Annotated in this window: 51 protein-coding genes and 1 pseudogene (1 of these 52 cut by a window edge); 26 read left to right on the top strand and 26 right to left on the bottom strand. The window is 73.4% G+C overall.

Annotation, left to right across the window (positions count from 1 at the left end; translation table 11 throughout):
- A protein-coding gene (locus tag ACZ4W5_RS00655) for a glycosyl hydrolase family 18 protein (protein ID WP_465651776.1) crosses the window boundary here: on the top strand, positions 1 to 1015 show its 3' portion. Its footprint begins 728 nt before the window's first position; 1015 of the gene's 1743 nt are visible here — the last part of the coding sequence; its start codon lies off the left edge, out of view; it ends in the stop codon at positions 1013 to 1015.
- A gap of 118 nt (positions 1016 to 1133) precedes the next feature.
- Here the strand turns inward: ACZ4W5_RS00655 and ACZ4W5_RS00650 are convergent, their stop codons facing one another.
- The 6 genes and pseudogenes from ACZ4W5_RS00650 to ACZ4W5_RS00625 form a co-directional block, all read right to left on the bottom strand.
- Complete coding sequence (locus ACZ4W5_RS00650) at positions 1134 to 2480, bottom strand: multidrug effflux MFS transporter (RefSeq protein WP_465651774.1); 1347 nt, start codon at positions 2478 to 2480, stop codon at positions 1134 to 1136.
- 231 nt (positions 2481 to 2711) lie between these two features.
- Positions 2712 to 3194, bottom strand: a complete 483-nt coding sequence (locus ACZ4W5_RS00645) for a hypothetical protein (RefSeq protein WP_465651772.1) — start codon at positions 3192 to 3194, stop codon at positions 2712 to 2714.
- A gap of 502 nt (positions 3195 to 3696) precedes the next feature.
- Positions 3697 to 4575, bottom strand: a complete 879-nt coding sequence (locus ACZ4W5_RS00640; RefSeq protein WP_465651770.1) for an alkaline phosphatase family protein — start codon at positions 4573 to 4575, stop codon at positions 3697 to 3699.
- Positions 4576 to 4711: 136 nt separating this feature from the next.
- A pseudogene (locus tag ACZ4W5_RS00635) lies at positions 4712 to 4843 on the bottom strand (ATP-grasp domain-containing protein); the annotation flags it as partial.
- Positions 4844 to 4968: 125 nt separating this feature from the next.
- Entirely contained in the window at positions 4969 to 5346 is a 378-nt protein-coding gene (locus ACZ4W5_RS00630; RefSeq protein WP_465651768.1) for a hypothetical protein, read from the bottom strand.
- Positions 5347 to 5418: 72 nt separating this feature from the next.
- A complete protein-coding gene (locus tag ACZ4W5_RS00625) occupies positions 5419 to 6615 on the bottom strand; it encodes an acyl-CoA dehydrogenase family protein (protein ID WP_360229908.1) in 1197 nt (398 codons plus the stop codon).
- A gap of 89 nt (positions 6616 to 6704) precedes the next feature.
- On the opposite strand from ACZ4W5_RS00625, the gene ACZ4W5_RS00620 reads away from it, so the two are divergent.
- Together ACZ4W5_RS00620 and ACZ4W5_RS00615 are read left to right on the top strand one after the other, a co-directional pair.
- On the top strand, positions 6705 to 7244 hold the full coding sequence (locus ACZ4W5_RS00620; protein WP_465651765.1) for a GNAT family N-acetyltransferase: 540 nt from the start codon (positions 6705 to 6707) through the stop codon (positions 7242 to 7244).
- A gap of 95 nt (positions 7245 to 7339) precedes the next feature.
- Positions 7340 to 7654, top strand: coding sequence for a hypothetical protein (locus ACZ4W5_RS00615; protein WP_360229911.1), 315 nt, complete (start codon positions 7340 to 7342; stop codon positions 7652 to 7654).
- 93 nt (positions 7655 to 7747) lie between these two features.
- Here the strand turns inward: ACZ4W5_RS00615 and ACZ4W5_RS00610 are convergent, their stop codons facing one another.
- Positions 7748 to 8056: an AzlD domain-containing protein gene (locus tag ACZ4W5_RS00610; RefSeq protein ID WP_465652191.1), complete on the bottom strand. Its 309-nt coding sequence runs from the start codon at positions 8054 to 8056 to the stop codon at positions 7748 to 7750.
- Positions 8056 to 8802: an AzlC family ABC transporter permease gene (locus ACZ4W5_RS00605; protein WP_465651763.1), complete on the bottom strand. Its 747-nt coding sequence runs from the start codon at positions 8800 to 8802 to the stop codon at positions 8056 to 8058. The genes ACZ4W5_RS00610 and ACZ4W5_RS00605 overlap by 1 nt, the downstream gene beginning before the upstream one ends.
- 172 nt (positions 8803 to 8974) lie before the next feature.
- On the opposite strand from ACZ4W5_RS00605, the gene ACZ4W5_RS00600 reads away from it, so the two are divergent.
- Positions 8975 to 9565, top strand: coding sequence for a helix-turn-helix domain-containing protein (locus tag ACZ4W5_RS00600; protein WP_402478251.1), 591 nt, complete (start codon positions 8975 to 8977; stop codon positions 9563 to 9565).
- Between the two features lie 217 nt (positions 9566 to 9782).
- Here the strand turns inward: ACZ4W5_RS00600 and ACZ4W5_RS00595 are convergent, their stop codons facing one another.
- Both ACZ4W5_RS00595 and ACZ4W5_RS00590 read right to left on the bottom strand, forming a co-directional pair.
- Positions 9783 to 11663, bottom strand: a complete 1881-nt coding sequence (locus tag ACZ4W5_RS00595) for a cholesterol oxidase substrate-binding domain-containing protein (protein WP_465651761.1) — start codon at positions 11661 to 11663, stop codon at positions 9783 to 9785.
- A 315-nt stretch (positions 11664 to 11978) separates the two neighbouring features.
- Positions 11979 to 12221, bottom strand: a complete 243-nt coding sequence (locus ACZ4W5_RS00590; RefSeq protein WP_465651759.1) for a hypothetical protein — start codon at positions 12219 to 12221, stop codon at positions 11979 to 11981.
- Between the two features lie 130 nt (positions 12222 to 12351).
- On the opposite strand from ACZ4W5_RS00590, the gene ACZ4W5_RS00585 reads away from it, so the two are divergent.
- Positions 12352 to 13086, top strand: coding sequence for a carbon-nitrogen hydrolase family protein (locus ACZ4W5_RS00585; protein ID WP_465651757.1), 735 nt, complete (start codon positions 12352 to 12354; stop codon positions 13084 to 13086).
- A 386-nt stretch (positions 13087 to 13472) separates the two neighbouring features.
- A complete protein-coding gene (locus ACZ4W5_RS00580; protein ID WP_465652189.1) occupies positions 13473 to 14879 on the top strand; it encodes a class II fumarate hydratase in 1407 nt (468 codons plus the stop codon).
- 122 nt (positions 14880 to 15001) lie between these two features.
- Here ACZ4W5_RS00580 and ACZ4W5_RS00575 read toward each other — a convergent pair whose 3' ends face one another.
- Positions 15002 to 15472 carry an SPW repeat protein gene (locus tag ACZ4W5_RS00575; RefSeq protein WP_360245872.1) on the bottom strand — a complete coding sequence of 157 codons (471 nt, stop codon included), beginning with the start codon at positions 15470 to 15472 and terminating at the stop codon, positions 15002 to 15004.
- 188 nt (positions 15473 to 15660) lie between these two features.
- On the opposite strand from ACZ4W5_RS00575, the gene ACZ4W5_RS00570 reads away from it, so the two are divergent.
- Both ACZ4W5_RS00570 and ACZ4W5_RS00565 read left to right on the top strand, forming a co-directional pair.
- Positions 15661 to 16227 (top strand): PadR family transcriptional regulator, encoded by a 567-nt coding sequence (locus tag ACZ4W5_RS00570; protein ID WP_360245869.1) that lies wholly within the window; start codon positions 15661 to 15663, stop codon positions 16225 to 16227.
- Positions 16228 to 16475: 248 nt separating this feature from the next.
- A complete protein-coding gene (locus ACZ4W5_RS00565; protein ID WP_465651754.1) occupies positions 16476 to 18176 on the top strand; it encodes an acyl-CoA dehydrogenase family protein in 1701 nt (566 codons plus the stop codon).
- 127 nt (positions 18177 to 18303) lie between these two features.
- Here ACZ4W5_RS00565 and ACZ4W5_RS00560 read toward each other — a convergent pair whose 3' ends face one another.
- A complete protein-coding gene (locus ACZ4W5_RS00560) occupies positions 18304 to 18999 on the bottom strand; it encodes a response regulator (protein ID WP_465651752.1) in 696 nt (231 codons plus the stop codon).
- 281 nt (positions 19000 to 19280) lie between these two features.
- On the opposite strand from ACZ4W5_RS00560, the gene ACZ4W5_RS00555 reads away from it, so the two are divergent.
- A complete protein-coding gene (locus ACZ4W5_RS00555) occupies positions 19281 to 21386 on the top strand; it encodes an ATP-binding protein (RefSeq protein ID WP_465651750.1) in 2106 nt (701 codons plus the stop codon).
- Between the two features lie 168 nt (positions 21387 to 21554).
- Here ACZ4W5_RS00555 and ACZ4W5_RS00550 read toward each other — a convergent pair whose 3' ends face one another.
- The 4 genes from ACZ4W5_RS00550 to ACZ4W5_RS00535 form a co-directional block, all read right to left on the bottom strand.
- Positions 21555 to 21758 carry a hypothetical protein gene (locus tag ACZ4W5_RS00550; RefSeq protein WP_465651749.1) on the bottom strand — a complete coding sequence of 68 codons (204 nt, stop codon included), beginning with the start codon at positions 21756 to 21758 and terminating at the stop codon, positions 21555 to 21557.
- Between the two features lie 42 nt (positions 21759 to 21800).
- Positions 21801 to 22484 (bottom strand): hypothetical protein, encoded by a 684-nt coding sequence (locus ACZ4W5_RS00545; protein WP_465651747.1) that lies wholly within the window; start codon positions 22482 to 22484, stop codon positions 21801 to 21803.
- 74 nt (positions 22485 to 22558) lie between these two features.
- Positions 22559 to 22969, bottom strand: a complete 411-nt coding sequence (locus ACZ4W5_RS00540) for a pirin family protein (RefSeq protein ID WP_465651745.1) — start codon at positions 22967 to 22969, stop codon at positions 22559 to 22561.
- Positions 22966 to 23421, bottom strand: coding sequence for a hypothetical protein (locus ACZ4W5_RS00535; RefSeq protein WP_465651743.1), 456 nt, complete (start codon positions 23419 to 23421; stop codon positions 22966 to 22968). The genes ACZ4W5_RS00540 and ACZ4W5_RS00535 overlap by 4 nt, the downstream gene beginning before the upstream one ends.
- A gap of 380 nt (positions 23422 to 23801) precedes the next feature.
- Between ACZ4W5_RS00535 and ACZ4W5_RS00530 the strand changes: the two genes are divergently transcribed.
- The 5 genes from ACZ4W5_RS00530 (at position 23802) to fahA (ending at position 30050) form a co-directional block, all read left to right on the top strand.
- The gene (locus tag ACZ4W5_RS00530; protein WP_465651741.1) at positions 23802 to 25214 is read left to right on the top strand and encodes a phosphoribosyltransferase family protein; all 1413 of its coding nucleotides are present in this window, start codon (positions 23802 to 23804) and stop codon (positions 25212 to 25214) included.
- 284 nt (positions 25215 to 25498) lie between these two features.
- Positions 25499 to 26713: a 4-hydroxyphenylpyruvate dioxygenase gene (gene hppD / locus ACZ4W5_RS00525; RefSeq protein ID WP_465651739.1), complete on the top strand. Its 1215-nt coding sequence runs from the start codon at positions 25499 to 25501 to the stop codon at positions 26711 to 26713.
- Positions 26714 to 26779: 66 nt separating this feature from the next.
- A complete protein-coding gene (locus tag ACZ4W5_RS00520) occupies positions 26780 to 27982 on the top strand; it encodes a cupin domain-containing protein (protein ID WP_465651737.1) in 1203 nt (400 codons plus the stop codon).
- Complete coding sequence (locus ACZ4W5_RS00515; protein WP_465651736.1) at positions 27979 to 28833, top strand: hypothetical protein; 855 nt, start codon at positions 27979 to 27981, stop codon at positions 28831 to 28833. The genes ACZ4W5_RS00520 and ACZ4W5_RS00515 overlap by 4 nt, the downstream gene beginning before the upstream one ends.
- Positions 28830 to 30050, top strand: coding sequence for a fumarylacetoacetase (gene fahA, locus ACZ4W5_RS00510; protein WP_465651734.1), 1221 nt, complete (start codon positions 28830 to 28832; stop codon positions 30048 to 30050). The genes ACZ4W5_RS00515 and fahA overlap by 4 nt, the downstream gene beginning before the upstream one ends.
- A 118-nt stretch (positions 30051 to 30168) precedes the next feature.
- Here fahA and ACZ4W5_RS00505 read toward each other — a convergent pair whose 3' ends face one another.
- Positions 30169 to 30942, bottom strand: coding sequence for an SDR family oxidoreductase (locus tag ACZ4W5_RS00505; RefSeq protein ID WP_465651732.1), 774 nt, complete (start codon positions 30940 to 30942; stop codon positions 30169 to 30171).
- A gap of 96 nt (positions 30943 to 31038) precedes the next feature.
- Here ACZ4W5_RS00505 and ACZ4W5_RS00500 point away from each other — a divergent pair, with 96 nt between their 5' ends.
- Entirely contained in the window at positions 31039 to 31683 is a 645-nt protein-coding gene (locus tag ACZ4W5_RS00500) for a TetR/AcrR family transcriptional regulator (protein ID WP_465651730.1), read from the top strand.
- Positions 31684 to 31875: 192 nt separating this feature from the next.
- Entirely contained in the window at positions 31876 to 32973 is a 1098-nt protein-coding gene (locus ACZ4W5_RS00495; protein ID WP_465651728.1) for an enoyl-CoA hydratase/isomerase family protein, read from the top strand.
- Positions 32974 to 33051: 78 nt separating this feature from the next.
- Here ACZ4W5_RS00495 and ACZ4W5_RS00490 read toward each other — a convergent pair whose 3' ends face one another.
- Positions 33052 to 34260: an IS110 family RNA-guided transposase gene (locus ACZ4W5_RS00490; protein ID WP_465651726.1), complete on the bottom strand. Its 1209-nt coding sequence runs from the start codon at positions 34258 to 34260 to the stop codon at positions 33052 to 33054.
- 976 nt (positions 34261 to 35236) lie between these two features.
- Here ACZ4W5_RS00490 and ACZ4W5_RS00485 point away from each other — a divergent pair.
- The gene (locus ACZ4W5_RS00485) at positions 35237 to 36028 is read left to right on the top strand and encodes an enoyl-CoA hydratase (protein WP_360240361.1); all 792 of its coding nucleotides are present in this window, start codon (positions 35237 to 35239) and stop codon (positions 36026 to 36028) included.
- 147 nt (positions 36029 to 36175) lie between these two features.
- Here ACZ4W5_RS00485 and ACZ4W5_RS00480 read toward each other — a convergent pair whose 3' ends face one another.
- The gene (locus tag ACZ4W5_RS00480) at positions 36176 to 38080 is read right to left on the bottom strand and encodes an NAD-binding protein (RefSeq protein ID WP_465651724.1); all 1905 of its coding nucleotides are present in this window, start codon (positions 38078 to 38080) and stop codon (positions 36176 to 36178) included.
- Positions 38081 to 38169: 89 nt separating this feature from the next.
- Between ACZ4W5_RS00480 and ACZ4W5_RS00475 the strand changes: the two genes are divergently transcribed.
- Positions 38170 to 38829, top strand: a complete 660-nt coding sequence (locus ACZ4W5_RS00475; RefSeq protein ID WP_465651723.1) for an HdeD family acid-resistance protein — start codon at positions 38170 to 38172, stop codon at positions 38827 to 38829.
- Positions 38830 to 38859: 30 nt separating this feature from the next.
- Here the strand turns inward: ACZ4W5_RS00475 and ACZ4W5_RS00470 are convergent, their stop codons facing one another.
- Positions 38860 to 39498: a DUF6461 domain-containing protein gene (locus ACZ4W5_RS00470; protein ID WP_465651721.1), complete on the bottom strand. Its 639-nt coding sequence runs from the start codon at positions 39496 to 39498 to the stop codon at positions 38860 to 38862.
- A 120-nt stretch (positions 39499 to 39618) separates the two neighbouring features.
- Positions 39619 to 40872 carry a CoA transferase gene (locus tag ACZ4W5_RS00465; protein ID WP_465652187.1) on the bottom strand — a complete coding sequence of 418 codons (1254 nt, stop codon included), beginning with the start codon at positions 40870 to 40872 and terminating at the stop codon, positions 39619 to 39621.
- 622 nt (positions 40873 to 41494) lie between these two features.
- On the opposite strand from ACZ4W5_RS00465, the gene ACZ4W5_RS00460 reads away from it, so the two are divergent.
- On the top strand, positions 41495 to 42190 hold the full coding sequence (locus tag ACZ4W5_RS00460) for an N-acyl homoserine lactonase family protein (protein WP_465651719.1): 696 nt from the start codon (positions 41495 to 41497) through the stop codon (positions 42188 to 42190).
- A gap of 57 nt (positions 42191 to 42247) precedes the next feature.
- Here the strand turns inward: ACZ4W5_RS00460 and ACZ4W5_RS00455 are convergent, their stop codons facing one another.
- Positions 42248 to 43507, bottom strand: a complete 1260-nt coding sequence (locus ACZ4W5_RS00455) for a cytochrome P450 (protein ID WP_465651718.1) — start codon at positions 43505 to 43507, stop codon at positions 42248 to 42250.
- Between the two features lie 257 nt (positions 43508 to 43764).
- On the opposite strand from ACZ4W5_RS00455, the gene ACZ4W5_RS00450 reads away from it, so the two are divergent.
- A complete protein-coding gene (locus ACZ4W5_RS00450; protein WP_465651716.1) occupies positions 43765 to 44745 on the top strand; it encodes a hypothetical protein in 981 nt (326 codons plus the stop codon).
- A gap of 308 nt (positions 44746 to 45053) precedes the next feature.
- Here ACZ4W5_RS00450 and ACZ4W5_RS00445 read toward each other — a convergent pair whose 3' ends face one another.
- Entirely contained in the window at positions 45054 to 45320 is a 267-nt protein-coding gene (locus ACZ4W5_RS00445) for a zf-HC2 domain-containing protein (protein ID WP_465651714.1), read from the bottom strand.
- A gap of 97 nt (positions 45321 to 45417) precedes the next feature.
- Between ACZ4W5_RS00445 and ACZ4W5_RS00440 the strand changes: the two genes are divergently transcribed.
- The 4 genes from ACZ4W5_RS00440 to ACZ4W5_RS00425 all read left to right on the top strand — a co-directional run bounded on the left by ACZ4W5_RS00440 (position 45418) and on the right by ACZ4W5_RS00425 (position 50211).
- Positions 45418 to 45981 carry a sigma-70 family RNA polymerase sigma factor gene (locus ACZ4W5_RS00440; RefSeq protein WP_360240340.1) on the top strand — a complete coding sequence of 188 codons (564 nt, stop codon included), beginning with the start codon at positions 45418 to 45420 and terminating at the stop codon, positions 45979 to 45981.
- 295 nt (positions 45982 to 46276) lie between these two features.
- The gene (locus ACZ4W5_RS00435; RefSeq protein ID WP_465651712.1) at positions 46277 to 47599 is read left to right on the top strand and encodes an MFS transporter; all 1323 of its coding nucleotides are present in this window, start codon (positions 46277 to 46279) and stop codon (positions 47597 to 47599) included.
- Between the two features lie 185 nt (positions 47600 to 47784).
- Positions 47785 to 49137 carry a cytochrome P450 family protein gene (locus ACZ4W5_RS00430; protein WP_465651711.1) on the top strand — a complete coding sequence of 451 codons (1353 nt, stop codon included), beginning with the start codon at positions 47785 to 47787 and terminating at the stop codon, positions 49135 to 49137.
- Between the two features lie 102 nt (positions 49138 to 49239).
- Positions 49240 to 50211 (top strand): L-tyrosine/L-tryptophan isonitrile synthase family protein, encoded by a 972-nt coding sequence (locus tag ACZ4W5_RS00425; protein ID WP_465651709.1) that lies wholly within the window; start codon positions 49240 to 49242, stop codon positions 50209 to 50211.
- Here the strand turns inward: ACZ4W5_RS00425 and ACZ4W5_RS00420 are convergent.
- The 3 genes from ACZ4W5_RS00420 to ACZ4W5_RS00410 are packed head-to-tail and all read right to left on the bottom strand — an operon-like array spanning position 50193 to position 53225.
- Positions 50193 to 51041 (bottom strand): ABC transporter ATP-binding protein, encoded by an 849-nt coding sequence (locus ACZ4W5_RS00420; protein ID WP_465651707.1) that lies wholly within the window; start codon positions 51039 to 51041, stop codon positions 50193 to 50195. The genes ACZ4W5_RS00425 and ACZ4W5_RS00420 overlap by 19 nt on opposite strands.
- Entirely contained in the window at positions 51038 to 52126 is a 1089-nt protein-coding gene (locus ACZ4W5_RS00415; RefSeq protein ID WP_465651705.1) for a FecCD family ABC transporter permease, read from the bottom strand. The genes ACZ4W5_RS00420 and ACZ4W5_RS00415 overlap by 4 nt, the downstream gene beginning before the upstream one ends.
- Before the next feature lie 4 nt (positions 52127 to 52130).
- Positions 52131 to 53225: an ABC transporter substrate-binding protein gene (locus ACZ4W5_RS00410; protein WP_360240322.1), complete on the bottom strand. Its 1095-nt coding sequence runs from the start codon at positions 53223 to 53225 to the stop codon at positions 52131 to 52133.
- A gap of 283 nt (positions 53226 to 53508) precedes the next feature.
- Between ACZ4W5_RS00410 and ACZ4W5_RS00405 the strand changes: the two genes are divergently transcribed.
- Entirely contained in the window at positions 53509 to 54261 is a 753-nt protein-coding gene (locus ACZ4W5_RS00405; RefSeq protein WP_465652185.1) for a helical backbone metal receptor, read from the top strand.
- 58 nt (positions 54262 to 54319) lie between these two features.
- The gene (locus ACZ4W5_RS00400) at positions 54320 to 55348 is read left to right on the top strand and encodes a transglycosylase SLT domain-containing protein (RefSeq protein ID WP_465651702.1); all 1029 of its coding nucleotides are present in this window, start codon (positions 54320 to 54322) and stop codon (positions 55346 to 55348) included.
- The last annotated feature ends 135 nt before the right edge of the window (positions 55349 to 55483 follow it).

Genomic DNA, 55483 nt, shown 5'->3' with positions numbered 1-55483 from the left:
CTCGGCGCAGGGCCTGTACAACCAGCTGGCCCAGCTCTACCCGGCCAAGTCCCCCTCGCAGCTGTGGGGTTCGATCGGGATCATCGAGATGGTCGGCATCGACGACTTCGGCGCGGCCGAGACCTTCACGGTCGCCAACGCCACCACCGTGTACAACTGGGCGGTGTCGAAGGGCATCAACACGCTGTCCTTCTGGGCGCTCCAGCGCGACAACGGCAGCTGCCCGGGCAAGGGCGGGGACGACTCCTGCTCCGGGATCAACCAGAACACCTGGGACTTCACCCACATCTTCGCGCCGTTCACCAGCGGATCGACGGTGACCAACGACTTCTCGGTCGCGGTGAACCCTAACTCCGCCACCGTGAAGGCGGGTTCGTCGACCTCGGCGGCGATCGCGACGGCGGTCACGGCGGGCTCGGCGCAGAACGTCAACCTCTCGGTCAGCGGCGCCCCGGCCGGTGTCACCGCCACCGTCACCCCCGGCAGCGTCACCGCCGGCAACGGCGCCACCCTCAACATCTCCACCACCTCGGGCGCGGCGGCGGGCACCTACCCGCTGACCGTGACGGCCACCGCGCCCTCCGGCAGCCACACGGCGACCTACTCGCTGACCGTCACCGGCACGGCCCCGTCGACCGGCCTGGTCAACGGTGACCTGGAGACCGGCAAGGCGGCCCCCTGGACCTGCCAGAGCGGTGGCGGCATCGTGACCACGCCGGTCCACTCCGGCTCGTACGCACTGCAGGCCGCAGCCTCCGCGAGCCAGACCGGCGACTGCACACAGACCGTGACGCTCAAGCCCAACACCAGCTACACGCTGAGCGGTTGGGTGCAGGGCAACTACGCCTACCTGGGTGTCAGCGGTGGCGCCAACGCCAGCACCTGGACCATCTCCTCGGGCTGGACCAAGCTCTCCGTCCCCTTCACCACCGACGCCTCCGGCAGCGTCACGGTGTACCTGCACGGCTGGTACGGGCAGGGCAGCGTCTACGGGGACGACTTCTCGATCTCCTGAGCGACGGACGACAGCTGGCAGATGACAGCTGACAAGTAACAGATAACAGAAAACAGATAACGGATAACAGCTGACAGATTTCAACATCTGTCAGCTGTTATCCGTCTGTCGTCATCCGTCAGGCCCGCTCGGTCGCCCCCTCTGCCCCCTCCGCCGCCTCCCGCAGCCGCCCCGGCCGGCACAGCGCCGCGTACGTCGCCAGCGCCAGCGCACCGCAGCCCAGCACCACCAGCGCGAGCAGGGTCGCCGACGGTCGCCCGCCGAGGCTGCTCAACGGCGCGACCACCGCGCCGCACAGGAAGTTGCCCGTCCCCAGCAGTGCCGAGGCCGTCCCGGCCGCCTGCGGCTCCACCAGGCTCAGCGCCTGCGCCGCCGTGTTCGGCAGCACCACCCCGAGACTGCCCATCAGCACGAACAGCGGCGGGCAGAACCCGGCCAACCCGAAGTCCCACACCGTGGTCAGCAACACCAGCGCCGCCCCGGCCGCGACAGCCGTCCCGAGCCCGGCCAGCATCAGCGACCGCGCGGCGAAGCGCGGCGCCAGCACCCGCCCGTTCAGCTGGGTCATCACCACGATGGAGAGCGAGTTCAGCCCGAACAGCAGGCTGTAGGTCTGCGGGGACACCTGGTAGACGTGCTGGAGGACCGTCGACGACCCGCTGATGTACCCGAACAGTGCGCCGAACGCCAGCGAGCTGGTCAACGCCAGTCCCAGGAAGGGCCGGTGGCTCAGCAGCCGCGCCATCGTGCGCAGCGTCGCGCCCACCCCGCCGCCGTCCCGGGCCTGCGGCGGCAGGCTCTCGCGCAGCGCGCCGAACGCGGCCAGGGTGAGCAGCAGCCCGAGCGCCGTGAGCGCCCCGAAGGTGCCGCGCCAGGAGGTGAAGCGCATCAGCTGCGCCCCGATGATCGGGGCGAGGATCGGCGCCAGCCCGGAGATCAGCGCGATCGAGGCGAGGAAGCGCAGCATCGCCACGCCCTGGAAGCGGTCCCGGGCGACGGCCCGTCCGATGACCAGTCCGGCCGACCCGGCCGCGCCCTGGACGAAGCGGGCTGCGATCAGCACCGACAGGTTCGGTGCGAACACGCACACCACGCTGGACAGGGTGTAGACGACCAGCCCGGCGAGCAGCGGCGGACGGCGCCCGAAGCGGTCGCTGAGCGGCCCGAAGAGCAGTTGTCCGGCCGCGACCCCGATCATCGAGAAGGTGAGGGTGAGCTGGACGGCGGCCGGTTCGGCGACCAGGTCGTCGGCGATCGCGGGCAGGCCGGGCAGGTAGAGGTCGGTGGTGAGCGGGCCGAGCGCGGTGAGGCCGCCGAGGACGACGACGGTGGCCCGGCCGGCGGCTGCCGACCTGCCGGACGCCGGGGCCTGGACCTGGGCTGAGGCTGGAGCTGGATCTGGGGCTGGATCTGGGGCTGGATCGGTCGACGTGTCGTCGGTGGGACCGACGGTCGGGCCGGGCATGGCACTCCTAACGGACGCGGTGACGTGGGGTTCGTTCGCGGTCCGTCCTATCGCAGCACCTCGGGCGCGACGACGGCAGGGGTGCACCGGGACGGATCCGCCCACCGGCCGATCCACAGCACGCGCACGACGAAGGCCCGCCCGCACCTTCCGGTGCCCGGCGGGCCGTTCGTTCCCTGGTCAGGACGGCTGATCCGGGATCAGCGCCCGGTCAACGCCTGATCAGCACCCTCAGTGCTTGGCGACCTGCTCGGCGCGAAGGGCCGCCTGCAGCGTCGCGCCGTCCTGCCACGCGTAGAGCTGGTTGCCGGTGAGCGTCACATTGTAGTGCCCGCAGGTGCCGCTGGCCTTGGCCGCGATGCCCTCCGGGAACCAGCCCGCCTTGAGCGAGACCGGCACCGGGTGCGGCCCCTTGCCCGGCACCCCGGTGTTGCAGCCGGCGGGCAGCCGACCCTCGGGGAGGGTGGCCCGCAGCAGCCGGTCGTCGCCGGTGGTGGACATCAGGTACCTGACCGAGGAGGCGTTGTCGGGCAGCCAGGTCGGCACCGAGCGGCGTTCGGCCTTGGCCTGCGAGCCGCTGTCGAACGCGGCCTGCTCCTGGTGGCGCCCGTCGTACCACTCGGACACCCGCGGGCCGATTGCCACCGCTGCCACGGCGACGGCCATGCCGGTGCCCGCGACTCCCAGCGCGACCTTGCTCACGATGCCCTTCATGCCTGGCTGCCCTCTCCGTGTGCGGTGCCGATGCGTCCGGTGTGTCCGGTACGTCCGATGCCTGTGCTGCCTGCTGTGCGCCTGCTGCGTGCGGCGCCCGTGCTGCGTCCGGTGCGGCCAGGACCGCCGCCGGCCCGTCCGCGACCCGTCCGGGCTGAACGGTCCGCCGTCCGGGTGTATCCATCGTGGCGCGGGCCGACCTTCCGGATCGTCACCACCAGGTCGCGATCCTGCATCCAACCCACGGGGTACCGTCTCCACCTTCAGGCGTATGTCCGTGGGGCCGGCCCCGGAGGCAGGCGGGTGCCGCTCCGGCGCTCGGGCCGCCACGCCGGGCCCGGGTACGTCCCGAGCCCCGATCGAGCCTGACGCAGGCGCGGCCCCGCCGCAGCCCGGTGTGCTGCACCCGGGGCACCGGCCCGCGGGCGGGCATGGGCCGGGCGCGCGACGAACGGGGGCGGGGCGCCGGGTCGGGCGGGCGCCGGGTCAGACGGTCGCGGGGTCAGACGGTCGCGGGGACCGGCCGGGCGACGGGGAAGGGGCGGCCGTCCAGGGTCCAGTGCGGGTCGATCGGGCGCAGCAGCGAGGCGTACACCTGGGCGGCGACGTCGGGGTGGCGGATCTCGCCGATGGGCGGGCCGGCCGGGATGTCGTGCCCGGCGCAGGCGACCCAGGCGGTCCGCTCCTCGACGGTGCGGCCGCCGTGGCCGCCGGCGTCGACGTGCCCGTGGTCGGTGACCACGATGACGGTCCACTGCTCCTGCGGGTAGTCCTCCCGGCCGCGGACGGCGTCGAGCAGCCGGCCGAGGCGCTCGTCGGCGGTGCGCATGGAGGCGCGGTACTCCTCGCCGCAGCCGAGGAAGTGGGCGGTCTCGTCCACGGCGCCCAGGTAGACGAAGGAGGCCTCCGGGTCGGCGGTGCCGAGGACGTGGACGGCCTCCCGGGTGACCTCCTCGTCGACGGCCTCCCAGGCCTCTGGGGTGTCCTCGGCGGGGGCCACGTAGGAGAGCCGGCCGGGGGCGCGGAACAGCGGGCCGCCGGACTCGTTGATCATCAGCGGGTCCCAGCCGGCCGCGACGAAGGTGCGGCGGCGGTCGCCGCGGTTGAGGCGGGTGGCGAAGTCGGGGAAGACGTCCAGCCGGTTGCCGCCGAGGTGGTTGCCCCAGACGCCGTGCTTGGCGGGCTCGACGCCGGTCACGATGGTGGCCCAGCACGGTCCGGACATGGTCGGGGTGGAGTCCGCGACGGTCACCGGCACCAGGAACCCGGCCTCGGCGACCTCCTGGAGGCGCGGCATCGGCACCTGGGCGAGGTAGTCGTGGCGGACTCCGTCGATCCCGACCACGAGGACGCGGGGACGGGGCCACTGGACTGCGGACATGGTGGGGCTTCCTCTCGGTCGTGCACACCCGGCCGCGCCCGCCGAGGGCGCCGCCGACCGCGCCATGCTTCACGGTCGGCCGTACCGGTCGGCGACGGGGCGCCGAACGGCGGGTGTCCGCGAGGTGTCGGGAGCCGAAGCGGGCGTAGCGGCCGCCCGTGCGTACCTCCCCGTCGAGCAGGAACAGCCGGTACTCGGCGGCGATGGCCACCGGCTCGCTGACCAGGACGGGGGTGTCCGGGCCGATCCGCTCGCCGGTGCGGGGCAGCCGGTGCCGTCCGGGTGGACGGCGGGCGGAAAGGACCTGTCGGCGGCCGGCTTGGCGAAGGCCGGGTGGCGCGGCGCCCAGGCAGGCGAGCAGGCAGGCGAGCAGGACGGGCGCGCGCAGGGCCGTCAGCCCTCCGGCCGGAACTCGTGCACGACCTCGATCCGGCCGACGATGTGCCGGTTGAACTCCGCCAACTCCTCCGCCGGGACCCAGAGTTCGAGGATCGTCCGGCCACCGGCCTGCTGCACCGGGTAGCGGGCGAGGAAGTCCGTCTCCACCTCGAAGCGGGTGACGTAGCCGACGCCGGAGGCGGGCACGTTCCAGTCGCGGGCGATCCGGACCGCGTAGTCCTCGTTCAGCACGGGGTAGAAGATCGGCTGCTCGGGCAGCCGGGCCGGCCAGGCACGCCAGTCGGCGGCCTCGACCAGGGCCAGTTCCTGCGGGCCGGTGGGGCGCCAGAGGGTGGTGGTCGGGGGCTGCTGCCGGGCGGGCTGACTGGTCATGGCGGGACGGTAGCCGGGCCGCGAGGGGCCCGGCCACCGGTTATTCGCTGCTCGGGGTGGGTGGACGGCTCGTCAGCGGTAGGCGGACTCACCGGTGATGGCCTCGCCGAGGACCAGGGTGTGGATCTCGCTGGTGCCCTCGTAGGTGAGTACCGACTCCAGGTTGTTGGCGTGCCGCAGCACCGGGTACTCGGTGGTGATGCCGTTGGCGCCGAGGACGGTCCGGGCGCTGCGGGCGATCTCCAGCGCGGTGCGCACGTTGTTGAGCTTGCCGAAGCTGACGTGCGGCGGGCGGGCCGCGCCCTCCTCCTTGAGCCGGCCGATCCGCAGGGCCACCAGGTACGCCTTCTCGACCTCCAGCATCATCTCGACCAGCTTCTGCTGGGTCAGCTGGAAGCCGGCGATCGGGCGGTCGAACTGGATCCGGCTCTTCGCGTAGTCCAGGGCGGCGGTGTAGCAGTCGCGGGCGGCGCCGACGGTGCCCCAGAGGATGCCGTAGCGGGCCTCGTTGAGGGAGGAGAGCGGGCCGCGCAGGCCGGTGACGCCGGGCAGTACGGCGTCGGCGGGCAGCACCACCTCGTCGAAGGCCAGCTCGCTGGTGACGGAGGCGCGCAGGGAGAGCTTGCCGTGCACGTCGGTCGCGGTCAGGCCGCGGGTGCCGCGCTCGACCAGGAAGCCGCGCACGCCCTCCTCTGTCTGCGCCCAGACCACGGCGACGTCGGCGATGCTGCCGTTGGTGATCCACATCTTGCTGCCGGACAGCACCCAGTCGCCGCCCTCGCCGCCCTTGCCGCCCTTGCGGACCGCCCGGGTGCGCATGTTCGCCGGGTCCGAGCCGAAGTCGGGCTCGGTGAGGCCGAAGCAGCCGATCAGCTCACCGGCCGCCATGCCGGGCAGCCAGCGCTGCTTCTGCTCCTCCGAGCCGAAGGCGTGGATCGAGCGCATCGCCAGCGAGCCCTGGACCGAGACGAAGCTGCGCAGCCCCGAGTCGGCCGCCTCCAGTTCCATGCAGGCGACCCCGTACGCCACCGCGTCGGCGCCGGCGCAGCCGTAGCCGTCGAGGTGCATGCCGAGCACGCCCAGCGCGCCGAGTTCGGGGGCGAGTTCGCGGGCCGGGAAGACACCGCGCTCGAACCAGTCGCCGATGTGCGGGCGGATCCGCTCCTCGGTGAACCGGCGGACGGTGTCGCGGACCAACCGCTCCTCGTCGGTCAGGAGGTCGCCGACCGCGAGCAGGTCGGCCGGGTCGATCCGGGTCGGCTTCGGCATTGAAGCTCCTTGTAGTCTCGGCGGGACATCGGCGAGTATTCCGCAACCCGCCCGGTCAGGGACCGACGGGAGCGAGTGAGGAAGGCGACATGTCCGGCACCGGGTACGTGGTCGACGAGGTGACGGCCGAGAAACTCGAGTCCTCGGTTGCCGAGTTCGCCGGGCTGCTGACGGAGACCGTCGACGGCGGTGCCTCGGTCGGCTTTCTCGCCCCGCTGGAGCCGGGCGAGTCCGCGGCGTGGTGGCGGGCGCTGGTCCCGGAGCTCGCGGCCGGACGGCTGGTGCTGTGGACCGCCCGGGCGGCGGCCGACGGGCGGCTCGCCGGGACGGTGCAGCTGCGGCCGGCCACGGCGGCGAACGGGCGGCACCGGGGCGAGGTGGCCAAGCTGATGGTGCACCCGGCGGACCGCGGGCAGCGGCTGGCCGGGCGGCTGCTCGCGGCGCTGGAGGAGAGGGCGGCGGGGTCGGGGATCCGGCTGCTGGTGCTGGACACCGTGACGGGCAGCCCGGCCGAGCGGATGTACGAGGCGGAGGGCTGGACCCGGGTCGGCTCGGTGCCCGACTACGCGGCCGACACGACCGGCGTGCTGCAGCCGACCACCATCTTCTTCAAGTCGCTGGTGCGCTGACGGATCGGGCGGGCCGAACGGGAACGGCCGATTCGAGCGCGTACGGCCGGTACGAACCGAACGGCCAGTACGGAACACGGAAGGGGAGGCGGGACATGGCACGTTGGGCGCTGGTCGTCGAGGAGACGGTGGGCATCGGGAAGGACCGGACCTGGGGCAACAAGGTGCTCGGCGAGGTCGAGGGCACCCGGGAGGAGGCCGTCGCGGAGCTGCGGCGGATCGTCCCGACCTACACCCCGGAGCACCCCATGAGCAGCCGGCAGCAGACGCTGCTGCGGGACGGGGACACCTACCTGCTGATCTCGCGGGGGAGCATGCGGGACTACCACTGCGTGTTCAAGGTGTGGGAGCTGCTGTGGGACAGCAAGCGGCCCGAGGTGCAGGCGGAGCGGTTGACGAGTGACGACTGACAGATGACAGCGAACAGATAACAGATTTCGAAATCTGTTATCTGTTCGCCGAATACTGTCAGCTGCTTGCCGTCCGCCGTGCTCGGCCTGCCGTCACCCCAGCCCGCACAGCCTCAGCACCGCCGCCGTCGCCGCCCCGGCCACGACCACCACCGGGAACGGTGCCCGGCGCCAGGCGAGCACACCCGCGACCAGCACCCCCGCCGGGCGGGCCCACCCCGCGAAGCCGTGCCCCTGGGTCAGCGCACCGGTCGCCACCAGTGCGACCAGCAGCACCGCCGCCGCGACGGCCAGCAGGTGCCGGATCCGCGCCGAGAGCGCGAGCCGGTGCCCGAGCAGCGGACCGGCCACCCGGTAGGCGTACGTCCCGGCAGCCAGCAGCAGGATCGCGTACAGCGGCATCATCGGGCCTCCTCCTTCACGGCCGCCGGGGCGGCCTCCTGCTCCCCCGGTTCACCCGGTGCCCCTGGCCCGGGCCCCGGTCCGGGCCGCCCGGCGAACAGCAGCCCGACGAGGGCCAGCAGCACCGGCAGCCCGCCCGGCACGAAGGGCGTGGCCGCGACGGCCACCACCGCGCCCACCACCGCGGCCGTACGAGTCGCGCGGTCGGCGAGCGAGGGCAGTACCAGCGCGAGCAGCACGGCCGGGAAGGCCGCGTCCAGCCCGAGCGCGTCGGTGTCCCCGATCAGCCCGCCGGCGAGGCCCCCGAGCAGCACCGCGACGTTCCACACCACGAACAGCGAGACGCCGCAGACCCAGAACGCCGCCCGGCGGCGGCGCGGTTCGTGCTGCTGCAGCGCGAAGGCCGCACTCTCGTCGGTGAGCATCTGCGCCCCGAACAGCCTTTGCCACCAAGGGCCCTGGAGCACGTCGGCGACCGCGAAGCCGAACGGCAGCAGCCGGGCGTTGAGCACCAGGCCGGTGGCGACGGCCGCGAGCACGCCTCCCCCGGAGAGCACTATGCCGACGGCTGCGAACTGCGAGCCGCCCGCGAAGACCAGGACGGACAGAGCGGTCGGCACCCAGAGCGGCAGGCCGCCGGACACGCTGATCGCGCCGAAGGAGGCGCCGACGAGCGCGTCGGCGACACAGACCAGGGCGATGTCGCGAAGGGTCGCATGTTCGAGTGTTCGGAGTAGCGAACGCATGTTCATTAGCGTGAACCCAGAGTCGGTGTTCGTCAAGGCGAACGGAAGGACCGATGTGACGAACGTCCTCGAAGCCCGTAGCCCGACCCCCGGAGGCCGGCCGTGGCAGCATGAACGGCACCACCAGCGGGAAGCCGACCGAATGAGCCTGGAGAAAGCGTGAGTGGCGAGCATGAGTGACCGGACCACCCGGCCCGAGGGCGCCAACGGCTCCGGCACGGAGCTGATCGGCCAGATCGCCGCGTCCATCCGGCGCGAACGCGAACGCAGCGGCCTGTCGATGGCCGAGCTGGCCCGCCGCGCCGGCATCGCCAAGTCAACGCTCTCGCAGCTGGAGTCGGGCGCGGGCAACCCCAGCGTGGAGACGCTCTGGGCACTGGGAGTCGCGCTGAACGTACCGTTCAGCCGACTGGTCGACCCGCCGCGCCCCACCGTCAAGGTGCTCCGGGCCGGCGAGGGCCCGGTGACCCATTCTGAGCAGGCCAACTACGCGGCCACGGTGCTCTCCTCCTGCCCGCCGAACGCCCGGCGCGACATCTACCGGATCGAGGCCCAGCCGGGCGACACCCGGGCCTCCGAGCCCCACATGCCCGGCACCGTCGAGCACGTGCTGATCGGCTCGGGCCGGGCCCTGGTCGGCCCGACCGAGACGCCGGTCGAACTCGGCCCGGGCGACTACATCAGCTATCCCGGGGACGCCCCCCATGTGTTCCGCGCGCTGGCCCCGGACACCCTCGCGGTGATCGTGATGGAGCACATCTGACGCACCGCCGCCGGCTGCGGCGACTGGCCCCCAGCGGGTGGCGACCGGCGGGCAGCGGGTGGCGGGTGGCGGGTGGCGGCCGCGAACAGATGACAGCAAACAGATAACAGCTGACAGATTTCGAAATCTGTCAGCTGTTATCTGTTATCCGTTCGCCGTCACCCGCCGTCCGTCAGCGCCGGCCGCCCGCCGCCGCCTCCCGGCCCGGAGGCCCGGGCTACCTCAGCAGCCCGTCCAGGAACGGGTTCCCGAACACCCGGTGCGGGTCGTACCGGTCGAGCGTGGCGACCGCCTCGTCCCAGCCGGGCCCGCCCCCGGCGCGCAGGCTGTCGGGAATGATTCGGCCGATCAGGTCCGGGTCGGACCAGGCGGCGTCCGCCGTGTACGCCCACCCCTTGGACCACTCGACCCGCATCCCGGCCCGGGTGCCGTCGAAGGTACGCAGCAGCCACTGCTCCAAGTCCCGGGCGAAGCGCTCCAGTCCGGGCGTGCCGGGGAAGGCGAGGACGTCGAGCCAGACCGCGGTGTCCCACTCCGGGCGGTCCGCCCGGGGGCGCAGCGCGGACAGCAGCGGGGGCCGGGCACCGGGGACGCCGGAGTAGGACGGGTCGTCCAGGCCGGTGACCCGGATCTCCACCGCGCCGTTCACCGGGAATTCGCCCCTGGCCTGGTACTCGCCGAGCAACTGCCGGTAGTAGGCGGCGAATTCGCTGACCACCCACTGCAGGTCGGCGCGCTTGGTCAAGATCGCGTAGCCGTTGGCGGTGACGCGCAGCGTGGTGGGCCGGACGTACTGCAGCAGGGCGCGCGACGGGCCCCAGAGGTCGGAGCGCAGGCCGCCGGCGAGCAGGTGGGTGATCAGGTCGCCGGTGAGCAGGTCGCGCAGCAGTCCGCCGGAGAGCAGGACGTCGGTGAGGTCGCCGGTGAGCGCCACCTTGGCGATCAGGTACTGGAGTTGACCGAACAGCGGGGCCGATCCCCAGGCACCGGAGACGATTTGGCCGGCCAGTCGGGCGACCGGTTCCGGAATGCTGTCCGAGAACGGGTAGTTGTAGGGCTGGTCGACGGCCCGGGAGGCGAGCGGCTTGCTCGGGGCGACGGTCCAGGTCTTGAGCCACGGGTAGTCGGTGTAGGCGAACCAGATCGCCTCGACCCGGCCGTCGCGCTCGACGAAGTCGGCGAGGGTGCGCGGGCCACCGCCGCCACCCAGGACTCCGCCCAGCACTCCGCCGAGCAGCCCACCGCCCCCGGTGGCGGTGCCGGGGCGGGCGAACAGGTCGCTCGCCGGGATGTCCAGCCGGCTGACGCAGCGCAGCGAGCGGTCGGCTCCGACGCGCAGCACGACCTCGGTGAGGAAGGCGCGGCCCAGGTGCACCAGGAACGCGGCGCTGTCGGCCTCGGCTCGGTCGAAGGTGCGCAGCCCGTAGCGGCCGGTCGCCGGGTCGAGGACGACGGCGGTGAGCTTGACCACCTGGTTGCTGACCGAGCCGTAGCCGTGCCCGTCCGGGCGCGGTTCGCCACCGGCGCCGGTGGCGGTGCCGTGGCCGCCGATGGCGAGCACTCCGCCGACGGTGAGGTCGCCCGGCGCCGGGCAGGCCGTCAGGCCGAGGCCCCGGTCGGACAGGTGGGCGAGCAGCGCCTCCATGCTCGCGCCGGTCTGCGCACGCACGGTGGTGGGCGAGTCGGCGGTGATGGCGGTGAGGTACCGGTTGGTGTCCACGAGCAGGACCCGGGCGTCGGCCGGGGTGCCGTTGGCGACGGTGAGCGGCGCCCAGGTGTGCCGGTAGCCGGTGGCGCGAAGCCGCCAGCCGTTGGCGTGCGCCCAGTCGGCGAGGGCCGGGACCTCCTCGGGGGTGCGCGGCGCGCAGGTCCACAGCTGGTCGGTGCGGATCTCACCGGACCAGTTCTGGAACACCCGCTGGTACAGCTCGGTGCCGGCGGGAAGGCCGGGCGGTACGGGTGTGGCCGCCTCGGCGCTGTCCGGGCGGATGGTTCCGCGCAGCAGCCAGGCGGCGCCGCCGAGCGCCGCGGAGGCGCCGAGCAGTTGCCGCCTGCTCAGGCCGCGGTGGGTGTCGTTGCCGTCGTGTTCTGTGGTCATCCGGTCCGCCCCCTGCATCGGTTCCCCGGGCCGGATCGCGGCGCTCCGGGGCGGTCGGCATCCGCCTGACCCGGTCAGGAGCGTACGAAGTGCCGTACGACAGTTTGAAGCGTTCCGGCCGGGATCTCACTCGTTCGAGTGATCATGGCGCGAACGGGCGAGACCCGTCCACTGTCCACTCCGTCCGCGCCGAGCTGCCCCGGCAGTAGTCGCGCCGCCTCCGGCCGGGCCGGGTTCAGCGTGGCGCCGCGAGGGCGGCCTCCGCGTAACGCTGCCACCGGTCGGCCGCCGTACCGGGCAGGCAGACCCAGTCCTTCATCGGTCGCCGCCCGCCGGGTCGAACAGGTGCGCCCCCGTCAGGGCGAGCGCCTCCGCGGGCTCCGCCGATTCCCGGCCGAGCCGGCAGACAAGTTCGTCCCCGTGCAACCCGGCGAAGGCCTTGCCGTCGGTGTCCTTCAGACAGGGCATGCCGAACATCTTGGAGCGGTGGGCGCCCCGGGGCGCCAGTTCGTCGGCGATCGCCTCGTAGCGGGTGGCGGCGGCATCGTTGCTGTTCATGCCGCCATGGTGGGGTTCGGTGAGGCGGGCGTCCAGCCCGGCCGGACCGGGTTCCCGGCCCTTGCCCAGCTCCTCGGCGGCCGCATAGGTTGATCTTGACCACTGCCCCCACCTGCCCGGAGGCCCCGCCATGCCCTCGTCCGCGCCGCTGACCGTCACCGTGGCCCAGCCCCTCTGCGCCGAGCGCGGCCGCCCGGACACCCTGGCCGTCAACGTCGAGCGGCACGCCGAGGCCGTCCGGGCGGCGGGGACCCGCCTGGTGGTGTTCCCCGAGCTGTCGCTGACCGGCTACGACCTGACCGCCCCCGCCGTCGACCCGGCCGACCCGCGGCTCGCCCCGCTGGTCGAGGCCTGCGCCGCCACCGGCGCCCTCGCGCTGGTCGGCGCGCCGGTAGCGGCGGCCGACGGGCACGAGTCGATCGCCACCCTGGCGGTCACCGGCGAGGGCGCCACCGTCGTCTACCGGAAGATGCGCCTGCACGGCGAGGGCGAGCCCGACCGCTTCACCCCGGGCGAGAAGCCCGTCGTGCTGGAGCTGGACGGGCTGCGGCTGGGCCTCGCGGTCTGCGCCGACGCCGCCGACCCGACGCACGCCGAGGAGACCGCCGCGCTCGGCATCGACGCCTACGTCGCCTCCACCCTGTACGGCCCGGGCGCCGCGCAGGCCGAGCGGCGGGACGAGCACTGCCGGGCGCGCGCCACCGCGCACGGGGTCTGGGTCGTGCTGTCCACGTCCGCGGGGTCCACCGGCGAGTACCCGGACAGCTCGGGCGGTTCCGGGATCTGGGCACCCGACGGGTCGTCCGTCGCCCAGGCCGGCACCGAGCCGGGCGAGCTGGTCCGCGCCGAGCTGCCCCGGCGCTAGGGCGTGTCTGACAATTCCCGCCGGGCGCGCGACGCTCCCCCAGCCTTCGGCCGGGAGGTACCCCCAGGGCACAAGCGCACCTCGCCGCGTTGTCGTCAGTCGCCGATGGCCCCCAGCCTTCGGCCGGGAGGTGCCCCCACCGCATGGACTCTCCCCCAGCCTTCGGCCGGGAGGTGCCCCCATCCTCCGCCTTGCGATGCACCCACCCCAACGCCGCGCGCTGATCCGACGCGAATTGTCAGACACGCCCTAGCCACGCCGCACATCGCGTCCCGGATCGGAGATCGCCGGCCCCGGGTGGAAATACCCGGGGCCCGCGCGCGGCTGTCGTGATCGGAAGTCCCGTGACCGGGCCTGACCGGCCCGTACAGGAGGTGCAGCGCGCGATGGGTGACGAGCGGGAGAAGCCGCAGGAGTACCGGATCGAGCACGACTCGATGGGCGAGGTGCGGGTGCCGGCCGCCGCGAAGTGGCAGGCGCAGACGCAGCGGGCGGTGGAGAACTTCCCGGTGTCCGGCCAACGGCTGGAGCGCGCGCACATCGCCGCGCTGGCCCGGGTCAAGGCGGCCGCGGCGCGGGTCAACGCCCGCCTCGGGGTCCTGGACGAGGAGACGGCCGGGGCGATCGCGGCGGCCGCCGAGGAGGTCGCGGAGGGCCGCTGGGACGACGAGTTCCCGGTGGACGTGTTCCAGACCGGTTCGGGCACCTCGTCCAACATGAACGCCAACGAGGTGATCGCCACGCTGGCGGCGGAACGGCTGGGGCGGCCGGTGCACCCGAACGATCAGGTGAACGCCAGCCAGTCGTCCAACGACGTGTTCCCGTCCTCGATCCACATCGCCGCCACGGCCGCCGTCACCCACGACCTGATCCCGGCGCTGGAGCACCTCGCGGAGGCGTTGGAGCGCAAGTCGGTCGAGTTCGCGCAGGTGGTCAAGTCCGGCCGCACGCACCTGATGGACGCCACGCCCGTCACCCTCGGCCAGGAGTTCGGCGGCTATGCGGCCCAGGTGCGGCACGGGCGGGAGCGGCTGCTGGCGACCCTCCCCCGGGTCGCCGAACTACCACTCGGCGGAACGGCGGTGGGCACCGGCATCAACACCCCGCCCGGGTTCCCGGCGGCCGTCATCGAGGAGGTCGCCCGGGCCACCGGGCTGCCGCTGACCGAAGCCCGAGACCACTTCGAGGCGCAGGGCGCGCGGGACGCGCTGGTCGAGCTGAGCGGCCAACTGCGCACGGTCGCGGTCGGGTTCACGAAGATCGCCAACGACCTGCGGTGGATGGGCTCCGGCCCGCGCACCGGCCTCGGCGAGATCAACCTGCCGGACCTGCAGCCCGGTTCGTCCATCATGCCGGGCAAGGTGAACCCGGTGCTGCCCGAGGTGGTGCTGATGGTCGCCGCCCAGGTGGTGGGCAACGACGCGACGGTGACGCTGGCCGGCGCAAGCGGCAACTTCGAGCTGAACGTGATGCTCCCGGTGATCGCCCGCAACGTGCTGGAGTCGGTGCGGCTGCTGGCCAACAGCGCCCGACTGCTGGCGGACCGGACGGTGGACGGGATCACCGCGAACGTCGAACGGGCCCGCGAGTACGCGGAGTCCTCGCCCTCGGTGGTGACGCCGCTGAACCGGTACATCGGCTACGAGGAGGCGGCGAAGGTCGCCAAGCAGGCACTGGCGGAGCGGAAGACCATCCGTCAGGTGGTGCTGGAGCGAGGGCACGTCGAGCGCGGCGCGCTCACCGAGGAGGAGCTGGACCGGGCGCTCGACGTGCTGCGGATGACGCACCCGTAACCGGTCGGCCGGACAGGGGCGGGCGTCGGGCCGGGCCGTCGGGCCGGGTCGGGCCGGTCGGTGCGCCGGGGCGCGGCGGGCACGAGTGCCCTCCGTGCCCCGGACGCGGGCTGCGGGGAAGGTCAGCCCTTGGCGCGGCCGGCCCGGCCGAGCCGCATCGCTGCTCCGTTCGACGTGATCGTGGCCATCGAGAGCGCCGCGAGTCCGAGCAGGAACATCACGGCACCGACGATGACGCAGGTGACGATGTTCTTGCCGTGTGCGACGGACCCGGAGACGGCCCAGGGAGAGATGATCGTCCAGATGCCGAGCGCGGCGGCGGCCCAAGCCCTCGCGTGGGTGCGCTCGTAGGCCGAGCCGTAGCCGGCCATCAGGGCCGTGTAGGCCAGCCCGACGATCAGGCAGGTCACGGTCAGGGTGCTGAACGCGGTGAAGCCGACGATCCACGGCGATGCCGCGAGGAACAGACCGGCCAGAACGGCCAGGGCTTCGACGCCCTGGGCGCGGGGGGTCGAGGTGACCCGCTCGTAGTGTTCCCGGAGTTCGACGATGTCCGGGTGGTGCTCCATGCCTGCCGGCACGTGGGTTGCCACCGATACCACCTCCTGTGGTTCGGGACCATTGAAAGGGGCAAGCCCCGTACCTATTCTGGCGCTTCTCCAAGGTTTTGCACCTGATAGTCCGGAATGACCGATAACCATCCGATCACGCCGGTGACCTGTGTCTCAACACTCCGAGGGCCCATTGCCTATGCAACTCGTTGCATAGCAGGATGCGGGGCATGGCACTGGAGCACGCGATCCTCGTCTCGCTGCTGGAGCAGCCCGGTTCCGGGTACGAACTGGCCCGGCGCTTCGACCGCTCCATCGGACGCTTCTGGACCGCCACCCACCAGCAGATCTACCGGGTGCTGCGGCGGATGGAGGCGGACGGCTGGGTCGCCGCCGAGGAGGTCGCGCAGGACGGCCGCCCGGACAAGAAGGTCTACTCGGCGGCCGGCCCCGGACGGGCCGCGCTGGCCGACTGGCTGCGCGAACCGGTCGAACCGGAGACCGTGCGGCACGAGCTCGCGGTCAAGATCCGGGCCGCCGCCTTCGACGACCCGGCCGCACTGATCTCCGAGGTCGAGCGGCACCGCGAGAGCCACGCCGCCCTCCTCGCCCGCTACCTGCACGGTGAGCAGCGGGACTTCCCCGACCTCACCGCGCTGGACACCCGGCAGGAGCTCCAGCACGTCGTGCTGCGCGGCGGCATCGAGTTCGAGCGGATGACCCTCGCCTGGCTGGACGACGTGCTCGCCACCCTGCGCCGGCTCGCGGAGGACGGACGGGGAAGAGCGGACGAATGACGGCGGACGAACGGCCGACGGACGGACGGTAGGCGGCAGACGACGGGTAACAGATCACAGATAACAGATGACAGAGTTTGAAATCTGAAATCTGTTCGCTGAAATCTGTCTTCTGAACTCTGTTCGCTGCCGTCCGTTCACCCGCCCGCCTCGCCCGCCGCTCCCCTCTCCCTCTCCCCCGCCGCACCTTGCCCCGCCCTGCCCCACCCCGCCGAGTTCTCACACCCTCGACCCCCTGGGAGCCCCCGATGCTCTTCAACCCGCGCACCTACGACCCCGCGCAGTTCGACGAGCCGACCCGCCGGCTGCTGCGCGCGACCGTCGACTGGTTCGAGTCCCGCGGCAAGAAGGCGCTCATCGACACCTACATCGACCGCGCCTGGTACGGCGACTTCATCGAATTCGCCGCCCGGGAGGGCCTGTTCGCGGAGTTCCTGACCCCGTCCGCAGCCGATGCCGACAAGCGCTGGGACACCGCGCGGATCGCCGAGCTGAACGAGATCCTCGGCTTCTACGGCCTCGGCTACTGGTACACCTGGCAGGTCACCATCCTGGGCCTCGGCCCGGTCTGGCAGAGCGAGAACGAGGCCGTCCGGGCCCGCGCCGCCAAGCTCCTCGCCGAGGGCCACGTGATGGCCTTCGGCCTGTCCGAGCGCACCCACGGCGCCGACATCTACTCCACCGACATGATCCTCACCCCGGACGGGGAGGGCGGCTTCACCGCGACCGGCCCCAAGTACTACATCGGCAACGGCAACGTGGCCGGCCTGGTCTCGGTGTTCGGCCGCCGCTCGGACATCGAGGGCCCCGAGGGCTATGTCTTCTTCGCCGCCGACAGCCGCCACGACGCGTACCACTTGGTCAAGAACGTGGTGAACGCCCAGATGTACGTCAGCGAGTTCCGCCTGGAGGACTACCCGGTCCGGGCCGAGGACGTGCTGCACACCGGGCAGGCTGCCTTCGACGCCGCGCTGAACACCGTCAACGTCGGCAAGTTCAACCTCTGCACCGCCTCGGTCGGCATCTGCGAGCACGCGATGTACGAGGCCGTCACGCATGCCCACAACCGGGTGCTGTACGGCCGCAAGGTCACCGACTTCCCGCACGTGCGGCGGGAGTTGACCGACGCCTACGCCCGCCTGGTGGCGATGAAGCTGTTCAGCGCGCGGGCCGTGGACTACTTCCGCACCGCCTCCGCCGAGGACCGCCGCTACCTGCTCTTCAACCCGATGACCAAGATGAAGGTCACCACCGAGGGCGAGAAGGTCATCGACCTGATGTGGGACGTCATCGCGGCCAAGGGCTTCGAGGCGGACACCTACTTCGACAAGGCCGCCAAGGACATCCGCGGCCTGCCGAAGCTGGAGGGCACGGTTCACGTCAACCTGGCGCTGATCCTCAAGTTCATGGGCAACTACCTGTTCGCGCCCGCCGAGTACGCGCCGGTGCCGACCCGGCTGGACGCCGCCGACGACGCCTTCCTGTTCCACCAGGGCCCGGCCCGCGGCCTCGGCGCGATCCGCTTCCACGACTGGCGCGCCGCCTACGACCGGCACGCCCAGCTGCCGAACGTCGCCCGGTTCCGCGAGCAGGCCGACGGCTTCTGCGAGCTGCTGCTCAAGCACGCGCCGAGCAAGGAGCAGCAGGCCGACCTGGACTTCCTGCTGGAGATCGGCCAGCTGTTCGCGCTGATCGTCTACGGCCAGCTGGTGCTGGAGCAGGCCGAGCTGACCGGCCTCGACGCCGACGTCCTGGACCAGGTGTTCGACGCGCTGGTCCGCGACTTCTCCGCGCACGCGACCGAGCTGCACGGCAAGGCCTCCGCCACCGAGGAGCAGGCCGCCTGGGCGCTGGCCCACGTGCGCCGCCCGGTGGCGGACGCCGAGCGCGCCGCGAAGGTGTGGGCCCGGGTCGAGGCGCTCTCGGGCGCGTACGAGATGCAGCCGTGACGCAGCCGTAGGTCCGGCGAGGACCAGTACGACTCCGGGGGTGCCGGTCGGCGGACCGGCACCCCCGGACATCTCCGGCATCTCCGGAGCCCCCGGCCCCTGGACCTCCCCGGTCGGGGCGGCGGGTTCAGCCGTCGCCGAGGCCCATGTCGCGGGCCCGGGCGACCGCCTCCGCGCGGGTGGCGACGTGCAGCTTCTCGAAGATGTGGGTGACGTGGTTGCGGACGGTCTTCTCCGCGACCACCAGCTCCCGGGCGATCCGCCGGTTGTCGTGGCCGCGCGCGACCAGGTCCAGCACCTCGGCCTCGCGCGCGGTGAGGTCGGGGAAGAGCTGCCCGGCCTCGCGCATCTTCGCCCCGGCCAGCAGGGCGGTGATCCGCCCGGCGACCTCCCCGCCGAACACCGCGCCGCCCGCGGCGACCGTCCGGACGGCGTGCAGCACCTCCTCGCGCCCCGCGCCCTTGACCAGGTAGCCGCGGGCGCCCGCCTGGAGCGCGGCGAGCAGGTTGCCGTCGTCGTCCGACATGGTCAGCATCAGCACCGGCGGGGACTGGTCCTGGGTGGCGAGCCGGCGGACGGCCTCCAGCCCGGAGCCGTCGGGCAGGGAGAGGTCCATGATCACCACGTTCGGGCTGTGCCGGGCGACCGCTTCCGGGACGTCGGCGACCCGCTCGGCCTCGGCCACCACGGTGACGCCCTCGGCGCTCTCCAGCGCCGCCTTGAGCCCCTCGCGGAAGAGGGGGTGGTCATCGACGATCAGTACCCGAACGGGCTTGGCCCCGCCCGCCGGGCCGGAGGGTGCGACCAGCTGGTGTTCATCCACCCGGCCGACACTAGCAGCGGCGATCACGTGACTCTCCGTGGCATGCCCGGAGGTCGTCCGCACGGCGGCGGTGGCGCCCGCCGCCGTCCCGCCCGGGGCCCACCGCCGTCCCGCCCGGAATGCGTGACCGCTGCCTCAGGCGACCGGGACACCGGGCCGACCAGACTGGGAGCGAACGCCCTGGGACCGAACGCCCTGGGACCGAACGCTCTGGGGACAAGGCGCCGGCGGACCACGTCGCGGCCGGCGGAACACCCGCTGTCGAGAACCGAGGTGGTGCCATGATCACGGTCTCCGATCCCCCGCGCCGCACCCGGGCCGAGCGGCAACTGACCGCCGCCGCGGTCGTCACCGCACTCTGCTTCGTCTCCGCGACGGTGTGGATCTGCTACGTGCTCGTCCACCTCGGCGAACCGGGTGTCTCCCACCCCCGCGACGAACTCGCCATCCTGGTCTACGCCCTGCCGACCGCCGGAGCGGGCATGCTGCTCCACGCGCACCGCCCGGGCAGTCCGCTCGGCTGGGTGATGCTCGTCTACGCGCTCACCAACATCCTTCCCCGGGTGGCGGCCGCGCCGCTGTGGGTCGAGGTCCGCGACCCTGGCATCGCCGGCGCCGTGCTGGCCTTCGACACACTGCTCAGCGCGGTGAGGACGACGCTCATCTACGCGCTGCCGCTCTGGCTGCCGAGCGGACGGCTGACGACGCGGCGATGGTGGTGGTTCATCGGGGCCGTCGGCGTGTGGGTGACCGCCGAGGTGGCCCAGGGCCTCGCCTACCCGACGACGTACGGGCGGACCAATCCGCTGGCCGACAGCCCGCCGGCGCACCTCGCCGTGACCGTGGTCGACGGACTGGGCGGCCACGACCTGCTGATCAGCGAGTGCGTGCTCGGGTTCGTCACGCTGGTCCTGCTGTCCCGGCTGCTGCGGCCGGCGGCCGTCCCGGGGCGCGACGCGGCCGAGACCCGTCGGCACCGGCTGCGGGTGGCGGGCATGCTCGGGGCGTACGTGCTCTGGGTCGCGCTGCAGGACTTCTACATGCGCAACCGCGCCGACCACTACTGGCTCAGCTACTGGCTGTTCACCGCGGCGGGGGCGGTCTGGGCCGTGGCGATCGGCTTCCTGGTGATCCGGGACCACGGCTGGCGGCTCGACCGGGCGGCCCGCAGCGTCCTGATCGGGCTGTTGCTGGGCACCGGCGTCACCGGACTGTTCGTGGTGGCCGCCGCCGTGCTGTCCAACTCGCTGCTACCGGGGCGCGGTGGAGCCGCCCTGCTGCTGATCGCCCTGGTGTACGCGCTCGGCGCCACCCTGCCGAAGGCGGCGCGACGGGCCGTCGCCGTGGTGGACCGGCTGTACTACGGCGAACGCGCGCAGCCGTACCAGGTGCTGCGCACGCTCGCGGGGCGGGTGCGGCAGGTCGTCGACCCGGAGCAGTTGCCGGCGGCGCTGTGCGCGACCGTCGCCGAGGAACTCAAGCTGCCCGGCGTCACCCTGGCCGTCACCACCCGGGCCGGACGGCGCACGCTGGCCACCGCCGGGCGGCTGAACGGCCGCAGCCAGGGCTTCGCGCTCGTCCACAACGGGCTGCCGATCGGCGAGTTGACCGTCGGGCTGCGGACCGGCGAGGAGCGGCTGGCGGCGACCGACGTGGACATCCTGCGTTCGCTCGCCGACCAGGCCTCGCCCGCCGTCGCCTCCCTGCAGCTCCAGGAGGACCTGCTGGCCAGCCGGGAGCAGATCATCGCCGCCCGGGAGGAGGAACGACGGTGGCTGCGGCGGGACATCCACGACGGGCTCGGGCCGGCCCTGGCCGGCCTGCGGCTGCGGGTGGACAACGCGGCCTCGACGGCGGCGGACGGCGGGCTCGCGGATCCGCTGCGCACCGTCTCCGAGGGCCTGGGGATGGCGATCCAGGAGGTCCGCCGGATCACCGACCGGCTCGGGCCGGCGCCGCTGGGCGAACTCGGACTGGCCCGGGCGGTCCGGCAGCTGGCGGACAACTTCATCGGGGCGGGGCTGGCCGTGACGGTGGAGGTCTCGCCGGAACCGCTGCCGGAGCTGGCGGCGGCGGTGGAGGTCGCGGCCTACCGGATCACCGCGGAAGCGCTCAACAACGTGCTGCGGCACGCCCGGGCCCGGACCGCGCGGGTGACGCTCCGGGTGGACGACGAGGCGCTGACCCTGACCGTGCAGGACGACGGGGTCGGGTACCAGCGGGAGGCGGGGACCACCGAGGAACCGCCGGGCGGCGGGGTCGGCCTTCGGTCGATGGCCGACCGGGCGGCGGAGATCGGTGGCTGCTGCACCGTCGGACCGCTGCCCGAGCAGCACGGCACACAGGTGCTGGCGGTGCTGCCGCGCTCGGCGGCGGCCAACCGGTAGCGGGCCCGGCGGTGGCCGGGGGGGCGGGCGAGCGGGTGACAGCTGACAACTGACAACTGACAACCGACGGCTGACAACTAACAGCTGACAGATTTCAAAATCTGTCAGCTGTTAGTTGTTCGTTGTCGGCTGTCAGCTGTCGGTCGGAGGGGGTGGCGGCGCGGCGGGCTACTGGCCGGGCCCGCACCCGAACGGGCAGTCCTTGGGCGTGACCGTGCCGGGCTTCGACTCGGAACGCCCGGTCGACTCCGGGACGGGTCCGAAACAGGCCTTGCGCAGTGCCAGGGCTGCCGCGATCACGCCCGCCAGCGCTCCGGCCGTACAGATCACCCTGGTCGCAGTCGTCGAGGCAATCGCAGTGTTCGTGGACATGAGGTGGTACTCCTGGTTCTTCCGAGCGGCCGATCCGATCGATCAATCGCTCTGCCCACCACTGTGCGGACGGGACTGCCCCGTTTGCATGGGTTCGAGGTCCTGTTCAGGTCCCAGAACCGCGCCGACCCGGCCGCGCACGGCGGTCACCGGCCCGCCCGCACCGGCTCGCAGGACGTACCGCTCACCGGCCCGGAGGTAGACCAAGTCACCTGGGAACAGCGGTACTTCGCGGTCGGCGAGACCGAGGCGGGCGTCGGCGCCGGAGAGCAGCACCAGGAACGTGTCCACCGCGGTCACGGCATACGGCCCGTGCTGCCCACCGGGGGTGAGGAGCACGGTGTCGACGGCAATCCGCCGGGCGGACCGGACCGGACCGAGGAGTCGCGAACCGGCGCGCTGGGTGGGGATGTGGGCGACGGACAGGACGGGCCGGACGGTGAGCACGGCGGTCGGTGCGCCGCGCACGGCGGTGAGCCGGTGACTGCTCCCGGGCGGGTGGTGCAGCGCCTCACCCGGGGACAGGATCCGGCCGCCCGCGGACAGCCGTCCGGCCAGCACCACGGTGACCGACTCGACCGATTCGCAAGGGAGTTGCTCGACCCGAACGCCGGGCGGCAGGGTCTCGACGGTCAGCGCGGCACGGACGGACGGGCGGCGCTCGGGGTCGATCAGCCGCTGGTAGACGGGCGCGGTGCGCGGGACGGCAGCGGGGACGAGGATCACAGGTGGCTCCCGGAGAACGGTGAAGGGCGGGGCTAGCGGCGGTCAGGGCCGGTGGAGGTCAGAGCTGGTAGAGGTCAGGGCCGGTCGCAGTGTTCGGCGCGGCGGCGGGCGCGTGAGGCCCGGGTGCCGGCGCGGTGGCGGGGCACGGCCAGGGTGAGGCAGAGCAGTTCCGCACCGAGCGGGCCGCCCTCGATCCACAGGGTGCGGCCCTTGCGGGCCAGCAGTAGGTCGCCGTCCGAGGCCAAGTGGTCCGGCTGGTCGGCGAGTTGTCCGATGACGGCGGCGCCGCGCAGTACGTGCAGCACGGTCTCGGCATCGGGCCAACCGGGCAGGACGTGGTGGGCGCCCGGGCTCAGCCGCAGGTGGTCGAAGGCCTCGCACGCGCTGGTGAGCATGGCGCGACGGGCCAGCGAACGGATCCGGACCCGCTCCCCGTTCGGGCCGAGCAGGACCGTGGCGGAGCCGGTGTCGGTGGTGACGATCACTTCTGGTCACCTTCTTCGGGTTCTTCGGGTTCGTCGGGTTCTTCGCTGGAGGCTTCGGCTTCTCCGGCGGCCGGTTCGGTGGACGGTTCGGCGGACGGTTCGCCGGACGGGGGAACGGCCAGGACGGCGTGGAAGTACTCCAGCCCGGCCGTTCCGGCGGTCAGGACGGTCCGCGCGCCGAGCGGGAGCACGACGGCGGTGCCCTCGACCAGCGGCAGGCCGGTGTCGGCGCGCTCGGGGTGGTCGGGGTGCACGACGTCCTCCGGCAGGGTGGCGAGGCCGGAGCCCCCAGTGACGTACAGCGCGTGCTCGACGCCCTCGGCGGTCACCTCGGCGCTCCGTCCCGGTTCGAGCCACTGCAGGCCGACGGCGCGAAGCGGTCCCGCGAGCAGGCATCCGGGGTCGACGGCGGAGCCGCGGCGGCGCAGGTCGGTGATGACGGTGCCCGGCATGTCGGACGCTCCTTCGGTGCTGGGCGGGCTTTGCGGACCGCCTCTGCGCACCACGTTCCGCCGCCCGCCGTCCCGGTCGCACGGGGGTGTCGTCCCGCACCGCTCCCGGCCGCGCGGCCGTACCGTCCCGGGCCCGGACGCGCGTAGTCCCGGGCGGCACCCGTCGCGGTCCCGGGCCCGCGGCCACCCAGGTCCTGCCCCGGCCCTGCTCTGGTCCCGCCCCTGCCCCACCGGGCCCTGCCAAGCCCCCCGTACGGGCCCCCGCCAAGCCCTCAGCAGGCAGCCGCCGGACGGCCACCACCCTGCCCGGAGAGACGCCCGGAGCAAGGCCCGGGACCGGTGCACCGGACCGGCGTACGGTGGAACTCGGAGGCCGTGGAATGCACGTCACCGGAACCCACTTCACCGACCGCACCGAGGCGGGCCGCCGCCTGGCCGACCGGCTCGGCCACCTCGCCGGCCCCGGCACCGTGGTGGTCGCCCTGCCCCGCGGCGGCGTACCAGTGGCGGCCGAGGTGGCGGCGGCGCTCGGTGCGCCGCTGGACATCTGCGTGATCCGCAAGCTGGGCGTGCCGCACCAGCCCGAGCTGGGCATGGGGGCGATCGGCGAGGACGGCGTCCGGGTGCTGAACGAGCAGGTCATCCGGCTCGCCGGGGTGGATGACGGGCAGCTGGCCCAGGTGGAGCGGCGCGAGCGCGCCGAGTTGGAGCGCCGGGCCGTGCGCTACCGGGCCGACCGCCCGGCGGCCGACCTGCGCGGGCGCACGGTGGTCGTGGTGGACGACGGCGTCGCCACCGGCTCGACCGCCCGAGCCGCCTGCCGGATCGTCCGGGCGCGCGGGGCGGCGCGGGTGGTGCTGGCCGTCCCGGTGGCGCCGCGGGACTGGACGGAGCGGCTGTCCGAGGTCGCCGACGAACTGGTCTGCGTCGACACGCCGTCGCCGTTCTTCGCGATCGGCGAGTTCTACGCCGACTTCACGCAGACCGGCGACGAGGAGGTGCTGCGGCTGCTGGCCGAGGCCAGGAGCGAGCGGCCCGCCGGGGAGCCGGCCGACGGGGAACCGGCCGACGGGGAGCCACCCAGCGCGAAGCCGTCCGGCAGGCAGCCCCCCGCCGGGGAGGCGCCCGGGATCGACCGCGAGCTGCCTCTGGCCGTCGCCGGGGTCCGGCTGACCGGCCGGCTGACCGTGCCCGCCGGGGCGCGCGCCGCGGTGGTCTTCGCGCACGGCAGCGGCAGCGGCCGGCGCAGTCCGCGCAACCGGCACGTCGCCCGCCACCTGAACCGCCGCGGGCTGGGCACCCTGCTGTTCGACCTGCTCACCGAGGCCGAGGAGCCGGACCGGCGCAAGGTGTTCGACGTCGCCCTGCTCGGTTCGCGGCTGACCGCCGTGACCGAGGAGCTGGGGCGCACCGAAGGGGCCCGGGGGCTGCCGCTGGGGCTGTTCGGCGCCAGCACCGGCGCGGCCGCCGCGCTGTACACGGCCGCCGAACTGGGCCCCGCGGTACGCGCCGTGGTCTCCCGGGGCGGGCGGCCGGACCTCGCCGGGCCGGACGTGCTGGCCCGGGTGGACGCCCCTACGCTGCTCGTGGTCGGCGCGCTGGACACCACCGTGCTGGACCTCAACCGGCGGGCCCTGGCCCGGCTGGGCGGCGTGGGCGAGCTGGTGGTGGTGCCGCGCGCGAGCCATCTGTTCGAGGAGCCGGGCACCCTCGACCAGGCCGCTGAGCTGGCCGGGGACTGGTTCCTTCGCCACCTCCCGCCCGCCGACGGGCCCGGCCCCGAGGGCCGGTAGGTGCGGCTGCACAGAATTCCGCTGCACAGAATTCCGGCGATGACCGCCCGGAGACAGCACATTTTGCGCAGCCCGAGCCGGGATTTCCTGGCCAGCTTGTACACATTGAGCAGTGAAAAACCGATCTGTTGCCCAACCCCCAGGACAGGAGCAAGCTCTCCGCAACCGCACCGCCCACCTGTCGCCGTGCGGCCGCGATCCACGCGATCCGACCCGGCGGGCCGCAAGGCCCCCGAACACCCCCGGAAGCCTCAACGCCGAGGCCCTGACTGGAGGAACGAGCGATGACCCCGCAGTCCCACGCCCTTGAGCTGACCCCCGAGGAGCGCGAGGCCGGCCTCGACGCCGACCAGCTGCGCCGCCTCGTCGGCCTCGTCGAGCACGACCAGGCCTCCGACCCGTTCCCGGTCACCGCCCAGGACGCGGTCGTCTTCGTGGTCGGCAACGCCACCCAGACGGCCCAGTTCTACCAGGTCGTGTTCGGCATGGAGCTGGTCGCCTACTCCGGCCCGGAGACCGGCCGCCGCGACCGCAAGGCCTACGTGCTGCGCTCCGGCTCCTGCCGCTTCGTGATCAAGGGCGGCGTCCAGCCGGACAGCGCACTGCTGGACCACCACCGCCGGCACGGCGACGGCGTGGTCGACCTCGCCCTGGAGGTCCCGGACGTCGACAAGTGCATCGAGCACGCCCGGGCCAGCGGCGCCACCATCCTGGAGGAGCCGAACGACGTCTCGGACGAGAACGGCACCGTGCGCCGCGCGGCCATCGCCACCTACGGCGAGACCCGCCACACCCTGATCGACCGCTCCCGCTACCAGGGCCCGTACCTGCCGGGCTACGTCGTGGCGCAGAGCACCGTCACCCGCCCGGAGGGCACGCCCAAGCGCCTGTTCCAGGCCCTCGACCACGCCGTCGGCAACGTCGAGCTGGGCCGGATGGACGAGTGGGTCCAGTTCTACAACCGGGTCATGGGCTTCGTGAACATGGCCGAGTTCGTCGGCGACGACATCGCCACCGAGTACTCCGCCCTGATGTCCAAGGTCGTCGCCAGCGGCAACCACCGGGTGAAGTTCCCGCTCAACGAGCCGGCCATCGCCAAGAAGAAGTCCCAGATCGACGAGTACCTGGAGTTCTACACCGGCCCCGGCTGCCAGCACATGGCGCTCGCCACCAACGACATCCTCACCACCGTCGACGTGCTGCGCTCGCGCGGCGTCGAGTTCCTCAACACCCCGGACGCCTACTACGACGACCCGGAGCTGCGGGAGCGGATCGGCAAGGTGCGGGTCCCGATCGAGGAGCTGAAGAAGCGCGGCATCCTGGTCGACCGCGACGAGGACGGCTACCTGCTGCAGATCTTCACCAAGCCGATCGGCGACCGCCCGACCGTCTTCTACGAGTTCATCGAGCGGCACGGCTCGCTGGGCTTCGGCAAGGGCAACTTCAAGGCGCTGTTCGAGTCCATCGAGCGCGAGCAGGACCGTCGCGGCAACCTGTGAGCGTCGGCCTACCCTGATTGACGGCGGCCCTGACGGACGTTCGAGGCGTCGAGGAGGAGCACGGAGATGGCGTACTACCGGCAGCTGGGCAACATCCCGCCCAAGCGGCACACCCAGCACCGCACACCCGAAGGCGGGCTGTACTACGAGGAGTTGATGGGCGAGGAGGGATTCTCCTCCGACTCCTCGCTGCTCTACCACCGGGGCATCCCCTCGGCGGTGGTCAACGCGGTGCCGTGGGAGCTGCCCGACCAGTCCACGGTGCCCAACCATCCCCTGCTCCCCCGCCACCTCAAGCTGCACGAGCTCTTCGCGGACCAGGAGTGGAAGTCCGCGGACGTGGTCGGCAGCCGCCGGCTCGTCCTCGGCAACGGCGACGTGCGGATCTCGTACGTCGCCGCCGGGGCCCCGAGTGAGCTGTACCGCAACGGACTCGGCGACGAGTGCGTGTACGTGGAGTCCGGCGCGGGCACGGTCGAGACGGTCTTCGGCTCGATCGAGGTCGGCCAGGGCGACTACGTGATCATCCCGCGCGCCACCACCCACCGCTGGGTGCCGACCGGGGACGAACCGCTGCGCGCCTACTGCATCGAGGCCAACAGCCACATCACCCCGGTCAAGCGCTACCTCTCCAAGTACGGGCAGCTGCTGGAGCACGCACCGTACTGCGAGCGGGACTTCCGCGGACCGGTCGGGCCGCTGGTGGTCGACGCCGACGGCGACGTCGACGTGCTGGTCAAGCACCGCGGCCCGACCGGGGTCTCGGGCACCCGCTACACCGTGCCGCACCACCCCTTCGACGTGGTCGGCTGGGACGGCTGCCTGTACCCGTACGCCTTCAACATCCGGGACTTCGAGCCGATCACCGGGCGGATCCACCAACCGCCGCCGGCCCACCAGGTGTTCGAGGGCAACAACTTCGTGATCTGCAACTTCGTTCCCCGCAAGGTGGACTACCACCCGCTGTCGATCCCGGTGCCGTACTACCACGCCAACGTGGACAGCGACGAGGTGATGTTCTACTGCGGCGGCGACTACGCGGCCCGCAAGGGCTCCGGCATCGCCCAGGGCTCGATCTCGCTGCACCCGGGCGGGCACACCCACGGGCCGCAGCCGGGCGCCTACGAGCGCAGCATCGGCGTGGAGTTCTTCGACGAACTGGCCGTCATGGTGGACACCTTCCGCCCGCTGGAGCTCGGCGAGGGCGGGCGGGCCGCCGAGGACCCCAACTACGCCTGGACCTGGGCGGGTCGGGGGCCCGCGCGATGAGCACCGACGGCTCGCCGGTCCCGGAGCTGTTCCGCGGGCTCTTCGACGACGCGGCGGTGTTCCCCCCGGGGAACCTGCCGGTCGCCGAGGCGGTGCCCGCGCACCGCGTCCACCGCACGGCCTGGTACGCCGACGCGGTCGGCCCGTTCCTGTGCGGGGCGGGCCGGTTGGGCGAACTGGCCGCGGCGGTGGCGGGCACCGGGCCGCTCAGGGTCGGGCTCGTGCTGCCGGGGGGCAGCAGCGAGCTCGGACCGGCGCTCACCGCCGCCGCACCGTTCGAGCTCGCGGGCGTCGAGCTCGCCACCCGGGACGTGCAGGAGGCCGTGGCCGAACTGGACCGGCTGCTGCCGCCGGACGTGCCGGCCGCCGTCGAAATGCCGCGCGAACTCCTGCGCGGGGACGGCCTGGACGAGACCCTGGACGCCCTGGTCGACAGCGCCTACCGGGCCAAGTTCCGCACCGGCGGGGTGGTGGCGGAGGCGTTCCCGGACGAGGACGAACTGGCCGCCTTCCTCACCGGCTGCGCCCGCCGCGGCCTGCCGTACAAGTGCACGGCCGGACTGCACAACGCCGTCCGGCACACCGACCCGGTGACCGGCTTCGAGCACCACGGCTTCCTCAACGTGCTGCTGGCCGCCCAGGAGACGGACCGCGCGGCAGCGGCCGAGGTACTGGCCGAACGCGACGGCGAGGTACTGGCCAAGGCCGTCCGCGCCCTGACCGGGCACCAGGTTACGGTGATCCGCAACTCGTTCACCGCGTTCGGCACCTGCAGCGTCGCCGAACCCCTGGACGACCTGGCCGCGCTCGGCCTGCTGTCGCCCAGTCCACTCCTCCAGGAGGACCGTTGAGCACCCCCCGCAGCTGGCTGACCAGCGCCCAGGACTCGCCGTTCGGCGTGCACAACCTGCCGTACGGCGTCTTCACCGCGGCCGACCGGCCCGGGCGGCGCCGGATCGGCGTGCGCGTCGGGGACTTCGTGCTGGACGCCGGGGCGGCCGCCCGCGCGGCCGGGGCGCCGTCCGTCCTGCTGGACGCGGACTCGCTCAACCCGCTGATGGCGGCCGGGCGTTCGGTCTGGACGCAGGTGCGCGCCGACCTCACCACCTGGCTGACCGACGAGTCCTTCCGGGAGGCGCTGTCGCCGGCGCTGCTGCCGGCCGACGAGGTCGAACTGCACCTGCCGTTCGAGGTCGCGGACTACGTCGACTTCTACGCCTCCGAGCACCACGCCACCAACCTGGGCCGGATCTTCCGCCCGGGCTCGGAGCCTTTGACGCCCAACTGGAAGCACCTGCCCATCGGTTACCACGGGCGGGCGGGCACGGTCGTGGTCTCCGGCACCCCGGTGGTGCGTCCGCACGGGCAGCGCAAGGCGCCGGCCGACGCCGCGCCCAGCTTCGGGCCGACCCGGCGGCTGGACATCGAGGCCGAGGTCGGCTTCGTCGTCGGCACGCCGTCCGAGCTGGGCCGGCCGGTCGTGCTGAACGACTTCCGCGAGCACGTCTTCGGCGTCTGCCTGCTCAACGACTGGTCGGCGCGCGACATCCAGGCCTGGGAGTACGTGCCGCTCGGCCCCTTCCTGGGCAAGTCCTTCGCGACCTCGGTCTCGCCGTGGATCGTGCCGCTGGACGCGCTCCAGCACGCCCGGGTCACGCCGCCGGAGCGCGACGTCGAGCCGCTGGCGTACCTGGACGACCGCGGTGGCGAGCCGTGGGGCCTGGACCTGGCCATGGAGGTCCGGCTGAACGGGCACCTGGTGTCGCGGCCGCCGTTCGCCTCCATGTACTGGACGGCGCAGCAGCAGCTGACCCACATGACCGTCAACGGCGCCTCGCTGCGCACCGGCGACCTGTTCGCCTCGGGGACGGTCAGCGGGCCGGAGCCAGACACCCGCGGCGCGCTGATCGAGCTGACCTGGAACGGCGAGGAGCCGCTCAAGCTGCCGGACGGCACCACCCGGACCTTCCTGGAGGACGGCGACGAGGTCGTCATCACGGCGACGGCCCCGGGGCCGGACGGCGTGGTGGTCGGCTTCGGCGAGGTCTCGGGGCGGGTGCGGGGCTGACAGATAACAAATAACAGACGACGGATAACAGCTGACAGATTTCATCATCTGAAATCTGTCAGCTGTTCGTCGTTCGCCGTCCGTCCCTCTCCGTCTGCCCCTCCCCGCTCCGCGCCGCCTACAGCCCGGCGCCGCCCGTGGCGTCGATGACCCGCCCGGTGACCCAGCGCGCATCGTCCGAGGCAAGGAAGGCGACGATGTCCGCGATGTCCTCCGGCTGCCCGACCCGGCCGAGCGCGGCGAGCGAGGCCGCGTGCGCCTGCGCCTCCGGGTTTCCGCGCAGCCAGCCCGCGTTGACGTCGGTGTCCACCACGCCGGGCGCGACCGAGTTCGCCGTGATCCCGCGCGGGCCCAGCTGCTTGGCCAGGTTGAGCGTGAAGGTGTCGAGCGCGCCCTTGGTCGCGCCGTAGGCGATGATCTCCGGCATCGCGAGCCGGGCGGCCCCGCTGGAGATGTTGATGATCCGGCCGCCGTCCCGCATCCGCTCCAGCCCGTGCCGCACCACGAAGAACGGCGCCCGGACGTTCACCGCGAACACCTCGTCGAAACCCTCCTCGGTCAGTGCCGCGAGGTCCGAACTGCGCCCGATCCCGGCGTTGTTCACGATGATGTCGACCCCGCCGCCGGGCGCATGCGCCCCGATCTCCGCGTCGAAGGCCGCCCAGAGCGCGGCCGCGCCCCCGTGCCGCCCGAGTTCGGCGCGCAGCGCGAAGGCCCGCCCGCCGTCGGCCCGGATCCCGTCGACCACCTCCCGCACCGCCGTCTCATCCCGGGCGTAACCGACCGCGACGACGGCACCGTCGCGTCCGAGCCGGCGGGCGATCGCCCGACCGATCCCCCTGCTGCCGCCGGTGACCAGTGCCACCTTGCCCTCGAGTCCGTACGTACCCATGACCGAGCCCCTCCTGCTACGTCGACACTTCTTGAGCGATCGCTCAAGAAAGAACCTAGCACACACTTCTTGAGCGACTGCTCTAAAATCCGATCCATGACCGAGGCAGCGACACCCGACAGCGCGCCGGCGGCCGGCCCGGCCCCCCGCCCCCGACGCGGACGGCCGCCCGCCTTCGACCGGGAGGAGGCCCTGTCCGCCGCGACCCGGCTGTTCTGGGAACGCGGCTACGAGGCCACCTCCGTCACCGACCTGACCGCCGCCATGGGCATCCGCCCCGGCAGCCTCTACGCCGCATTCGGCGACAAGCGCTCGCTCTTCGAGGAGGTCGTCCGCCGGTACGGCCAATCCCCGGTCGGCGCGTTCGTCGGCGTCGCGCTGGCCGAGGAGACCGGCGCCCGGGCCGCCTTCGCCCGGATCCTGCGCGAGGCCGCCGCGATCTACCCGGACCCGTCCCACCCGGCCGGCTGCCTGGTGATCAGCGCCGCCACCAACGTCACCCCACAGGACGCCGGGGTCCAGGCCCTCCTACGCGACCTGCGCAACCGGAACCGGCAGGTCTTCGAGGACCGGCTGCTCGCCGCCCGGCAGGACGGCGAACTGCCGCCCGGGGCCGACCCGAAGGCGCTGGCCGGGTACATCGCCACGGTCATCCAGGGGATGTCCCAGCAGGCCCGCGACGGCGCCACCGCCGAGGAGCTCGGCCGCATCGCCGAACTCGCCCTGCGCGCCTGGCCGTAGCCACCTGCCGTAGCCGTGCGCCACAGCCGCCTGCCCCGACCGCCCGCCACGACCGCGGCCACAACCGCCACCCCTGCCGCCCCGCTCCCGGGCCGCGGCGGGCCCGGGCGGCCTCGTGATCACAACGGCCCAACCGCCCCGGTACCGTGGACCGCGGCAGGCGAGATCACCGAGGGAACGGGAGCGGTTCCGATGAGCGCAGCGGCGGCAGAGGCGGCAGCGGTCCAGCAGGCCCAGGAGGTCCAGGCCGCCCTGGACCGCGACGGCGGCCTCGGGCGGATCGTGCTCAACCGTCCGCGAGCCCTCAACTCCCTGACCCACGGCATGATCACCACCATCCGGACGACGCTGGACGACTGGGCCGCCGACGACCGGGTGCGCACCGTCGTCCTGACCGGCGCCGGTGAGCGCGGCCTGTGCGCGGGAGCGGACCTGCGCGCGATGCACGCCGACGTCACGGCCGGCGGCGCCGGCACCCGCGCCTTCTTCCGCGACGAGTACCGGGTGAACGCGCTGATCGCCCGCTACCCGAAGCCCTTCGTCGCGGTCATGGACGGCATCACCATGGGCGGCGGCATCGGCCTGTCCGCCCACGCCGCGCTGCGGATCGTCACCGAGCGCTCCGTGATCGCGATGCCCGAGACCCGGATCGGGCTCGTCCCGGACGTCGGCGGCAGCCTCCTGCTCGCCCGCGCCCCGGGCGAGTTCGGCACCCATCTCGGGCTCACCTCGGCCTCGATCGGCCCCGCCGACGCGCTGCTGTGCGGTTTCGCGGACCACTACGTCCCGTCCTCCCGCCTGCCCGAGCTGCTCGACGCCCTCGCCGGTGGCGCCGATCCGGCCGCGACCGTCGCCGCCCACGCCGAGCCCGCGCCGACCGCCGGAACCACCGGGACCGCTGGATTGGCCGCTCAGCGGGAGTGGATCGACACCTGCTACGCGGCCGACACCGTCGAGGAGATCGTCCGGCGCCTGCTCGACTCCGGAGTGCCGGAGGCGAAGGAGGCCGCCGAGCTGCTGCTCGGGAACTCCCCCACCGCCGTCAAGGTCACCCTTGCCGCACTGCGCCACGCCCGTACGCTGCCCTCGCTGGAGGCCGCGCTCGACCAGGAGTACCGCATCTCCTGCGCCGCACTGGACCGGCCGGACCTCGCCGAGGGCATCCGTGCCCAGGTGATCGACAAGGACCGCGATCCGCAGTGGTCGCCGCGCACGCTCGCCGAGGTGACGGAGGCCGAGGTCGCGAGCTTCCTCGCCCCGCGCGAGGGCGACGAGTTGGGCCTCGCCTGAGCGGCCTGCCCTGCCAGCGCACACCTGCTCCGCGGAAGTCCTGATCCCCGGAACGCCTGGAGAATCTCAATGACCGTGTCAAGCCGTCTGCGTGACCGGCGGAGCGGAGGTGAACAGCCTGTTGTCTCGCAGCATCGCCCAAAGCACGTCGACCCGGCGGCGGGCCAGCGACAGCAGCGCCTGGGTGTGGTTCAGTCCCTCGCCGCGCTTCTTGAGGTAGTAGTCCCGCGAGGGGCCCGGGCGCATCATCGCGGACTGCGCGGACATGTAGAACAGCCAGCGCAGGCGGCGGTTGTAGCGCTTGGGCCGGTGATAGTTGCCGGTGCGGCGGCCGGAGTCGCGGGGCACCGGTGCCAGGCCGGCGTGCGAGGCGAGACGGCCGGCGTCCCGGTAGCCGGACAGGTCACCGGCGATGGCGACGAACTCGGCGCCCAGGATCGGGCCCATGCCGGGCAGCGACTCGATGATCTCGGCGCGTTCGTCGGTGCGGAAGGTGCCGCGGATCTCCCGGTCGTTGTCCTTGATCCGCTCGTCCAGGGCCAGGAGCTGGTGGGCCAGGTCGCACACCAGCTTGGCGGCCCGGGCCTCGCCGGGCAGGGCGGTGAGCTGGGACTCGGCGGCCTCCACCGCTTTGGCGGCGACCACGTCGGCGCCGCGGACCTTGCGGCGTTCCAGCCAGGTGGTCAGCCGCTTGACGCCGATCCGGCGCAGGGCGGCCGGGGTCTGGTACTCGGTCAGCATGACGACCGGGCCCTTGGCCGCGGAGTAGTCGAAGGCCCGTTCCAGAGCCGGGCAGATGCCGACCAGCAGGTCACGCATGCGGTTGATCAGCCGAACGCGGTCGGCGATCAGGTCACGCCGGTAGCCGGTCAGCAGCTGCAGCGTCGACACCAGCTCCGGCGGTGTCTCGATCGGGGCGAAGTCCCGGCGCATACGGGCCTGGTCGGCGATGACCAGGGCGTCCTTGGCGTCGGTCTTGCCCTCGCCGCGGTAGGCGCCGGTCATCCGGTTGACGGTGCGGCCGGGCACGTAGACCACCTGCTGGCCATGGCCGATCAGCAGGGCCAGCAGCAGAGCCGAGGCCCGGCCGGAGATGTCCACCGCCCACCGCACCTCATTGGCCTTCTCCCGGGCGGCGTCGATGAGTTGGAGGATCTGCGACTCGTCGTTGATCACCTTCGTCGAGAACAGCGACCGGCCCTCGGCGTCGACCGCCACCGCCCAGTGATGCCCCTTGCCGGCGTCGATGCCGACCCATATCCGCTCGTGCGGCGTGCCCACGCCCATCGCTCCGTCCCATCGTGACCAGCACCCTCATGGCCCGAGAACACTCCGCCGACAGGTCCTTAACCAGCGATGACCGCAGCTCTCAATCAGCAGTCGGAGCGTCCCGGAGAACCGGGCGGCCATTCTCCAGGAGCCATCGAGGGCAACCACGCCATCAGCCACACCCGGTCCTCCCGGACCGACCAACATTCTTAAGGAACGCCATGACCCATCCGCTGCCGACGCGGGCGGCCACGGAGGTCTACCTGGTACGGGCGGCGCTGGGCCCGAGCTGCACGAGAACGCCGCCGACCACCTCCCGCTGATCGAGGCCTTCCGGCGGCAGGACCCGGAGGCCGGGCGGCTGCTCGCGGAGCACGTCCTGGAGTACACCGACCGCTCCGGCTGAGCAGTTCCGGCCCTGCGCCGCCTCCGACGCCCGCTACATCCGCGAGCACCTCTTCCACGCCGACCCCCAACTTCCCTCCCTCCCCGATTACTTGGACGACCGACGCCTCTCCGAGATCGTCGCCACTTCCCGCGGCGGCCACGAACCCCCGCGAGGTGTGATCTGCGAAGGTCTGCAACACGCCGACAGACACTCCCCGTTGATCGCCTCCGCCACCCGGCCGCACTCTCCTACGACCCGGCCCTCGGCTACAAGGTCGCCGTGATCGTCCGCAAGGGACTGCGCCGGATGTACGGTCGCAGCGCAGGACTGGACCCCCCTGTGCGCCGACGGCTTGGCCTCGGGGTGGACGCCGGGTCGGTCACGGTGGCCGCGTCGGCCCGCCGGGGCGAGGTCAAGGCCGAGACCCGTACGGCAGGCCGCGGAACGGTACGGCGTCCGGCTCCGAACCCCGCCGCCCTGGTGACCGGCGTCTCGCATGTCAAGACTGGCGCGGGACGGGGCGCGTCGTAGATCGTTGGGTGGTCAGGGCGCGCCCCTACGGCGGCGAGCAGTGGAATGGCCGAGCAGCGGATTGGAAGTACGGCGATGACCGAGAGCGAGACCGAGACCTACGAGACGATCCTGGTCGAGCGCAAGGGGCGGGTCGGGCTGATCACGCTCAACCGGCCGAAGGCGCTGAACGCGCTGAACACCCAGCTGATGAACGAGGTCGTGGCCGCGGCCACCGCGTTCGACCGGGACCCGGAGATCGGCTGTCTGGTGATCACCGGCTCGGAGAAGGCCTTCGCGGCCGGCGCCGACATCAAGGAGATGCAGGGCAACCGGTTCCCGGACGTCTACCTCGACGACTGGCTGGGCCCGTGGGACCGCCTCGGCGCGCTGCGCAAGCCCGTGGTCGCGGCGGTCGCCGGGTTCGCGCTGGGCGGCGGCTGCGAGCTGGCGATGATGTGCGACATCCTGCTGGCCGCGGACACCGCGAAGTTCGGCCAGCCGGAGATCAAGCTCGGCGTCCTCCCGGGCATCGGCGGCTCGCAGCGCCTCACCCGCGCCATCGGCAAGGCCAAGGCGATGGACCTCTGCCTCACCGGCCGGATGATGGGCGCCGAGGAGGCCGAGCGGGCCGGCCTGGTCGCCCGGATCGTCCCGGCCGACCAGCTGCTCACCGAGGCGCTGGCCACCGCCGAGACCGTCGCGGCGATGTCCACCCCGGCGGCGGTCATGCTCAAGGAGAGCGTCAACCGCTCCTTCGAGACGACGCTCGCCGAGGGCGTCCGCTTCGAGCGCCGGCTGTTCCACTCGGTGTTCGCCACGGCGGACCAGAAGGAGGGCATGGCCGCCTTCGCCGAGAAGCGGGCGCCGAAGTTCGAGAACCGCTGACGACCGGCAGGCGGTCGACGACCGGCCACAGCTGACGGGTGACAGCAAGGATGACAGATGACAGATTTCAGCGAACAGATTTCATCATCTGAAATCTGTTCGCTGAAATCTGTTTGTTGTCAGCTGTTCGCTGTCACCTGTTCGCCGTCAGCCCTCCTCCACCAGCACGGTGTTCAGCCGCGCCAACCCGCTGCGGGTGGCGGCGACCACGATGCGGTCGCCGGGGGTCAGCCGCCGGGTGCGGTCGGCGAAGCCCCAGTGCAGCTGGTTACTGCGGGCGAAGCGGACCGCGATGACCCGGACGCCGCCCGGGTCCTCCAGGTCGTGCCGGTTCAGGCCGATCAGCCCGCTGCCGTCCTCCACCGTCAGCTCGGCGATCAGCAGCGCGTGCCGGAACACCGAGAGCGTCCCGCGCACCTCACTGCCCATCAGCGCGGCGGCGAAGGCGGGCGCAGCCAGGTAGGAGACCGATCGGGAGGCCGCGTTGTCCAGCGTCTTGTAGAAGTGGCCGGCGAAGTTGTCGTCGAACAGCCGGACCACCACCCGGACCTCGGGGTTGCCGTGGCGCGCCTCCAGCGCTGCCTCCAGGTTGGTGGCGTCGTCCCCGCTGACCGCGACCACCGCCCGGCTGTGCTTCAACCGGGCCCGGCGCAGCTGCTCCTCGAACGGCCCGTCCCCCAGGACGACCGGAATGCCGAGCGCCCGGGCGGCGGCGATGCCTCGGGCCTGCGGGTCGCGCTCCAGGCAGACCACCGGCACCCCCATCTCGTGCAGCTGGGTCGCGACCCGGGTGCCGACGTTGCCGAGCCCGACGACGATCACATGGTCCCGGGTGCCGGCGCTCGGGTTGCGCGGCAGTCCGCGCCGTCCGGAGCCGAGCACCTCGACCACGATGGCGGTGGCGACCGGTGCGAAGGTGATCCCGCAGAGGGTGATCACCACCTGGGCGACTCGCTGCCAGGCCCCGCCCGTACCCGTCCCGGCGGCGATGTCGGCCTGCTGGTCGGGCTGGGCGGCGCCGGCCAGGTCGAGCAGGGAGATGTAGACCGTCCAGCCGAAGTCCCGGCTGAGGTACCAGAGCACGCTGAACGCCAGCAGCACGGCGGCGAGCGCGGTGAGCAGCACCAGCCGCATCCGGGCGCTGGTGAAGAAGCGCATGGTGTCGAGCACCCGCCAGCGCAGCCGCCGCGCCCAGCTGATCGGCTCCCCGGGCTCCATCCGCAGCGCCTGCAGGGCGGCGATCCCGCCCGGCGACTCCTCGGACGCGGAGCCGGACTCGCGCTCGGGCTCGGGCTCGGGCTCAAGGCCAGGGACCGGTCCCGGCTCAGGCGCCGGCTCAGGCTCCTGCTCCTGCTCGGGCCCCGGCGCCGCCTCGCGGCGGACCCCGCCAGGCCGGACCGGTCCGTCGTCACCGAACTCGGTGGCGAGCCGGACGAACTCGGCCGAGTCGCCCTCCTGTTCCGGTAGCAGGCGGATCTTGCTGAGGTCCTGCCGGTCGATGTGGTCGGCGACCACGCAGATCCGGTCCGAGGTGATGGCGTCGTCGAACGCGATGTGCAGGTAACGGCCGCCGATCTCCACCGAGTTGGGCCGGCCGAGCGCCGCAGCGGCGAAGGCCGGGGCGGCGGTGGCGGAGCCGGAGAGCGCGGCACCGTTCCTGAGCAGCCGTTCGATGTTCTCGCCGAGGCGCTGGTTGAACATCCGGAAGACGATCCGGATGTTCGGGTTGTGGCCCTGGGCGCTGAGCGCGGCGTGGATGTTCTCCTGATCGCTCCCCTCGACCAGGGCCAGGCCGCGGGCGGTGTCGACGGAGACCGCCCGCAGTGCTTCCTCGGTGATGTTCGGGTATTCGACGACGGCGGCGACGCCGGCGATCTCCTCGATCCGCGGTGCGTGGTCACGGGTGCGGTCGGTGACCAGGACGACGACCGGGACTTCGTAGTGCTCGACGAGTTCCAGGACCAGCCGGTGGGCCAGGGCGTTGCCCCCGCACACGATGTAGTGCTGGCTGATCGGCTCGACCGGAGGGGTCCCCCACCCTTCAGAAGTCATACCGCCGGATGGTATCGACGGCAGGTGACCGGCGGATGTCAATTCGGAGACTGCGATGACTCGAACGGACGTACCCGACGGGCGGTCCGGTGACGGTGCACGGAGGCTGGGGTTCGTTCTCCGCCCCCGACCACGAGGAGTTCGCCGCCGTGGCCCCTCCGATCATCACCCCCGACGGAACCCCGGTCCAGGGCCCGCTCGGCCTGCTCGCCAAGGCCGCCTGGCAGGTGCTGCTGGCCGCAGGGGTGGCCTCGCTCGGACTGGGGATCGTCGTCTTCGTCTGGCCACGGGGGACGCTGCTGGTGGTGGGCGTGCTGTTCGGCCTCTACCTGCTGGTCCTCGGCGTCGTGCAACTGGTCGCCGCGTTCGGCACCCACGCCACCACCGCCCTGCGGGTGCTGGCCTTCATCAGCGGCGCGATCAGCGTGCTGCTCGGACTGCTCTGCTTCCGCAGCGCGGTGCAGTCCCTGCTGCTGCTCGCCCTCTGGATCGGGATCGGCTGGCTGTTCCGCGGCATCACCCAGCTCGCCGCCGCGATCTCCGACCCGCTGATGCCCGCCCGCGGCTGGCAGGCCTTCGCGGGTGTGGCCAACACCCTGGCCGGCGTGCTGCTGATGGTCTGGCCGGTCGGCTCGATCGCCGCGCTGACCGTGCTGGCCGGGTGCTGGCTGGTGATCCTGGGCGTGGTCGAGATCGCGACCGCCGTCCAGGTGCGCGGCCGGGCCAAGCAGATCCCTTCCGGGGTCTGACCCGCCGGCACCGCCGGGGAGGCCGCGACCTTACGGTCGGCGTGCGTAGCCGAGCCGGAAGGTGGCGGCCTCCAGCCGTTCCGGGGTGAGCCGCACATCGGTGAGCCGCTCGGCGAGCGCGAACGCGGCCTCGGTGTGCAGTTCGCCGCGCTCGCCGTCCAGCCGGAAGCCGCAGGCCGTCAGCAGTTCGGGGGTGCCGGGGGCGTCGGCGTCGTTGCCGTGCCGCTGGTCCGGGAAGAGCGGCTCGAACTGCAGGCGGCAGTCGGCGCGTTCCCACCAGTTGAAGTGGTCCACCGCGTTGGCGTTGCGGAAGTGCGAGACCAGCCGGGTGCCCTCGGTGAGCCGGGAGATGACCTCGGGCAGGCTGCCGAGGTACCCGTACGGTTCGATCGCGAGGGCCCAGCCGTCGAGCTCGGTGACGGCGACGAGCAGCCGGTCCTCGTCCAGGTCGAAGAGTTGCTCGGCCTCCTCGTCCTCGCCGTCGTCGAAGGTCTCCCAGGCGGCGACGACCGCGTTCAGCCCGGTCACCTCCCGACCGGTCAGGGCGTCGAAGCGGGGCAGCAGTTCCTCACCGGTCATCGCCTGGACGTGGGTGAGGCAGTAGGCCTCGCCCAGGACGGGGTAGCGCTGGTCGAACCAGGTGAAGTCGGTGGCATGCGGAGCGGTCATGCGGTGATGCTGCCAGACCTCACCGACACCGCCCGACCCGCCCCTCCCCGGTCCAGCCGTCTCCGCCCCCGCCGGCTCCCCCGTTCCGCTCCGCGCCACCCCGTCACCCGAGGGCCCCGCTCAGCGCCAGACCGGCGCGTCCGTCCCCCAACGCCCGGGCGGGACGGCCCAGTCCCTCGGAGCGCCGTCGTAGCCGATCGGCGGCAGGGCGTACCGCAGCCGCCCGTACGCCGAGTCGGTCTCGGTGAGCCAGCGCGCCGGGTCGTACGGCTCGGCGCCCGGGAGCCCCGGTTCGGTCGGGCCGGTCAGGCCGGCCGGTCCGGTCCGTTCGGCCGGGATGCCGTGCATCAGCCAGGAGGCCGAGCCGACGAAGGAAAAGCGCAGGTGGCGGCCGCCGGGGCGGTGGGTGCGCTGCTCGGTGAGGGAACGCAGGACGGCGGCGGCGAGGAGGTAGCCGGTGCCGTGGTCGAGTGCCTGGGCGGGCAGCACGCCGGGCCGGCCGTCGGGTCCTGCCTCGTGGGCGGCGATCCCGACACCGGCCTGGACCAGGCTGTCGAAGCCGCGCCGTCCGGCCCACGGGCCGGTCCAGCCCCAGGCGCTGATCTGGGCGAGGATCAGGTCGGGCCGGCGGGCGAACAGCGCCTCGGGGGCGAGGCCGTAGGCGTCGAGGGAGCCGGGCCGGTAGGCGTTGACGACGACGTCGGCGGTGTCGAGCAGGCCCTCGAACGTGGCGCGGTCGGCCGGGTCGGCGAGGTCGAGGCGGGTGGAGCGCTTGCCGAAGCCGGTGTCGGCGTGGGCGTCCTCGGCCTCGGGCAGCCGGGGCGAGTCGATCCGCAGCACATCGGCGCCGAGCAGGGCGAGGGTGCGGGTGGCGACCGGTCCGGAGATCACCCGGCTGAGGTCGAGGACGCGGATCCCGGCGGCGGGCCGGTCCACCGGGGCCGCGGCGAGCGGGCGCACGGGCGCGGCGCCGATCGCCCGGCACTCCACCAAGGGGTGCGCGGCCGTGCTCACCGGCGCGACCGCCACGGCGAGCGCCCCAGCCGCGTACGCGCGCTCCTGTACCTGCTCGCCCGGCAGCTTGCCGAGCGTCTCGGCGAGCTGCTCGGGCCCGGCGTCCGGGGCGAGTCCCAGGACGGCGAGCAGCCGGTCCCGGTGGTGCGGGTAGTTGGCGTGGGTGCGGATCCAGCCGTCGGCGGTGCGCCAGAAACCGGAGAGCGGGGCGAAGCCGACCGGCTTGCGGCCGTCGATCTCCAGGTGCCGCTCGCTGACGAAGGAGGTGGCGACCGCCCCCTCCTCCACCCGGACCGCGGGGACGGCCCCGCCGCTGCGGAGCGCGGCGAGTTCGGCGGCGGCCAGCGAGCAGGCGGCCACCGTGGCCCGGGCGAACCGGCTCACCGGCAGGCCCGACGGCAGGCCGCCCTGCGGGCCGTGGAAGGCCACCCGGTCGAGGAGCTCGGCCGGCCCGCCGAGGGCGGCCCAGACCTCTGTGGTGGGGCGGTCGGCGGCGGGGCTGCCCGCGGGCCGGGGCTCGGGCCGGGCCCCGGGCTGCTGGGACCCGCGCCCGGGGGCCGACGCAAACTCGGGCGCAGACGCGGTCTCGGGCGTGGACGCGGGCTCGGGCGCAGACGCGGTCTCGGGCGTGGACGCGGGCTCGGGCGTGGACGCGGTCTCGGTCTCGGGCTCGGGCGTGGACGCAGACGCGGACTCGGACGCGGACTCGGACTCAGGCGGTGTCGGACGATCGGTCATGCCGCGCATTGTGCTCCGTATCCGGATCGCCCGCCGTGACGCACGCCATCGCACCCACCGGCCACCGGGCCGGGTAGCACCCCGGCGCCCACCCGGCCGTCCGCGCCGCCCCGCATTCCCGCTGGCCGGAGCAGGCCTGACGGACCAGCAGGCGGAGTCCGGCCAGCGGCGTCCGGACGCCGGGTAGGGTGCGAACAGCGGCCGCCACGGCCGACACACGGGGGCTGAGCGACAAGGGGGACGCATGCACACGATCCGCCGTCTGGACCTGGGCCACATCGTCCGGCCGGCCGCCGAGGTGGGCGGCCCCGAGCCGCGGGTGGAGCCGGTGCTCGCGTACCTGGTCCGCGGCCCGGGGTCGCTGCTGCTGTTCGACACCGGGATCGGCGCGGGCTCGCCGGAGACCGAGGCGCACTACCGTCCGTCCCGCCGCCCGCTGCCGGAGGCGCTCGCGGCGGCCGGCGTCGCGGTCTCGGACATCGACCTGGTGGTCAACTGCCACCTGCACTTCGACCACTGCGGCGGCAATCCGCTGTTCGCCGGAACGCCGGTGCTCGTCCAGGCCGAGGAACTGGCCACCGCCCGGCGCGGCGACTACACCATCGACGCCCTGGTCGACTTCCCCGGCGCCGTCTATCACGAGCTCGACGGCGAGACCGAACTCTGGCCCGGCGTCCGGGTGCTGCCCACGCCCGGCCACACCGCGGGGCACCAGTCGCTACTGGTCGAGCGGATGGACGGTTCCCGGGTGCTGCTGGCCGGGCAGGCGTACGACTTCGCCTCCGAGTACGGACAGGCGGTGCTGGCCCGGCAGGCCGCGCGCGACGGGGTGGCGGCGCCACTGCCCGGCTACCGGTCCTGGCTGGACAAGGTCGCGGAGCACCGGCCGTGTCACGCGATGTTCGCGCACGACCACGCGGTGTGGGCGTCGTCCGTCTGAGCGACGTGAAGCGGTGCGGGTTCAGCAGGTTCAGGGGGTTAAGAGGGGTTAGAGGGGTTAGAAGGTGAACCCCAGCGAGCGGACCCGGTGGTCGAAGCTGGACGGGACGAGCACCGGTTCGCCGACCGAGCGCGCCCCGGGCAGCCGGGTGAACAGCTCGCGGAACAGTGTTGTCATCTCCTGCCGGGCCAGGTGCGCGCCCAGGCAGTAGTGCGGCCCGCCGCCGCCGTAGCCGAGGTGGGGGTTGGGGGTGCGGGTGATGTCGAAGGCCTCCGGATCGGGGAAGACCGTCTCGTCCCGGTTCGCCGAGCCGTAGTACAGCGTGACCTTCTCCCCCGCCCGCAGCAGCGGGCCGCCGGGGCCGCCGAGCTCGTGGTCGACCGCGACGGTCCGGCGGAACTGGACGATCGGAGTGGCGTGGCGGACCACCTCGTCCACCGCCCCGGGGAGCCGGCCGTCCAGGTCGGCGAGCAGCAGCGCGCGCTGTTCGGGGTGGACGGTGAGCAGGTGCAGTCCGTGGGCGAGCGCGTTGCGGGTGGTCTCGACCCCGGCGACCAGCAGCAGCGAGAAGAAGGCGCCCAGCTCGCGACCGGTGAGCCGGCGGCCGTCCACGTCGGCGGTGACCAGCGCGGAGATCAGGTCCTCGGCGGGACGGCGCCGGCGCTCGCGGCCGATCGCGGCCACGAGGCCCTGCATCCGGGCGAGCGCCGCCAGGCCGCGCCCGGGCACCCGGAGCCGTCGGCGCAGCGGCCGGGCCACGCCGACGTCCGCGGAGTTGCGGTCGACCAGGTCGAGGATGGTGCGGCGGGGCTGCTCGGGGATGCCCATCATGGTGCAGATCACCTGGAACGGGAGCTGGGCGGCGACCGGGCGGACGAAGTCCTCGGGCCGGTCGCGCTCGACCGCGTCCACCAGGGCGGTGGAGACGCGCCGGACGTCCTCCTCGACCCGGCCGAGCAGTCGCGGGGTGAAGGCCTGGGAGACGATCCGGCGCAGCTGGGCGTGCCGGGGGTCGTCGAGGTTGACCATCGAGTCGCCGAACAGCAGCCGGACCCAGCGGGCCGGTTCGGGGGTGGTCACGCCGGGGGCGGAGCGGAAGACGGCGGGGTTGCGGCTCGCCTCGACCACGTCGGCGTGCCGGACCAGGGCGTGGAAGCCCCGGCCGGTGGCGCGGTCGCCGAAGTAGACGGGGGCGGGGCGGCGGCGCAGCTCGGCGAAGGCTGCGGCGCGGGCGGGGGCGGGTAGCTGCCAGAAGCGGGGGTCGGTGAGGTCGGGGGTGTCTGCCGCCGGGGCGGGGACCTCCGTCGGGGTGTCCATGGCCGTGCCTCCTGCTTCCGGTCGGGTTCGCTCCGACTCGTGCCGCTCGGTCAGGGGTCATTCCGACACGCACGTTCCGTACCGGAGTGTGCACATTTAGTGAGCAGGGAGTGCGCGTGTCAAGCCGGTTGGACCGTGGCGTGAAACGGTGCTACAAGCGGGTGATCGGTCGACCTGACGGGCCGGGCATGGTCTCACGGGCCGGGAGCGGCCATCACCGGAGGGTGCGGTACGGGCGGGGCGGGGTGGGTGCGACGATGAGTGCCATCGTGATGACCGACCGGATCCGCCTGCTGCGCGCCGCGGTCTTCGCCACGCTGTGCGTGGCGATGGCCGCCGCGGCGCACGTCGCCATGGCCGGGGCCGGGGTCTCGGCGCCGGTCCTGCTCGGCGCGTTCGGGGCGGTCCTCGGACTGACCTGGCTGCTGGCCGGGAAGCGGCGCGGGATCGGGGTCATCAGCGCCTGGATGCTCTCGGCGCAGGCCGCCCTGCACCTGTTCTTCGAACACGCCGCGACGCTCGGACGCGGGGGCGGCGGTCTGGGCCGGCTCGCCGGCACGGACTGGGCCGCCCTGCTGCTCTGCAACCCGGACCGGGCGGCCGACGGGCTCTCGCCCGCCGAGCTGGCCCGGATGGCGGGCATCGACCCGGACGTCCCCCCGACCGCGGGCAGCCTGCGGCCGATGGCGGGCATGCACCACGGGGCGATGACGGGGGCCGGGGTCGGGACCGGGGTCGGGCCCGCGAGCGGAGTCGGGACCGGGACGGCCGACGGGGCGGCCATGGACATGGGGATGCCAGGGATGCCGGGGATGCCCGGGATGACGGGCTCGCCGGGGACGGCGGGCATGCCCGGGACCGCGGACATGCCGGGGATGTCGCACGCGCTGCCGACTGGCCCGGCCCACGGGATGGCCCATGGGATGGCCCACGACATGGCGCACGGCATGTCTCCCGGGATGACCCTCGCCCACGTCCTGGCGGCGCTGGCCTGCGCCCTGCTGCTCTGGCGCGGTGACGCCGCGCTGGTCCGGGTGTTCGAGCTGCTCGCCGCCCTCGGGGCGGTCGTCGCCGGGGCGCTGCTGCTCCCGCTGCTGACGCTGTTCGCCCGCCCCTTCGGCTACCGGCCGCCGGTCGTCGCCCGGCCCGCCGACCGGCCGGACGGCCTGCCCCGGTCGGTGCTGCTCACGCATGCCGTCGTCCGGCGCGGTCCACCGGCGTTCGCCCTCGCCTGCTGACGCGCCCGACGCGCTCCTCCCCATCCGGCCGATGACCGGCCGGTGACCGGCCTGCTGCCGGAACCTCCGGGGCCTCGACGTCGGGCAGGTCGCCCCGCCGCTCCGCCGCGCCCCTGCGCCGTGCGTGCCGTCGGGGCCCGGGCCCGGATCCGCGACCGCCGACGCCTCCACGGGAGGTGCGGAGCGCCGCGCGGCCGGCCCATGGACGCCTGCGGTGCCGCTGTGCGCGGTGCCGCTCCCTGCCTTCCCCTCGGGACCTTCCCATGCCTCACTTCGACGGCGCTCCGGTTCGCACCGGCGCCACCGTCCTACCGTTCCGTGGCCTCCGGCGCCTCCGCCGCGGGGCCGACCGGGCCCTCCAGCCCCAGCCGGGCGGACAGTCCGGCCACCCACTCCGGCGCCGGCCCGTCGGCGGCGGCCGCCCGCACCTGGGCGCGCAGTCGCTCGGCCCGGTCCAGCCAGTCCCGGCAGCCGGCGCAGCGCGCCAGGTGCTTGTCCAGCCGGGTGCCGGGCAGGCCGCTCGGTTCGCCGTCGAGCCGGGCGGACAGAGCGGTACGGAACTGCGCGCATCTCATATGACCATCGTCCCGCACGGCGACCAGGGCGGTGCCGGCCGGGGCATCGCGGGCCGGGGCATCACGCGGGACATCGCGGGCCGGATCGGGAGCCGCCGTGGATGACGACCAGCTCACCGCACTCGCACTGGCCGCCCGCTCGGGCCGGGCGGCGGACGTCGAGGCCTTCGTCCGGGCGACCCAGCGGGACGTCTGGCGCTTCGTCGCCCACCTGACCGACGTGCAGTCCGCCGACGACCTCGCCCAGGAGACATTCCTACGGGCCCTGCGCGGCCTGCCTGCCTTCGCCGGCCGCTCCTCGGCCCGCACCTGGCTGCTGTCGATCGCCCGGCGCACGGTCATCGACCGGTACCGGATGGCCGCCGCCCGGCCGCGCTGCGCGGCGCTGCCGGACTGGCAGGAGGCGGCGGAACGGCAGGGCGGCGCCCCGACGGCCGGGTTCGAGGACGGGATCGCCCTCGGGGACCTGCTCGAACGGGTACCCGCCCAGCGACGGGAGGCCTTCGTGCTGACCCAGGTGGTCGGCCTGAGCTATGCGGAGGCGGCCGAGGTCGCCGGATGCCCGGTCGGCACCGTCCGCTCCCGGGTCGCCCGGGCGCGGGAGGAACTGGTCGCGCGCCTGCGGGCCGCCGAGGCCGGGGAACTCGCGACGGCCTGCTGAGGGGCGGGCGGGCGGCGGCTGACGGCGAACAGATAACAGCGAACAGATAATGGATAACAGATAACAGATTTCGAAATCTGTTATCTGTTATCCGTCTGCTGTCATCTGTTCGCCGCCACCGGCCCCCGCCGAAAAATCCCCCAAGTGTTCGGAACTGGAGCCCTCCCGCCTCCGACTGCTGTACCGGACGCCGCCGCCGAGGCGGTGCCGGTACGGCAGCGGGGAACGGAGGACCATCATGCGAGCGCAACGCCCCTCGGCCGCCATTGACCTGACTGGCCATCAGATTGAACAGGTGGACCGGTGGAGCCTGGTCGTGGCCGCAGGGATGCTCTCGTTCGTCGCGATGCTCGACATGAACGTGGTCAACCTGGCGCTCACCGACCTGGCTTCCGGTCTGCACATCTCCGCCGGGGTCGCGCAGTGGGCCGCGCTCGGCTACCAACTCCCCCTCGTGGCGCTGCTGTTGCCGGCCGGGCGGTGGCTGGACCAGGTCGGCACCCGGTCCGCGCTGCTGCTCGCCGTCAGCTGCTTCGCGGCCTGTAGCGTGCTGGCCGCCCTTGCCCCGTGGGCGAGTTGGCTGATAGCCGCACGGCTGCTGCAAGGCGCCTTCGGGGCCGTCCTGTTCGTCCTGATGCCGGTCCTGGCCGCGACCTCCGTCCGGCCCGAGCTGCGCGGGCGGGCGATGAGCGTGCCCGCGACACTGGGGCCGCTCGGCGCCGTCACCGGGCCGGTGGTCGGTGGCCTGCTGCTGGACCACTTCGGCTGGCGGGCGGTCTTCCTGGTGAAGCTGCCGGTCTGCCTGGCCGCCGTGCTGATCGTGCACCGCCACGCCCCGCGGCGCGGTGGGCTCCGCCTGCCCGACCGGGGCTCGCTCGGCGACGCCGCCCTGATCGGCGCGGCCGTGGCCGCCGTACTGCTCGGGCTCACCCTGGCGCCGACGGCCCCGGCGTGGCTGCTGCTCGCGCTGCCCGCCGTCCCCCTGGTGCTGCGGTGGCTGCGCCGCCCGGGCGGGCGGCCGGTCGCCGAGGTGCTGCGGGCCGCCCGGACCACCGGGGTGAACGCCTCGGTGCTGGCACTCGCCGCCGGCTTCGCGGCCTGCCAGTACCTGCTGGTCCAGCAGCTGCGCGGCCCCCGGGGTGAGAGCGCCACCGCCACCGCGCTGACCATGCTGGCCTTCCCGCTCGGTATGGTGCTGGCCGGCCGGGTCGGCGGACGCCTGGCCGACCGCTGGGGCGCCCGCCCGACGGCGCTCACCGGCGCCGTCGTCACCACCTGCGGCCTGGCCTCGCTCATTCCGGTGGGCAGCGACTGGTCCGCCCTCGACATCGCCGTCCGGCTGGCCGTCGCCGGCGCCGGAATGGGCCTCAACGGCGGCCCGACCCAGGCCCTGGTGATGACCGCCGCCCCGCCCGGGAAGCTCGCCACCGCCGGCTCCGCCGTCCAACTCTCCCGCAGCCTGGGCTTCGCCCTCGGCCCGGCCCTGGCCACCGCCGCCGCCCTGGCGGGCGACCGCGCCACCACCGGCACCCACGCGGGCATCACCCTGGCCACCGTGGCCGCGGCAACCGCCGTACTGCTGCTCGCCCTGCACGGCCGCCGCCGCCCGCGGCCGTAGGGCCAGGCGGAGACCGAACACCGGAATACCCAGACACCGGAACACAGAGGCACCGGAACACCCAGACACCCGAACGCCGGAACCCCGGAACGCCCAGCACCGGAACGCCCAGCACCGGAACGCCCAGCACCGGAACACCGAGCACCGGACACCGCACACATCCGCCCCTTCGGAGGAGCACACCCATGACCGACACCGCCCCAGCCCCCTCCCCCGCTCCCACAGCGCCCGAGGCCCCGGCCGAGCCCCCGCGCTGCCCGTACGGGCACGACCGGCTCCCCAGCCCCGTCCCGCTGTACGGCGAGGCCTACAAGACCGACCCGTACCCGCTCTACGCCCGGATGCGCGAGGCCGGGCCGGTGCACCGGGTGGAGTTCCCGAGCGGCATCCACGCCTGGCTGGTCACCGGCCACCAGGCGGCCCACGCGACCCTCAACGACCCCCGGCTAGGCAAGAACCACAGCCTGGGCAACGAGAACTGGCGCCGGCTGGCCTCGATCATGCCGGAGCCGCAGCACTCCCAGCTCCAGGTCCACCTGCTGCACCAGGACCCGCCCAAGCACACGGTGATGCGCCGCCTGGTGCTGGACGCCTTCGCCCCGCGCCGGGTGGAGTCGCTGCGCCCGCGGCTGCGGGAGCTCGCCGACACGCTGGTGGACGGCCTGCCCGCAACCGGCGGCGCCGACTTGGTGGCTGGCTTCGCGGCCCACTACCCCTTCCGGGTGCTGGCCGAAGTCATCGGCCTGCCGCCCGAGTTGGCGGAGCGCTTCGACCGCGACTGGGGCAAGGTGGTCCAGCCGGTCGGCCCGCAGGACCCGGGTCGACCGGCGTACGAGGCGCGGCTGCGCGGATTGCAGACGTACATCGCCGAGGTGGTCGCCCGCAAGCGCGCGGACTGCCGGGAGCCCGGCTGGACCGAGGCCGAGGACCTGCTGGGCCGACTCGTCGCCGCCCACGACGCGGGCGAGTTGAGCCGTGAGGAGCTCGACTCGATCGTCTTCCAGCTGCTGGTCGCCGGCCAGGAGCCGGTCACCAACCAGATCACCACCATGCTGATCACCCTGCTGCGCCACCCCGCGCAGCTCACCGAGCTGCGCGCCTGCCTCGACGAACCCGGCCGACTGGCCCGGGCGGTGGAGGAACTGCTGCGCCACGACGCCGCGTTCGAGCTCACCACCTGGCGCTTCTTCGCCGAGGACAGCGACCTGTTCGGCACCACCGTGCCGGCGGGCGACTCGGTGATCGTCTCGCTCTGCGCCGCCAACCGGGACGACGCGCAGTTCCCGGAGGCCGACCGCCTCGACCTCGACCGCACGCCGAACGCCCACCTCGCCTTCGGGCACGGCATCCACTACTGCCCGGGTGCCGCCCTGGCCCGGGCCGAGCTCCAGATCGCCGTCCACACCCTGATCGGCCGACTGGACGGGCTGCGCCCGGCCGGTGCGCCCGGGGACGGCCTGGACGAACTCGCCTGGATCCCGGCCGTCCTGGCCCGTGGGGTGAACCGGCTGCCGGTCGCCTACGACCGGCGCCGCTGAGCACCCCGGCCCTCACCTGACGCCCCGCCCCTCACCGCACCTCCGCACCTCCCCACCACACCTACCCACCAGCCCTACCGCCGTCCCCGGAGGAGATCCATCATGCCGCCCGCCGGCACCGCCCCCCTCGTCACCAGCACCCCCGGGCAGCCGTCGACGGCGCAGCTCGCCGCCCGCGTCCTTGACCTGCTGCTGCCGCACCGTCGCGCCTCCGACCCGGAGTTCGACGCCCGGCCCGAGCACTTCCCCTTCCAGCTGGCGCAGTTGGCGGACTTCATCGCGGCCGGTGAGCCGATCGTGTTCACCCTCCCGGGCTTCCCCTGCAAGTCTCCGAACCCGGCCAAGGTGCTCGGCCACCTGCCCGACGAGGGCGAGCGGCTGTCGCTGACCTTCCTGGACGAGCTCTGCGAGCGAATAGGCCGGATCCACCCGCCCGGTGCCCGGATCCTGATCTGCTCGGACGGCCACATCTTCGGCGACCTGATCGACGTCCCGGACGACCACATCGACGAGTACTCCGACGAGTTGACCGCGATGATCGAGCGCGAGGGCCTGCGCCACCTGGACACCTTCGACCTGCGGGCGGTGCTCGGCGACCTGCCGTACGACGAGAAGCGCGCCCGGGTGCACGAACGGTACGCGCCGAGCGTCGAGGAGTTGCGCGAGCAGGTGCTGACCGAGCAGGAGACCCTGCGGCTCTACCGGGGCATCACCCGTTTCCTCACCGAGGACGCCGTGAACTTCCCCGGCACCAGGTCGGCCCTCCAGCGGGAGTGCCGTCGGCGCGCCTACGGGGTCATTCAACGCAGCCGGGCCTGGGGCGAGTTGATCGCCGAGCAGCACCCCCGGGCGGTGCGGCTGTCGATCCATCCGCAGCCGGCCGGGGCGCCCAAGTTCGGCATCCGGCTGCTGGCCGCCGCCGACGCGTGGATGACGCCCTGGCATTCCGCGGTGCTCCACCGGCCGGACGGCGGCTGGGAGTTGCGGCGCAACGAGGAGGCCGAACGGCTCGGCCGGCCGGTGCTGCGCAACGGCCGGCCGAGCCACTACGAGGGCTACCCGGACAGGCCCTGAGCCCCGTACCGCCCCGGCACGGTGGATCCGGTCGGGGCGGCTTCGGCCAGGGCGGAACCCGCCGGGGCACGGTGGTCGAAGGCGATCAACGGGTCCCCGGTGAGCGGGTGCTCGACCACCGCGGCCCGGACGCCGAAGACCTCCGCCAGCAGCTCCGGCGTCAGCACCTCGCGCGGCGCCCCGGAGGCCACCAGGGCGCCGCGGTGCAGCACGTGCAGCCGGTCGCAGACCGAGGCCGCGGCGTTGAGGTCGTGCAGCGCGACCAGCGTGGTGCGGCGCTGTCCCCGTAGCAGGGCGAGGAGTTCGACCTGGTGGCGGACGTCCAGGTGGTTGGTCGGCTCGTCCAGCACCAGGACGTCCGGCTGCTGGGCGAGTGCGCGGGCGAGCAGCACCCGCTGCCGTTCGCCGCCGGAGAGCTGGGCGAATCGGCGGTCGGCGGCCTCCGCCATGCCGACGCGGAGGAGGGCCTCGGCGGTGATCCGGTGGTCCTCGGGGTCGTCGGCCGCGAAGGCCCGCTTGTACGGGGTGCGGCCCATCGCGACCACCTCCCGCACGCTCAACTCGAAGTCTCCGCCGCGCTCCTGGGGCAGTGCCCCGATGTGCCGGGCGGACTCGGCGGGCCGCATTCCGGCCAGGTCCCGCCCGGCCAGCAGCACCCGGCCGGCGCTGGGCCGCAGGTGCCGGTAGACGGTGCGCAGCAGGCTGGACTTGCCGCTGCCGTTGGGCCCGACCAGTCCGGCGATCTCGCCCTCCTCGGCGACCAGGTGGACCCCGGCCACCACGGTGCGCCCGGCCAGGGTGACGCTCAGGTCCTCGACGGCGATCCTCAACTGCGCTCCAGTCGTCGGTCCAGCAGGTAGAGCAGGGTGGGGGCGCCGAGCACGGCGGTGACCACGCCGATCGGCAGTTCCTGGCCGTCCAGGGCGGTGCGGGCCACCGTGTCGACGACGACCAGGAGCACCGCCCCGGTGAGGGCGGACAGCGGCAGCAGGCGCCGGTGGTCGCCGCCGACGAGCAGCCGGCAGACGTGCGGCACCATCAGCCCGACGAAGCCGATCGCCCCGGAGACGGCGACCAGCACCCCGGTGAGCACGCTGGTGACGACGAAGACCTCTCGGCGCAGCCGGGTGACGTCCACGCCGAGTCCGGCGGCCGTCTCGTCACCCATCAGCATCGCGTTGAGCCCGCGGGCCCGCGCCTGGAGCAGGGCCAGGCCGAGTGCCACGGCGGCCACCGGGACGGCGAGTTGGGCCCAGACGGCGCCGCCGAGGCTGCCCATCAGCCAGAACAGCACGCCCCGGGTCTGCTGTTCGTCGCTGGTCTGCAGGACGAGGTAGCTGGTGATGCCGCCGAGGAACTGGGCGATGCCGATGCCGGCCAGCACCAGGCGCAGCGGGGAGAACCCGCCGCCGCGTCGGGCCATCAGCCAGACCAGGGAGAACGCGGCGAGCGCCCCGGCGAAGGCGGCGAGTGAGACGGTGAGTCCGAGCCCGCTGCCGAGGGAGAGTTCGAGTCCGAAGGCGGTGCCGAGGACGAGGGTGGCGACCGCCCCGAGGGAGGCGCCGGAGGAGATGCCGAGCAGGTAGGGGTCGGCGAGCGGGTTGCGGACCAGGGCCTGGACGGCGGTGCCGACCAGGCCGAGTCCAGCGCCCACCACGGCCGCCAACAGGGCACGTGGGACGCGCAGTTGCCAGACGATGAGGTCGCGGGTGCCGGGTTCCGGGGCGCGGCCGGTGAGGTGGTGGGCGACCACCGACCAGACCTCGCCGGGTGGGATGTCCACCGAGCCGAGTGAGACGGCGGCGGTCAGCGCGAGCACCAGGGCGACGGCGAGGGCGGCGGCCAGCGGCCCGGCCCGCAGGGTGCGGGCCGGGCGCCGGGTGTCCGGGGCCTCGGCGAGGTCGGCCGACGTCACGGCCCTACTGCCCGTTCTTGACGAGGTCCGGGTGGACGGTGGCGGCGATCTGCCGGACGGCGTCGGCGTTGCGCACGCCCGCGATGGTGGTCACCTCGGAGCCGAGCCGGACGAAGTGCCCTTCCTGGACGGCCTTGAGGCCCTGGGTCGCCGGGAAGCCGCGCAGGAACGCCTCGGCGTCGTCGAAGGCCTTGCGGGTGGCCTCCTCGCTGCCCCGGTTGCGCACGGCGAGCTGGATCCAGTCCGGGTTCTTGGCCACCACGTCCTCCCAGGAGCCGGGCTTGAAGTCGGCGTCGCAGTCGGCGAAGACGTTGCGGGCACCGGCCAGGGTGATGACGGCGTTGGCCACCTGCCGGCCGCAGACCGCGACCGGCTGCTTGGTCCCGGCGTCGAAGTCGAAGACGAAGTAGCTGGGCCGCTTGTCCTCCGGGACGGCGGCGAGCGCGGTGCGGACCCCGCCGATCTGCTTCTCCATCCCGGTGACGAGTTCCTCGGCCCGGGCACCGGTCCCGGTGACGGCGCCGAGGCGGCGGATGTCCTCCTCGATCCCGGCGAGGTCGGTGCGCGGCGCCTTGGCGGCCTTCGGGGTTCCGGCGCAGGCGGTGGAGAGCAGGTAGACGTGCTGGATGCCGGCCGCGGCGTACTCCGCCTCGCTGGGCCCGGTGGCGCCGCCGCCCATCATCGGCATCGCGCCGAAGGTGTCGACGTAGAGGTCGGCGCCGGAGCCGAGCAGCTTCTCCTTGGGGATGGTCTTGTCGCCGAGCACCGGTACCTTGGCGCCCTGCTCGGCGAGCGCGGGCGGCAGGGTGCCCTTGCCGGGCGGGAAGCCGGTGCCGATCACCCGGTCGCCCGCGCCGAGTTGGAGCAGCAGCTCCAGGCTGGCCGCGTTGCTGGTGACGATCTTCGTCGGGGCCTTGGCTATGGTCGTCTCCTTGCCCGCGCAGTCGGCGACCGTGACGGGGTAGGCGCCCCCGGCGGGGGCGGCCTGGGCGGTGGGAGCGGCGCTGCCGCCGCCACCGTTACCGCCACCGCCGCTTCCGCAGGCCGTGGCGAACAGGGCGACGGCGGCCGCGATACCGCAGACGACGCGAGGGCGCATGAGGACTCTCCTGGTCGGTGATCGTGCTGGGGGCCCGCGCTGCGGACCCGGACCAGGTAGTCGGGCGGGGCCCGCGCCGGGTTCCCGGAACTTCCGGAGCGCCCGGGACTTACGGAGCGTCCGGAGCGTCCGGTGCTTCCGGACGGCCACGGGCGCGGCGGCCCGCGCGTAGGGTGGCCGGGTGGCAGACCCGACCAGCCCGCACGACGGCGACCCGCACGACGGCGACCCATACGACGGCGACCCGCGCGACGACCTCGGCCTGCCCGTACGGCTCGGGCCGCTGCCGCCCCGGCGGGTGGTCTCGCTGGTGTCCTCGCTGACCGAGGCCGTCGCCGCCACCGCGCCCGCCCTGCTGGTCGGCGCCACCGACTGGTGCAGCCACCCCGCCGAACTCGCCGTCACCCGGATCGGCGGCACCAAGAACCCGGACCTGCCCGGCGTCCTCGCGCTCGCCCCGGACCTCGTGATCGCCAACGACGAGGAGAACCGCCGCCCCGACCTGGAAGCGCTGCGGGCCGCCGGGGTTCCGGTGTGGGTCACCGACATCCGCACCCTGGACGACGCCTTCCGCTCGCTGGACCGGCTGCTGACCGTCGCCTGCCGACTGCCGCGCCCGGCCTGGCTGGACGAGGCGGAGCAGGCGTGGCGGGACGTCCGGCCGAGTACCGCCCACGGCCCGCGCGCGGTCGTGCCGATCTGGCGCCGCCCGTGGATGGTGCTCGGCCGCGACACCTTCGCCGGGGACCTGCTGCGCCGCCTCGGCCTGCGGCTCGTCCACGCCGAACACCCCGAGCGCTACCCGGCCGTGCCGCTGCCCGACCTGCTCGCCGAGCGGCCGGACCTGGTGGTGCTGCCGGACGAGCCGTACCGCTTCACCGTCGAGGACGGCCCGGAGGCGTTCCCCGGCATCCCGGTCGCGCTGGTCAGCGGACGGCACCTGACCTGGTACGGGCCCTCGCTGACGGAGGCCCCGGCCGTCCTCCGGCGGGCGATCGGGCACCCGTTCGTCCGGGGGGATACGACCGCACCATAGGATGACCGCCACTCGCCGGGATCACGGGATCCCCGGCGACGAGTGGGGGGAACCACAGATGAAGTTGCGCACCACCCGGCGGGCCACCGTCCTGGTGTCCGCCGTCGCCGTGTCGACCGCCGTCCTGGCGGGCTGCGGCACCGAGAGCGGGGACAAGCACCCGAGCGCCGGATCCAGCACCACCCTCACCGCGGCCTCCGCCACGCCGACCGACACGTCGAGCGCGAGCCCGTCCGCGAGCACCACCCCGACGCCGAGCGCCTCCGCCTCCGCGAGCCCCGCCGCCTCGCACAGCCCGAGCGCCGGCCCGAGCAAGGCCGCGAAGGCCTCGCCCACCGCCCAGAGCGGCAACGCCAAGGGCAGCGGCGGCACCGCGGCCGGTGCGCCCGCCACCCAGCCGCCGGTCGAGAAGCCCGCCATCCCGGCGCCCGTACCGACCGCCAAGCCCGGCGCCGTCGCCCTCCCCGCGCCGCCCGCGCCGCCCGCCGGCCACGTGCCCCCGGCACAGAGCGGCTGCCAGCCCAGCAAGCCCCAGCCGGACGAGCCCAAGCCGGCGGTCGCCGCGGCGCTCGCGGCGGCGGCCGGCCAGTCCCGGGTGCTCAACCTCAGCTCGGGCGGCACCGACAAGCTCCCGCCGCTGCCGGTCAACCTGGTCAAGGCGATCGCCTGGCAGGAGAGCGGCTGGCAGTCCGGCATCCTCGCCTGCGACGGCGGGATCGGCACCATGCAGGTCATGCCCAACACCGTCAGCTGGATGAACGGCAAGTACGGCACCACCTCCGACCCCAAGACGCTCACCGGGAACGTCCAGCTCGGCACCCAGCTGATCGACTGGCTGGTCGCCTACTACGGCGACTCCTCCTTCGGCGGCAAGTACGACCTCTCCGCCGACCCGGCCACCGGCAAGACGCCGCTGCTCGACCTGGTCATCTCCGCGTACAACGCGGGCGCGGGCAACGTGCACTACACCACCGTCACCGACCCCACCTCGGGCGAGGTCGTCGGCAGCCTCGACATACCGAACCCGAAGTACGTCGCCAACGTGAAGGCGCTGATGGCGAGCCAGCCCTGGAACAAGGCGGGCTGACGGCCCCTTCGCAGCAGGACCCGTACGGCACAGGGGGGGGGGGGGGGGGGGGGGGGGGGGGGGGGGGGGGGGGGGGGGGAGGGGGGGGGGGGGGGGGGGGGGGGGGGGGGGGGGGGGGAGACAGCGCCTTTTCTC

It is taken from the genome of Kitasatospora sp. NPDC029367, from assembly GCF_055569135.1.
The sequence above is the reverse complement of the archived record's forward strand: the minus strand, read 5'-3'. Positions and strand labels throughout refer to the sequence as shown.

What these genes read in the sequence shown, in the direction of transcription:
- ACZ4W5_RS00620 (WP_465651765.1), top strand. Translation starts at nt 6,705, where the DNA reads ATGTCCGGCACCGGGTACGTGGTCGACGAGGTGACGGCCGAGAAACTC.
- ACZ4W5_RS00615 (WP_360229911.1), top strand. Translation starts at nt 7,340, where the DNA reads ATGGCACGTTGGGCGCTGGTCGTCGAGGAGACGGTGGGCATCGGGAAG.
- ACZ4W5_RS00645 (WP_465651772.1), bottom strand. Translation starts at nt 3,194, where the DNA reads ATGAAGGGCATCGTGAGCAAGGTCGCGCTGGGAGTCGCGGGCACCGGC.
- ACZ4W5_RS00485 (WP_360240361.1), top strand. Translation starts at nt 35,237, where the DNA reads ATGACCGAGAGCGAGACCGAGACCTACGAGACGATCCTGGTCGAGCGC.
- ACZ4W5_RS00450 (WP_465651716.1), top strand. Translation starts at nt 43,765, where the DNA reads ATGAGTGCCATCGTGATGACCGACCGGATCCGCCTGCTGCGCGCCGCG.
- ACZ4W5_RS00515 (WP_465651736.1), top strand. Translation starts at nt 27,979, where the DNA reads ATGAGCACCGACGGCTCGCCGGTCCCGGAGCTGTTCCGCGGGCTCTTC.
- ACZ4W5_RS00425 (WP_465651709.1), top strand. Translation starts at nt 49,240, where the DNA reads ATGCCGCCCGCCGGCACCGCCCCCCTCGTCACCAGCACCCCCGGGCAG.
- ACZ4W5_RS00530 (WP_465651741.1), top strand. Translation starts at nt 23,802, where the DNA reads ATGCACGTCACCGGAACCCACTTCACCGACCGCACCGAGGCGGGCCGC.
- ACZ4W5_RS00625 (WP_360229908.1), bottom strand. Translation starts at nt 6,615, where the DNA reads ATGCCGAAGCCGACCCGGATCGACCCGGCCGACCTGCTCGCGGTCGGC.
- ACZ4W5_RS00600 (WP_402478251.1), top strand. Translation starts at nt 8,975, where the DNA reads ATGAGTGACCGGACCACCCGGCCCGAGGGCGCCAACGGCTCCGGCACG.
- ACZ4W5_RS00455 (WP_465651718.1), bottom strand. Translation starts at nt 43,507, where the DNA reads ATGGACACCCCGACGGAGGTCCCCGCCCCGGCGGCAGACACCCCCGAC.
- ACZ4W5_RS00470 (WP_465651721.1), bottom strand. Translation starts at nt 39,498, where the DNA reads ATGACCGCTCCGCATGCCACCGACTTCACCTGGTTCGACCAGCGCTAC.
- ACZ4W5_RS00520 (WP_465651737.1), top strand. Translation starts at nt 26,780, where the DNA reads ATGGCGTACTACCGGCAGCTGGGCAACATCCCGCCCAAGCGGCACACC.
- ACZ4W5_RS00555 (WP_465651750.1), top strand. Translation starts at nt 19,281, where the DNA reads ATGATCACGGTCTCCGATCCCCCGCGCCGCACCCGGGCCGAGCGGCAA.
- ACZ4W5_RS00650 (WP_465651774.1), bottom strand. Translation starts at nt 2,480, where the DNA reads ATGCCCGGCCCGACCGTCGGTCCCACCGACGACACGTCGACCGATCCA.
- ACZ4W5_RS00610 (WP_465652191.1), bottom strand. Translation starts at nt 8,056, where the DNA reads ATGCCGCTGTACGCGATCCTGCTGCTGGCTGCCGGGACGTACGCCTAC.
- ACZ4W5_RS00570 (WP_360245869.1), top strand. Translation starts at nt 15,661, where the DNA reads ATGGCACTGGAGCACGCGATCCTCGTCTCGCTGCTGGAGCAGCCCGGT.
- hppD (WP_465651739.1), top strand. Translation starts at nt 25,499, where the DNA reads ATGACCCCGCAGTCCCACGCCCTTGAGCTGACCCCCGAGGAGCGCGAG.
- ACZ4W5_RS00495 (WP_465651728.1), top strand. Translation starts at nt 31,876, where the DNA reads ATGAGCGCAGCGGCGGCAGAGGCGGCAGCGGTCCAGCAGGCCCAGGAG.
- ACZ4W5_RS00595 (WP_465651761.1), bottom strand. Translation starts at nt 11,663, where the DNA reads ATGACCACAGAACACGACGGCAACGACACCCACCGCGGCCTGAGCAGG.
- ACZ4W5_RS00585 (WP_465651757.1), top strand. Translation starts at nt 12,352, where the DNA reads ATGCCCTCGTCCGCGCCGCTGACCGTCACCGTGGCCCAGCCCCTCTGC.
- ACZ4W5_RS00590 (WP_465651759.1), bottom strand. Translation starts at nt 12,221, where the DNA reads ATGAACAGCAACGATGCCGCCGCCACCCGCTACGAGGCGATCGCCGAC.
- ACZ4W5_RS00500 (WP_465651730.1), top strand. Translation starts at nt 31,039, where the DNA reads ATGACCGAGGCAGCGACACCCGACAGCGCGCCGGCGGCCGGCCCGGCC.
- ACZ4W5_RS00580 (WP_465652189.1), top strand. Translation starts at nt 13,473, where the DNA reads ATGGGTGACGAGCGGGAGAAGCCGCAGGAGTACCGGATCGAGCACGAC.
- ACZ4W5_RS00430 (WP_465651711.1), top strand. Translation starts at nt 47,785, where the DNA reads ATGACCGACACCGCCCCAGCCCCCTCCCCCGCTCCCACAGCGCCCGAG.
- ACZ4W5_RS00605 (WP_465651763.1), bottom strand. Translation starts at nt 8,802, where the DNA reads ATGCGTTCGCTACTCCGAACACTCGAACATGCGACCCTTCGCGACATC.
- ACZ4W5_RS00550 (WP_465651749.1), bottom strand. Translation starts at nt 21,758, where the DNA reads ATGTCCACGAACACTGCGATTGCCTCGACGACTGCGACCAGGGTGATC.
- ACZ4W5_RS00445 (WP_465651714.1), bottom strand. Translation starts at nt 45,320, where the DNA reads ATGAGATGCGCGCAGTTCCGTACCGCTCTGTCCGCCCGGCTCGACGGC.
- ACZ4W5_RS00565 (WP_465651754.1), top strand. Translation starts at nt 16,476, where the DNA reads ATGCTCTTCAACCCGCGCACCTACGACCCCGCGCAGTTCGACGAGCCG.
- ACZ4W5_RS00490 (WP_465651726.1), bottom strand. Translation starts at nt 34,260, where the DNA reads ATGGGCGTGGGCACGCCGCACGAGCGGATATGGGTCGGCATCGACGCC.
- ACZ4W5_RS00460 (WP_465651719.1), top strand. Translation starts at nt 41,495, where the DNA reads ATGCACACGATCCGCCGTCTGGACCTGGGCCACATCGTCCGGCCGGCC.
- ACZ4W5_RS00400 (WP_465651702.1), top strand. Translation starts at nt 54,320, where the DNA reads ATGAAGTTGCGCACCACCCGGCGGGCCACCGTCCTGGTGTCCGCCGTC.
- ACZ4W5_RS00505 (WP_465651732.1), bottom strand. Translation starts at nt 30,942, where the DNA reads ATGGGTACGTACGGACTCGAGGGCAAGGTGGCACTGGTCACCGGCGGC.
- ACZ4W5_RS00480 (WP_465651724.1), bottom strand. Translation starts at nt 38,080, where the DNA reads ATGACTTCTGAAGGGTGGGGGACCCCTCCGGTCGAGCCGATCAGCCAG.
- ACZ4W5_RS00535 (WP_465651743.1), bottom strand. Translation starts at nt 23,421, where the DNA reads ATGCCGGGCACCGTCATCACCGACCTGCGCCGCCGCGGCTCCGCCGTC.
- ACZ4W5_RS00410 (WP_360240322.1), bottom strand. Translation starts at nt 53,225, where the DNA reads ATGCGCCCTCGCGTCGTCTGCGGTATCGCGGCCGCCGTCGCCCTGTTC.
- ACZ4W5_RS00640 (WP_465651770.1), bottom strand. Translation starts at nt 4,575, where the DNA reads ATGTCCGCAGTCCAGTGGCCCCGTCCCCGCGTCCTCGTGGTCGGGATC.
- ACZ4W5_RS00630 (WP_465651768.1), bottom strand. Translation starts at nt 5,346, where the DNA reads ATGACCAGTCAGCCCGCCCGGCAGCAGCCCCCGACCACCACCCTCTGG.